Source organism: Paraburkholderia fungorum (assembly GCF_046026025.1).
In the GTDB taxonomy this organism is placed as follows: domain Bacteria; phylum Pseudomonadota; class Gammaproteobacteria; order Burkholderiales; family Burkholderiaceae; genus Paraburkholderia; species Paraburkholderia fungorum_E.
Genome location: NZ_JAQQFL010000042.1, coordinates 1 through 57,087, shown reverse-complemented (window position 1 = coordinate 57,087; position 57,087 = coordinate 1). Strand labels below are relative to the sequence as shown.

Genomic DNA, 57,087 nt, shown 5'->3' with positions numbered 1-57,087 from the left:
CCGAGCTGAAGCCCAGCTCGGCGGCGATCTCCGCCCGCGTGGGCGGAAAGCCGGTGCGTTCGATGGCCCGGCGGATCAGATCGAAAACCTGCTGCTGTCGTGCGGTGAGTTTGGTCATGGGGCCACTGTATGTATGAACAGGTGACTGTATTTTTATACAGTATTCCGCGCAATTCAAGCTTTACTTTAAGTTCGTGGCCTGGGGTGGCGTTCCAGCGCCGCAAACGGACGTCATAACACCTGTTTTCGTGCCGCAACGCCTTATCCGGCCGTCATTACCACTTTTGCGTATTAAAGAATGAAGAAACATTATTTTTAATGATGAAAGCTCTTCGATAGACTGCCCTTCGAGTTGGCGCTCATGTGCACGTGACCGCGACGCAGAACAACACCACACGCTGTTTCAGCGGACCACCACGCGGAGAAAGTTGGCATGAACCATCAGGGCACGGGGCTGGCAGGCAAGACCAGAAAACTCATCGTGGCGCTCGCATTCGGCGCAGTCGGCACGATTACGGCGGCCGGCGTCATGACGTCGGCGCATGCGGCCGACACGACGCTGCTGAACGTGTCGTACGACCCGACACGCGAGCTGTATCAGGACGTCAACCAGGCGTTCGGCAAGGAATGGAAGGCGAAAACGGGCGAGACGGTCACCTTCAAGCAGTCGCACGGCGGCTCGGGAGCGCAGGCGCGCTCAGTGCTGGACGGTTTGCAGGCGGACGTGGTGACGCTGGCGCTCGCCTACGACATCGACGCGCTGGCGAACAAGGGTCTGCTCGACAAAGGCTGGCAAAAGCGTTTGCCGGACAACGCCTCGCCGTACACCTCGACGATCGTGTTTCTGGTGCGCAAGGGCAATCCGAAGCACATCAAGGATTGGGACGATCTGACCAAGCCGGGCGTCTCGATCGTCACGCCGAATCCGAAGACCTCGGGCGGCGCGCGCTGGAACTATCTGGCCGCGTGGGCCTATGCCGAACATCAGCCGGGCGGCAACGATCAGAAGGCGAAGGAATTCGTCGGCAAGCTCTATAAGAATGCCGGCGTGCTGGATTCGGGCGCGCGCGGCGCGACCACCAGCTTCGTGCAGCGCGGCATCGGCGACGTGCTGATCGCATGGGAAAACGAAGCGTTCCTCTCGCTGAAGGAATTCGGTCCGGACAAGTTTGAAATCGTCGTGCCGTCGGTGAGCATTCTGGCCGAGCCGCCGGTCGCGGTGGTGGACAAGGTGGTCGACAAGCACGGCACGCGCAAGCTGGCCGAGGCCTATCTGAACTTCCTGTATAGCGAGCAAGGCCAGGAAATCGCGGCGAAGAACTTCTACCGTCCGCGTTCCAGCAAGGTGCCGGCCGAGCTGACCTCGAAGTTTCCGAAGTTGAAGCTGTACACGGTGGACGATTCGTTCGGCGGTTGGGCGAATGCACAGAAGACGCACTTTGCCGACGGCGGCGTGTTCGATTCGATTTACTCGCCGCAGTAATGGGCACCCGGCCGGACGATCTACGCGGTTAGAAGCCACAGTAGATGCCGCAAGTAGACGTTAGCAAGTAGACGTGAGTCACACCCCGCCAAAAAGCGCGCCCACCCGGCGCGCTTTTTGGCCAGCCAGACGGCCGGAAAAGAGTCGCCGGCTTCAACCCTGAAAGAGTACTGAGCATGACGACGTTGACCTTCCGAAAACCGAGCGCCTTGCCCGGTTTTGGCCTGACACTCGGCATCACGGTGGCTTATCTGAGCCTCGTGGTGCTGATTCCGCTTGCGGCGACCTTCCTCAAGACCGCGACGCTCGACTGGGCCCAGTTCGTGCGCGCCGTCACGTCGCCGCGCGTGCTCGCGTCGTATCGCCTGACGTTTTTCTCGGCCCTCGGCGGCGCGCTGATCAACGCGGTGTTCGGCTTTCTGGTCGCGTGGGTGCTGGTGCGCTATACGTTCCCGTTCAAACGCATCGTCGATGCGGTGGTCGATTTGCCGTTTGCGTTGCCGACCTCCGTGGCCGGCATTTCGCTCGCGGCGGTGTACGCGGGCAACGGCTGGATCGGACAATTTCTCGAACCGCTCGGCATCAAGATCGCCTTCACGCCGGCCGGCGTGCTGGTCGCACTGACCTTCATCGGTTTGCCCTTTGTCGTGCGGACCGTGCAGCCGGTGCTCGAAGAGTTCGAACGCGAGCAGGAAGAGGCGGCCGCCTGCCTCGGCGCCTCGCGCTGGCTGACGTTTCGCCGCGTGGTGCTGCCGGCCGTGTTCCCGGCCTTGCTGACCGGTTTCGCGCTGGCGTTCGCGCGGGCGCTCGGCGAATATGGGTCGGTGATTTTCATCGCCGGCAACGTGCCGATGAAATCGGAAATCACGTCGCTGCTGATCATTACCAAGCTCGAGCAATACGACTACGCCGGTGCGACCGCGCTGGCCGTGGTCATGCTGGTCGTCTCGTTCCTGATGCTGCTCTTCATCAACACCTTGCAGTGGTATCTGCAACGCCGCACGGGCCGGGGCGGCGCAGGCCCGGCGCCCGCTGTCGCGAGTGTGGCGGCGATCGGTGTCGGCGGAGGTGTGCAATGAGCCGCAACTCCCTGAATGGCGCGAATGCCGCGGCGGTTGCCGTGGCGCCGCGCGCGCCGCTCAATGTCGCGCGCCGGCCCGATCCGGTCACCGAGCCGCCCGTCGTGCGCTGGATTCTGATCGGCATCGCGCTGCTGTTTCTTGCGCTGTTTCTGGTCGTGCCGCTCGTTGCCGTGTTCTATCAGGCCTTGAACAAGGGCATTGGCTTCTATCTGGAATCGCTGGCCGATCCGGATGCGCTGTCGGCCATCAAGCTCACGGTGATTACGGCCGCGATCGCGGTGCCGCTGAATCTCGTGTTCGGTCTCGCGGCGTCCTGGTGTATCGCCAAGTTCGAGTTCCGCGGCAAGGCCTTGCTGACCACCTTGATCGATCTGCCGTTCTCGGTCTCGCCGGTGATTTCCGGTTTGATCTATGTGCTGATGTTCGGCGCGCAGGGCTGGTTCGGCCCGTGGCTGCAGGACCACAACGTGCAGATCATCTTCGCGGTGCCGGGGATCGTGCTGGCAACGATCTTCGTCACGTTCCCGTTCGTCGCGCGTGAACTGATTCCGCTGATGCAGGCGCAAGGCAACGACGAAGAGGAAGCCGCGCACGTGCTCGGCGCGTCGGGCTGGCAGATCTTTCGCCGTGTCACGCTGCCGAACGTCAAATGGGGTCTACTGTACGGCGTGATTCTGTGTAATGCGCGGGCGATGGGCGAGTTCGGCGCGGTGTCGGTGGTGTCCGGCCACATTCGCGGCCAGACGGACACGATGCCGCTGCACGTCGAAATTCTCTATAACGAATACAACTTCTCGGCGGCGTTCGCCGTGGCGTCGGTGCTGGCCCTGCTGGCGCTCGTGACGCTCGGTCTGAAGCTGCTGGCCGAGCGCCATATGTCGGCGGAACTGTCCGCTGCGCGCGACGTGCCGGCGTATGCAGGGCCAGTCGTGCCGACGTCCGCTTCATCGTTTGCTTCACAGTCCGCCAATCCGACGCACGTGTCGAAAAATGCAGTCCAGCACCCGCTCAAGCAAGGAGAGCTGTAATGGGTATCACCGTTCGTAACCTGCAAAAGCGCTTCGGCGATTTCGTCGCGCTCGATAACGTTTCGCTCGACTTTCCGCCGGGCGAACTGGTTGCGCTGCTCGGGCCGTCGGGTTGTGGCAAGACAACCTTGTTGCGTGTGATCGCCGGTCTCGAATACGCGGACGGCGGCCAGGTCGTGCTGCAAGGCCAGGACGTCGCGACGGTCGGTGCGCGTGAACGGGAAGTCGGTTTCGTGTTCCAGCATTACGCGCTGTTCCGTCATATGACGGTGTTCGAGAACGTCGCCTTCGGCTTGCGTGTGAAGCCGCGTCGCGAGCGGCCTTCTGAAGCGGTGATTCGCGAGAAAGTGCATGAACTGCTGAAGCTCGTGCAACTCGACTGGCTCGCGCAACGCTATCCGTCGGAGTTGTCGGGTGGCCAGCGCCAGCGGATTGCGTTGGCGCGCGCGCTGGCGGTCGAACCGAAGGTCCTGCTGCTCGACGAACCGTTCGGCGCGCTGGATGCGAAGGTGCGCAAGGAGTTGCGCAGCTGGTTGCGTCGTTTGCATGACGATCTGCATATCTCGACGATTTTCGTCACGCACGATCAGGAAGAAGCGCTCGAAGTGGCCGACCGGATCGTCGTGTTGAATCGCGGACACGTGGAGCAGGTGGGCAGTCCGCAGGACGTGTACGACCATCCGCAAACCTCGTTCGTCTACGAGTTTCTCGGCGCGGCGAACCGTCTGCATGGCAAGGTGGATGCGAGCGGCTTCGTGGTCGATGGCGCGGCGCTGCCGGTCGCGATCAAGGCCGATTTCAGCGGGCCGGCATTCGCGTATGTGCGGCCGCACGATCTGCAGTTGTATCCTCAAGCGTCCGGCCACCGCGAAGGTATTGTGGTCGACGTGCGGCGCGTGGTGACGCTCGGCGGCTCGGTGCGCGTGGAACTGGCGGGCCGTGAGGGTCATGTGCTCGAGGCGGAGCTCGACCGCGAATCGTGGCGCGATCTGCAGCTGGCGATCGGTGACGGCGTGACGGCCGTGCCGCGCGCGTTGCGCGTATTTCCGGCGCAATAGGTGGCATAAGCGGCACAGGCGGCACTGCAGGCAGCACAACAACACTCGGCGTTTCAATCGAACTCTAATAACTCAACTCTGGCTTAACCGGAGACATACAGATGAATTTTCAGCAATTGCGCTTTGTGCGCGAGGCCGTGCGTCAGAACATGAATCTGACCGAAGTGGCCAACGTGTTGTACACGTCGCAGTCGGGCGTATCGAAACAGATCAAGGATCTGGAAGACGAGCTCGGCGTGGATATTTTTATCCGGCGCGGCAAGCGTCTGACGGGCCTCACCGAGCCGGGCAAGGCGGTGCATCAACTGATTGAGCGGATGTTGCTCGACGCGGAAAATCTGCGTCGCGTAGCGCGTCAGTACGCCGATCAGGACAGCGGCCACCTCGTCGTGGCGACCACCCACACGCAGGCGCGTTACGCGCTGCCGAAGGTGATTCGTCAATTCACCGAGGTGTTCCCGAAAGTGCACCTGGCGTTGCGCCAGGGCAGCCCGCAACAGATCGCGCAGATGATCATCAACGGCGAAGCGGATATCGGCATTTCGACCGAGGCGCTCGACCGCTTTCCGGATATCGTCACGTTCCCGTGCTATTCGTGGCATCACATCGTGGTGGTGCCCAAGGGCCATCCGCTGGTGGGCCGCGAGAACCTGACACTCGATGAGATCGCCGAATTCCCGATTGTCACGTACGACCAGGACTTCACAGGCCGCTCGCACATCGACCAGGCGTTCGCGAAAGCAGGCGCGTTGCCCGACGTCGTGTTGACCGCAATCGATGCCGACGTGATCAAGACCTATGTCGAACTCGGCATGGGTATCGGGGTGGTCGCGGCCATGGCCTACGATCCGAAGCGCGACACGGAACTGGTCGCGCTGGATACACAGCACCTGTTCGAAGCCAGCACGACGCGGGTCGGCTTGCGCAAGGGCGCGTTCCTGCGCGCGTATGCGTACCGGCTGATCGAAATGTTCGCACCGCAGCTGAATGAAGCGGAAATCGCCGCGCAACTGCGCGAGGCGGTTTGAGGCGAGGACTGAACCCAAAACGAACGGGTAGCCGTTTTTTTGACGCATGGCGGCGCGCGGCACATCGCTTACAATCGCCGCCATGAATACTCTGACTTCTTCTTCCGCGACGCCTTCCAACGAAGGCGCAACGCCCCGGCTGCCGCGCATTGCCGTGCTGGCAACCGGCGGCACGATCGCCGGGGCGGCCGCGGACGCCACCAACACGTCCGGCTACCAGGCAGGTGTGGTCGGCGTCGGTCAATTGCTGGCCGTGGTGCCGGCTTTGTCCACGGTCGCGCAGATCGCGCCTGAGCAGATTGCCAGCGTCGACAGTAAAGACATGGAAATGTCGCTGTGGACCACGCTCGCGCAACGCATCAACACATTGCTCGACGGCGATGATATCGACGGCGTGGTAATCACGCATGGCACCGATACGCTCGAAGAGACTGCTTATCTGCTGCATCTCACCATCAAATCGGACAAGCCGGTCGTGCTTACCGCGGCCATGCGTCCGGCCTCGGCGCTGTCCGCCGACGGTCCGCTGAATCTGCTGAATGCGGTGACGGTTGCGGCGAACCCGGGTTCGCGCGGGCAGGGCGTGCTGGTGGCGTTCAACAACAAGATCCACAGCGCACGCGACGTGGTCAAGACGAGCACGTATGCGGTCGATGCCTTCCAGTCGCCGGAGATCGGCGCGCTTGGCTGGGTGCAGGACGGCCGGGTCGAATTTCAGCGCAGCGTAGTGCGTCCGCATACGCTTGCAACCGAATTCGTGATCGGCGCGAAGTGGCCGCACGTTGAGGTTGTCGCGAGCTATGCCGGTGTCTCGCGGATCACCGTGGATGCATTGGTGGCAGCCGGCGTGCGCGGCATCGTGGTGGCGGGCACGGGCAATGGCTCGATCCACGCTTCGATGCAACAGGCATTGGCCGATGCGGCCTCGCAGGGTGTGGCGGTGGTGCGCTCGTCGCGTGTGGGCTCAGGTCACGTCATGCGCAACGGCGCGGCTGCGGACGATGCGCTCGGCTTTGTTAGCGCGGGCTCGCTGAATCCGTACAAGGCGCGGGTCCTGCTGATGCTTGCACTGGCCGCGGGCGGCACGGGGCCGGTTGCGTTGCAGAAGACTTTCGATACGTACTGAATGATTCAGCGCGGGCGGCCCGGTTCAAAGTCAGAACCGTGTCCCGCACATGAAGCTTGAGTGACAACGCGGCGCCAGGTCATCGACCCGGGCGCCGCGTTGTCGTTTCAGCTTACGGTTTGTCACTGTCGGCGCAGCCAGACGGCGCCATCACATGGCGCCAACCCGCAGTCAGGACGCCAGATCCGGAGGCAACTTCCCGCCGTTCGCCGCCAGCGCTTGCATCACCTGTTTGTGCAGCCAGATGTTCATGCTTGCCGAATCGTTCGTGTCGCCGCTGTACTTCAGTTCCTGTGCGAGTTGCTTGCGATGGTCGAGGCTGCTGTCGACGCCGAGCGCTTTCAGCGTGTCGACAATCGACGTGCGCCAGTTCAACGTTTGTCCACTCTCGCTCACGAACTGATCCATGACGGCAGCGACGTCGACGTCGGCCAGCGGCGCGGGCGCCGGTGCGGCGTCAGGCGCAGCAGCTTGTGCCGCTGCCGGATCCGGTGTCGGCTCAACCGCAGGCGCAGGCTGGTCGGGCTTCGCTTTGCCGAAGAGCTTGTTTACGATGTCACCAAAGATACTCATTCTGAATCCTTTGCAGATGGGTTACCGGCGCAAGCACATTTCGCTCACGGGTTGAACGCTGGTTGGAATCGGGCGAATGAAACAGAGCACGAGCACATGCGCTGCGATGACCGGCAAGCCGCACGTGATCGCCGAGACGCCAGCAACCAGACTCAACGAGTGTAGGAGAAAAGCGCGGACCGATGTGTCAAAAAAGGTCGTGGCCTGGGCGTGGAGTTGCAAGCAAATGCAAGCGGACTTGCGAGCCCATGTGTGAGGAGACCTGCAAAGAGAGTTGCAGGCAGGCGGCATGCATGATGCAGCCGCTGCGAGAGAATGGCGGAAAACGCATAACTTTGAAATCCGACAGCCGGACACCCGACGACGACGTCTGACCGACCAAGGCTTCCCCGGCGCCGCCGGGTGCCGCTGCGGACCCCACTTGCCGCTCTCAGCCCAGAGCGGCACGATTTGCCCGTTCCGCCGCCGATACTGCACGACGGAGCGGGCGCCCCACCTGCGATTGCCGCGACGACCACGTTGAAATCGCGATCGTCACGGCAACCTTGTTGTTGCTTAAGCCGCCTTGGCTTCGTTGCCCGGCGCTTGCGCGACTTCGTAGTTCGCCATGATTTCCAGTGCGCGCACCATCGCCGAGTGATCCCATGCCTTGCCGCCGTTGGCTGCGCACACGCTGAACAGTTGTTGCGCGCTTGCCGTATGCGGCAGGGCGATGCCAAGCTTGCGTGCGCCGTCCAGTGCGAGGTTCAGATCCTTCTGATGCAGTTCGATACGGAAGCCCGGATCGAAGGTACGCTTGGTCATGCGCTCGCCATGTACTTCGAGGATGCGCGATGAGGCGAAGCCGCCCATCAGTGCCTTGCGCACACGTTCCGGATCGGCGCCCGAGCGTGAAGCGAACAGCAGCGCTTCAGCCACGGCTTCGATGTTCAGCGCGACGATGATCTGGTTCGCGACCTTGCAGGTTTGACCCGCGCCGTTGTCGCCGATCAGCGAGATGTTCTTGCCTATCAGGTCGAACAGCGGCTTGGCGAGAGCAAAAGCCTTTTCCGGACCACCCACCATGATCGTCAACGACGCTTCACGCGCGCCGACTTCGCCGCCGGACACCGGCGCATCGAGGTAGTCGGCGCCGAGCGCATTGATCTTCTTCGCGAAGGCTTGCGTGTCGAGCGGCGAGATCGAGCTCATGTCGATCACGAGCTTGCCTTGCGTGAGGCCGGCGGCGACGCCGTCGTCGGCGAACAGCACGTTGGCGACGTCAGGGGTGTCCGGCACCATGATGATGACGATGTCGGCGGCCTGTGCCACAGCGGTCGAATTGGTGACCACGCTCGCGCTCTTGCTCAGATCTTCCGGCACCGGGTACGCGCCATTCACGAACAGCGTGTGACCGCCCTTGATGAGGTTACGCGCCATGTGCGCGCCCATGATGCCGAGGCCGATGAAACCGATCTTTGCCATGTGTCTGAATCTCCAGTGTTGTTTGGGGTGGTGTGCCTGATGCGATCGATGGATCGATCAGACTGCGGCGTGGGCTGCGCCGCGGGTTTGCCCGGCCACGCTTTGCACCCAGCCGAGGCCGGCGGCGGTGGTCGTGCGCGGCTTGTACTCGCAACCGACGTAGCCTTCGTAGCCGAGTGAATCGAGCAGATCGAACAGGAACGGGTAGTTGATTTCGCCGGTGCCCGGTTCGTTGCGGCCGGGGTTGTCGGCGAGCTGGATGTGCGCGATCTGCGGCAGGTTCTTTTTGATCGTCGCCGCGAGTTCGCCTTCCATCCGTTGCATGTGATAGATGTCGTATTGCAGGAACAGATTGTCCGAGCCCACCGCGCGAATCACGTCGAGGCCTTCGCCCGAACGGTTCAGCGCGAAGCCGGGGATGTCGTACGAATTGCACGGCTCGACCAGCAGCTTGATGCCGGCTTTCTTCAGTTCGCCCGCGGCGAAGCGCAGGTTGTCGACGATCGTCGAACGGGCCTTGTCGGCGTCGACGCCCGCCGTCGGAATGCCGACGAGGCAATTCAGTTGCGGTACCTTCAAAGCGGTTGCGTATTCGATCGCGCGGCCGACGCCTTCCTGAAACTCGCTCACGCGATCCGGCAGGCATGCGATGCCACGTTCACCCGTTTCCCAGTTACCCGCGGGCAGGTTGTGCAGCACGAGTTTCAAACGGTTCTGCTGCAGACGTTCGTTCAATTCGGCGATCTGATACGGATACGGAAACAGGAATTCGACGGCGTTGAAGCCCGCGTCCGCTGCTGCCGCGAAGCGGTCGAGGAACGGGACTTCGTTGAACAGCATGGTGAGATTTGCTGCAAATTTCGGCATGGTGCTTGTGTCTCGCTGGTCGGTCAGTGAAATAACTTCATGAGGCGGCTCTGGAATGCCGGGCCGCGCTCATGGGGTGCTCATCAGGTCAGCACGCGAATCGACGCGCGCTTTAAAGCGTGCTTCAAAGCGTCAGGACGCTCAGTCGAGCATGCTGATTGCCGTCGGCGCGTCTTCGCGCTTCTCGGCCAGGTCTTCGAACTCGTTGATCGCGTCGATCTCGGTGCCCATCGAAATGTTGGTCACACGTTCGAGAATCACTTCGACGATCACCGGCACGTTGAACTCGGAGAGCATCGATTGCGCTTTCAGCAGGGCCGGCTTCAGTTCTTCCGGCTTGAACACGCGAATCGCCTTGCAACCCAGGCCTTCGGCAACCGCGACGTGGTCCACGCCGTAGCCGTTCATTTCCGGCGCGTTGATGTTCTCGAAGCCGAGTTGCACGCAGAAGTCCATATCGAACGCGCGCTGTGCCTGACGGATCAAGCCGAGGTACGAGTTGTTCACCACCACATGCACGTACGGCAGCTTGAATTGCGCGCCGGCCGCCAGTTCTTCGATCATGAACTGGAAGTCGTAGTCGCCCGAGAGCGCGACGATCTGGCGTTGCGGGTCTGCTGCACGCACACCGAGTGCTGCCGGAATCGTCCAGCCAAGCGGGCCTGCCTGGCCGCAGTTGATCCAGTTACGCGCCTTGTAGACGTGCAGGAATTGCGCGCCGGCGATCTGCGACAAACCGATCGTGCTCACGTAGCACGTATCGCGGCCGAACACCTGGTTCATCTCTTCGTACACGCGCTGCGGCTTCATCGGCACGTTGTCGAAGTGCGTCTTGCGCAGCATCGTCTGCTTGCGTTGCTGGCAATCGGCGACCCATGCGCTGCGGTCCTTCAGCTTGCCGGCGGCCTTCCATTCCTTCGCCACTTCGATGAACAGTTCGAGCGCGAACTTCGCGTCCGACACGATGCCCAGGTCCGGTCCGAACACGCGGCCGATCTGCGTCGGCTCGATGTCCACGTGCACAAACTTACGGCCCTTGGTGTAAACCTCGACGCTGCCCGTGTGACGGTTCGCCCAGCGATTGCCGATACCGAGCACGAAGTCGGAGGCGAGCATCGTCGCGTTGCCGTAGCGGTGCGAGGTTTGCAAGCCGACCATGCCAGCCATCAGCGGATGGTCGTCAGGGATCGCGCCCCACGACATCAGCGTCGGGATCACCGGCACGCCGACGGTCTCGGCGAATGCCACCAGGAGGTCTTCAGCGGCTGCGTTCAGCACGCCGCCACCCGAGACGATCAACGGCTTTTCAGCGTCATTCAAAAACTTCAACGCGGCTTCGATCTGTTTGCGGGTTGCTTTCGGCTTGTAGACCGGCAGCGGTTCGTACGTGTCGATGTCGAATTCGATTTCGGCGAGTTGCACGTCGATCGGCAGATCGACCAGCACCGGACCCGGACGGCCCGAGCGCATCAGATGGAAAGCCTGCTGGAACACGCGCGGCACCAGCGCCGGTTCGCGCACGGTGACGGCCCACTTGGTGACCGGCTTGGCGATCGATTCGATATCGACGGCCTGGAAGTCTTCCTTGTACAGACGCGCGCGTGGCGCCTGGCCCGTGATAGCCAGAATAGGAATCGAATCAGCCTGAGCGGAGTACAAACCGGTGATCATGTCGGTGCCGGCAGGGCCCGAAGTGCCGATACACACGCCGATGTTGCCCGGCTGGGCGCGCGTATAGCCTTCGGCCATGTGCGACGCGCCTTCGACGTGACGGGCCAGCACGTGGCTGATGCTGCCTGCCTTGCGCATGGCCGAGTAGAACGGGTTGATTGCTGCGCCCGGAACGCCGAATGCGGTGTTGATGCCTTCTTTTTCGAGCACCAGCACGGCTGCGTCGACGGCTCTCATCTTGGCCATGAATGTCTCCTGAATGTCTGAGGTGGGCGAATAAGCGGGGTAACGAATTCGCTGACGGATGTGCAAACCAAAGGTGTTGATCGAACTGTAGGCTTCACCTAAAGGTTTGATAAGATCAGTCCAGGTCGCTTATTTCGAAACAAAAAGTATGGAATGGCGCCTGGCTTGCCTGTCTGGATGGGCCGCCGCGATGCGTGGGACGCGAGTAGGTGCTTTGCATGGGACCGGAGTAAGCGCTAAAGCGCCAACTCCGGGCGACTGCTCTGCATGGGCCCGGAGTAAGCGCTAAAGCGCCAACTCCGGGCGACTGCTCTGCATGGGACCCGAGTAAGCGCTAAAGCGCTAACTCGGGGCGACACAGGAGACAAAAATGGATCGCTTCAAACAGATCGAAACTTTCGTGCGTGTCGCCGACGCGGGCAGTCTCGCCGCGGCCGCGCTGGAAGAGGGCGTGTCGCCGGTAATTCTCGGGCGCCGCATCGACGCGCTCGAAAAGCGCCTCGGCGTGAAATTGATGTACCGCTCGACGCGGCGCCTCGTGGTCAGCGAAGACGGCGCGGCATTTCTCGAGCGCTGCCGTGGCCTGCTCACCGAATGGGATCAGGCGGAAAACGAGCTGAGCGCCGGACGGCGTGCGGTGAACGGCCATCTGATCGTGTCCGCGCCGGCCGCATTCGGGCGCAAGCACGTCGCACCGCTGGCGCCGGCTTTTCTCGCCGACAAGCCGGAATTGCAGGTGTCGTTCAACCTGACCGACCGGGTCGTGGATCTGGTGCGTGAGGGCTATGACCTGTCGATCCGGATCGGCGGCGCGGTCGATCCGAATTTCGTTGCGGTGAAGCTGGCGTCGAACCGGCGCGTGGTGTGCGGCACGCCGGAATATTTTCGCCAATACGGTAAGCCGAAAACGCTCGAAGATCTGCCGCAGCACAACTGCCTGGCGTTCAACCTGCAAGGCGGCCAGAACCGCGGCTGGTACTTCCGCCGCAATGGCAAGCTGGCAACGGTGCGAGTGGGCGGCACGCTCGACTGCAACGACGGCGAATTGCTGCACCGCTGGGTGTCCGAGGGGCTCGGGCTCGGCTGGCGCTCCACATGGGAAATCCAGCAGCAACTGGCGCGCGGCGAACTGGAAACCGTACTGGATGAATTCGCGCTGCCCGACTACGACATTCTGGCGGTCTATCCGCAGCAGCGTTATGTGCCGGCCAAGGTGCGCTACTTCATCGATTATCTGAAAGAGGTGTACGCCAGCGAGGATTACTGGAATCGCCCGGCTTACTAGCGGGCTGGATAGCGACTTGGAACAGCAGCTCAAATAATCAGATTCAGGCTGAAGGCGGGAATAAACTCGGCGTGTGGCCGGTTATGCATGATGAGCGGGTGAAAACGAGTCACCGAGCCTAGCCGCAACGCCCTGGAGGGACCAGGTGGTCCAAACCGATTCAGACGCCGCCCGCGCGCACGTCGATACCGACGCCGATGCAGCAAGAAGCCGCCGTTTTCAGCAGCTGGCTTTGCCGCATCTCGACGCCGCGTACAACCTTGCGCGCTGGCTGTGCGGGAACGCCAACGACGCCGACGACGTCGTGCAGGAAGCGTTCATGCGCGCGTTCCGTTTCTTCGACACCTTCCGTGGCGACTCGGCGCGGCCGTGGCTGCTCGCGATCGTGCGCCGTACCTGGTACACGGAGTGGCGCCGGCGCGCGTCGTCGCACGAGATGGTCGAGTTCGACGACACCATGGACGACGCGGTCTTCGACGGCTGGAGCGCGGGCGGCGCGGATCCGCAGACGCTCCTGATCCGCAACGAGGATACGAAGCTCGTGCACGATGCCCTCGCGCAGTTGCCGGTCGAATACCGCGAGGTGTTGATCCTGCGGGAGCTCGAAGAAATGGGCTATCGCGAGATCGCGATGGTGGCCGATGTGCCGATCGGCACGGTGATGTCGCGGCTCGCGCGGGGCCGGCGCAAGCTGGCCGCGCTGCTGGGCGCGAAGCAGGAAGGGGGCGGTGCGCCGCGCGCCACGACGTCAGGCGCGTGCACGACGCCCACGGCATCGGTCACGCCACTGCGGGCGGCCTCCAACGGCCGTCCATCCAACAACCCCGGCGCAAGTGCCGCCGGCTTAGCTCAGGAGACGCCAGATGGACTGTAACGAAGCGCGGCCGCTCCTCGATGCGAACGCCGACCACGAATTGCCCGCGCCGGACGCTCAGCGTGTCCAGCAGCACATCGAGACTTGCGACGCTTGCCGGCGGGAAAGCGAAAACCTGCATGTGTTGAGCGAGTCTTTGCGCGCACAGCCTTACCACCGCGCGCCAGATGCTCTGCGCGCCCGGATTCTTGCGGCCCTCCCGGGGGGCGATATTGCTGCCCGTGAGCCGGTCGAAACCCCACCGGCCGCCACGCAGCCGAGGCCGAAGCGAAGCTGGCTGGGTCACTGGCTGAGGGGCTGGTGGCCTCCGCAAGGTGCGATGGGCCGGCCCGGCGGGGGCGCGGGCGCCGCGATCGGGCAGGGATGGCTCGTCGCACTGGTGGTCGCGCTCGGTGCGGTGGCGGTGGGTGTGACAATGAACGCGCATCGTCCCGTAGAAGCCGGTCCGTTTGCGGATGAACTGGTCGAAAGCCATGTGCGGGCGCAAATGTCCGGTCACGACATCGACGTCATTTCGACTGATCGGCACACGGTCAAGCCGTGGTTCAACGGCCGGATCGACTATTCGCCACCGGTCGAGGACCTCGCGGCAAACGGTTTTCCGCTTGAAGGCGGCCGCCTGGATTACATCGGGCATCAGCGGGTGGCGGTGTTGGTGTACCGCTATCAGAAGCACATCATCGACGTCTACGTGTTTCCGGAGGCGCGCTCCACTGACGCTGGACGAGAAGCGGCCACTGGGCCGTCGATGGCGCAGACCCGCGAGGGTTACTCACTGGCGCACTGGAACGCGCAGGGGATGACCTGGTGGGCTGTCACCGACGCCGCACCGGACGCGCTCAGCGGGCTTGAAACGGCGCTGAAAGCCCGTCTGGCGGGCGGCAGCGAGCAGACCGAGGGGGGGTAAAATGGCCGTCGCGTGCGCGATCCGGCGGGGATGCTGCCGGGCGCGCATGGAGGGCGGTCGCCTGGCCCGCTGCCTGGCCGTTTGTCCGCTTCGTCCTAAACCCTTGAAAACACACCCGATTCGGGCGTCGTTTTAACAGGATATCTTGCAACCCGGCCCTAATCGGGTTACACTCTTTGGCTTCTCACTTGCCACACCGGTTCCGACGCCCGGGTGGCTTTAATCCACAAGGAGTGAATATGCGTCATTACGAAATCGTATTTATCGTGCATCCGGATCAAAGCGAGCAAGTGCCCGCAATGATCGAGCGTTACAAGTCCACGATCACCTCGCACGGTGGCCAGATCCACCGTATCGAAGACTGGGGCCGTCGCCAACTGGCCTACATGATCGAGAAACTCGCTAAGGCTCACTACGTCTGCATGAACATCGAATGCGACCAAGCCACGCTCGACGAGCTGGAACACGCATTCAAGTTCAACGACGCTGTTCTGCGTCACCTGATCGTCAAGCTGAAGAAGGCCGAAACCGGCCCGTCGCCGATGATGAAGGAAGTGCAGCGCGAAGAAGCCAAGAAGTCGGCTGCTACGCAACCGTCCGAAGCGCAGGCTTAAGACACACTATTTAAGCTACCAGATCAAGCGTCGCTCTCGACCAGGGTTACATGAATCGGCTGCAACTCACGGCCAGCGTCGTTGAACGCGAACCGGTGCGGTATACCCCCGCCGGCGTTCCGATTGCAGGCTGCACGTTGCACCACCGCACGGAAGTCGTCGAAGCCGGTATTGCCCGGCAAGTCGAACTGACCATGCAGGCGGTAGCCGCAGGCGAGGCGAGCGGTAAGCTCGAAGGCTGTCAGATGGGCGTGGAAACGCTCTTCACAGGCTTTCTGGCAAAAAAGCACCGCAACGCAAGAACACTGGTATTTCACATCACAGAATTGCAGGACATTGGAAAGGACTGAACATGCCCCGCCCGACTGGTAAGAAATTCGACAAACGTCGTCAGCAACAAAATCCGCTCTTCAAGCGCAAGAAGTTCTGCCGTTTCACGGCCGCTAACGTCGATCACATCGACTACAAAGACCTCGAAACGCTGAAGGACTTCATCGGCGAAAACGGCAAGATCACGCCGGCGCGTCTCACGGGTACGAAGTCGCACTATCAACGCCAGCTGGATACGGCAATCAAGCGCGCACGTTTCCTCGCGCTGGTGCCGTACACCGACCAGCACAAGGCCTAACCCGACGACGCGATAAGGAGTATCCGAATGCAAATTATTCTTCTGGAAAAAGTCGTCAATCTGGGCAACCTGGGCGATATCGTGAAGGTCAAGGACGGTTACGCACGTAACTTCCTGATCCCGAACAAGCAAGCTCGTCGTGCAACGAAGGAAGCCCTGGCTGAATTCGAAGTTCGCCGCGCTGAACTCGAAAAGACCGCCGCTGAAAAGCTGGCTGCTGCTCAAGCTCAAGGCGAAAAGCTGGCCGGCTCGACGGTTCAGATCAATCAGAAGGCTGGTGTCGACGGCCGTCTGTTTGGTTCGGTGACGAACGCCGACATCGCTGACGCTTTGGTCAAGCTCGGCTTCGCAGTGGAAAAGGCGCAAGTGCGTCTGCCGGAAGGCCCGCTGAAGCTGGTTGGCGAACACGCTGTTCAGATCTCGCTGCACACCGACGTTCTCGTCGATGTGAACGTGGCTGTGATCGGCGAACACGTCTAAGCATCAGACTAGTATCTGCCAGGACGTTGCTGGCGAAAGGCAGGGGCCGGGTGACCGGCCCCTGCCTTTTTTATTGCCCGTTTTCGATGTATCGAAGTATCGGTTTTTGATTTCCCTCCGCGCGCATTTACCCGATAATTCCTCTCCATGAACGCACCGTCCAAAGATCCCCAAATCGAGTCGCTGAAGGTCCCGCCGCATTCGATCGAAGCCGAGCAGTCGGTGCTGGGCGGCCTGCTGCTCGACAACGCGGCATGGGACCGCATCGCCGACTTCCTGTCGCAGAGCGATTTTTACCGATACGACCACCGCATCATTTTTGAGCACATCGGCAAGCTGATCGCGGCAACGCGTCCGGCCGACGTGATTACCGTGTATGAGGCGCTCGGCACTTCAGGCAAGGCGGAAGAGGTCGGCGGTCTCGCGTACCTGAACGCGCTGGCGCAGAACACGCCGAGCGCGGCCAATATCCGCCGCTACGCGGAAATCGTGCGCGATCGTGCTGTATTGCGCCGCCTTGTCTCTGTCGCCGACGAAATTTCTGCCGACGCTTTCAATCCGCAGGGCAAGGAAGTCCGCCAGTTGCTGGACGAGGCGGAGTCGAAGGTGTTTTCGATCGCCGAAGACGGCGCGCGCGGTACGCAGGGTTTTCTGGAAATCGGCCCTTTGCTGACCCAGGTGGTCGAGCGGATCGACACGCTGTATCACACCGCCAATCCGAGCGACGTGACCGGCACGCCGACTGGCTTCGTCGATCTGGACCGCATGACGTCCGGTATGCACGGCGGCGAGCTGATCATTGTGGCGGGGCGCCCGTCGATGGGTAAAACGGCGTTTTCGATGAACGTCGGCGAATACGTGGCGGTGGAGTATGGCCTGCCGGTCGCGGTGTTCTCCATGGAAATGCCGGGCTCGCAACTCACCATGCGTATGCTGGGTTCGGTCGGCCGGCTCGACCAGCACCGCATGCGCACTGGCCGCCTGACTGACGAGGATTGGCCGAAGCTCACGCACGCGGTGCAGAAAATGAGCGAGGCGCAGATTTTCATCGACGAAACCGGCGGCTTGAACCCGATGGAATTGCGCTCCCGCGCGCGTCGTTTATCGCGCCAGTGCGGCAAGCTGGGCTTGATCATCATCGACTATTTGCAGTTGATGAGCGGGTCGTCGTCGGGCGAAAACCGGGCAACCGAAATCTCGGAAATCTCGCGCTCGCTCAAGAGTCTGGCCAAGGAACTCGACGTGCCGGTCATCGCGTTGTCGCAGCTTAACCGCGGTCTCGAACAGCGGCCGAACAAGCGGCCAATCATGTCCGACTTGCGCGAATCCGGCGCTATCGAACAGGATGCGGACGTGATTCTGTTCATCTATCGCGATGAGGTGTACAACCCGGACAGCCCGGACAAGGGCACGGCGGAGATCATCATCGGTAAGCAGCGGAATGGTCCGATCGGCCCTGTTCGGCTCACGTTCCATGGTCAATTCACGAAGTTCGATAATTTTGCCGGCGCGCAGAATTTCTACAGCGACTAAAGAAGTTGCTGCGGCGGTGACGGCGGAGATAACTGCCGGACCTGTTGTAACGACGCCTTCAAAAGTGCGGCATCGATCCCGGAACGGTACAATGTGGCGGTTTTATGTCAGCCATAATGTGACCAATTTTCGGGATCCCAATGTTCGGTCGATTCATGCCCACCGAGGGCAAGTTCTTTGAAATTTTCAATGCGCACGCAACGTGCATCGTCTCAGCAAGCCGTGAACTCGAGCTGCTGATCGACAACCTGCAGGACGCCGAGACCCACAAGCAAAACGTGCAGAAGGCCGAAAAGGCCGCTGACAAGCTCACGCACGAAGCCATCGACCTGCTGCACAAGACCTTCATCACGCCGCTCGACCGCGACGAGATCCACAAGCTGATCACCACAATGGACGACATCCTCGATCTGATGGAGGACGTCGCCACCGCTATCTCGCTGTACGACGTGCAGGCGGTGACCTCCGAAGCGAGCCAGTTGGCGCACATCTGCACGGCGACCTCCGAGCGCGTGCAGTACGCCGTCAGTCTGCTGTCGGACATGAAGCAGGCGAGCCAGATCCTGAAGGCATGCGAGGACATCGACCGTCTGGAGTCGGAAGCCGACCGCGTGCTGCGTTCGGCCATGTCGAAACTTTTCCGCGAAGAAGACAACGTCAAGACGCTGATCAAGCTGAAGGCGATCTACGAACTGCTCGAAACGATCACCGACAAGTGTGAAGACGTGGCGAACATCATCGAAGGCATCGTGCTGGAAAACGCATAATGCAATCGATACAACTCGCTATCTGGGTCGTCGCCGGCCTGGTCGCCGTCGCACTGATTTTCGACTTCATGAATGGCTTCCACGACGCAGCGAATTCGATCGCCACGGTCGTGTCGACCGGTGTACTGAAGCCGCAGCAGGCCGTGGCCTTCGCGGCGGCGTTCAACGTGATCGCGTATTTCGTGTTCCACCTGAAAGTGGCGCAGACGGTCGGCAAGGGCACGATCGATCCGGCTATCGTCGACCACTACGTCATTTTTGGCGCGCTGGTGGGGGCGATCGGCTGGAACATCATCACGTGGCATTACGGTATTCCGTCCAGCTCATCGCATGCGCTGATCGGTGGGCTGGTGGGCGCGGCGCTGGCCAAGTCAGGCTGGGGGTCGCTCAATATCGACGGATTGATGAAGACGGTTGCCTTCATTTTCATCTCCCCGCTGCTCGGTTTCGTCCTTGGCTCGTTCTTCATGCTGGCCGTATCGTGGATCTACTTCCGCACACCGCCGAGCAAGGTCGACCGGCGCTTCCGGCGTCTGCAACTGGTTTCCGCGGGCTTGTATAGCCTCGGCCACGGCGGTAACGACGCGCAGAAAACCATCGGCATCATCTGGATGCTGCTGATCGCGACCGGCTACGCCTCATCGATCGCCGACGCTCCGCCGCTGTGGGTGATCGGCGGCTGCTATCTGTCGATGGGTATCGGCACCTTGTTCGGTGGCTGGCGGATTGTGCGCACGATGGGCCAGAAGATCACCAAGCTGAAGCCCGTCGGTGGTTTTTGTGCCGAGACAGGTGGGGCGATTACGCTGTTCACCGCGTCCTGGCTTGGCATTCCGGTGTCCACCACGCATACGATTACCGGCGCGATCGTCGGTGTCGGCGCGACGCAGAAGTTGAGCGCGGTGCGTTGGGGCGTGGCCGGCAACATCGTCTGGGCGTGGATTCTGACGATCCCGGCCTCGGCAGCGCTCTCCGCGGCTGCCTGGTGGCTCGGCCACCGCTTCCTGTAAGCGCCAAGCGGAACAGCGCGGACGGCTTGCGGTCCGCGCTGATAAAGCTGTTGACAAAGCGCGTCGCTCAGATCAGCGGCGCGCTGCCTCCATCCATCGGGACGATTGCGCCCGTCACGTAGCTCGCGCGGCGACTCGCCAGAAACAGCGCGACGTCAGCGATTTCTTCCGGTTTTGCATAGCGTCCGAGCGGCACTTTAGCTTGCCCGCGCGCTAACGCGTCCGCGCTTTCGATGCCTTGCTGCGACGCTTCCAGTTTGACCGCTTCCTCGACGCGCTCGGTCAGCGTCGAACCTGGATTGATCGCGTTGATACGAATGCCGTAGCGCGCGTAGTAGTGAGCGAGGCCGACGGTGGCGAGCATCAGCGCGGCATTGGCGGCGCCACCGGCGATATGGATATCGCTCGCGATTTTGCCGCCCATGCCGATGATGTTGACGATCGTGCCGGGTGCGCCGCCGCCGGCTTTCACGCGCTCGGCCATGCGCTTCAGCACTTCCTGCTGCGGGTAAATGTAGGGGAAATACTTGGCTTCCATGGTCGCGCGGAACGCGTCGGCATCCAGCGTTTCCGGGTCGTAGCGGCGGGCTGCGCCAGCGCTGTTGATCAGTACGTCGATTGGGCCGACTGCGGTGGAGACTTCCTCGACGATATCCGCTGCGCTGTGCGGTTCGTGCAGGTCGGCGCGGGTCCGATGCACGTTCAGGCCTTCCTGCTTCAACTGTTCGTAAGCGCGCGCGAGATTGGCGGGGTCGCGCGAAACGATCGCCACCTTCGCCCCCTCGAGGGCGAACGCCCGGGCGCAGGCGAACCCGATCCCTTTGCTGCCGCCCGTGATCAACACCACCTTGTCTTTCAGCCCGAGATCCATCGTCATCACCTGCTGTCGGAAGAATATCGATGACGATAGCAGATCGGCAGCGCAGCGGGGATGGACGGGATCGAGGTGCGGAGTGTGGGCGCTGCGCTGAGCGATCTGGCTGCGGTGGTGCGGCTACGTGCCACCGCGCCACAAGCTACTGCTTGGGCCAAGAGCCACGACGGGCTTGAACGCAACCCTTAGAAATTGCCGTTGGCGAAACGCGCGATCGGGTCGTCGGAGGTTTGCGTGGGGGCAGGGATGCCGCGTGACGCGGTCGAGGCGCGCATGATCCGCACACCGGCTCTCCCGTCCGCTTGCTGAGCCTGGCGTGCGGCGACTGAAGCGGGTGGCGGCGGCTCGAATGCATCGGCGGCGGCGTCGATCGGATCCGGCGCGCGGGCGGCAGCCATTGGCGGTTCAGCGCGCGCGGTCGCCGTCTGCTGATTCGAGGTGCTCGCGGCCGCGTCGACCGTACTCGCTTGCACGGCTGGCTGGGGCGCCGCAGACACCGCGCCTGCCGCGCGCGCTTGCATCTGCGCGGCGCTCATGCCGGGCGGCGGCGGCTCGAACGGATCAGCTTGGGGCGTCGGCGCCAGCGCTGCGGCAGTGGCTACCGTAGGTTGGCCGTTCGCAGTCAGCGGGGCACGAATGGCCGCCGCGACACGAGCCGGTTGTTGCGGAGCCACCGCGTTCGCCGTATAGCCGGAAGCCTGTGATGCAACAGGCGTTGCCGCATAGCCCGAAGATTGCGCCGCCAGTGCGGTGCTCGCATAAGCCTGCGCGGGCCGAGTTTGGGCCGCCGGCGCGACACGTTCGGGTTGAGGCGCCGCTGCCTGATAGCTCGGTGTATCGAACGGCGCGGGTGTCGCAGCCGGCGCCGCCACGCGACGAATACCGTCGAAGCGCTTGGCCCAATACGGATTGGTCAGATAGTCGAGCCGCACGGTGCCGCCCGTCGACGGTGCGTTGACAAAGCGCAGCTTGCCCACATAAATGCCGACGTGCGAATGTGCGCGCCCGGTGGTGTTGAAGAAAATCAGATCGCCCGGCGCGATTTCATCCGGTTCGATCGATTCACCGCGGCCGCTCATGTCCGCCGTGGTGCGCGGCAGATTGACAGAGGCGGCGCGTGACACGACATAGCGAACCAATCCGCTGCAATCGAAGCCGCTATCGGGCGTATTGCCACCCCAGCGGTATGGAATACCGACCAGGCTCATCGCCTGGATGGAGATTTCCTCACGCCCGATGCTGTGATCGACAAAATTCGGGAAACCCGGCGGTGGCGCATGATAAGCGCCGTTCGTCACCACGACCGACGAACCCGGCCCGCGCGATGTCTTTTGCGGCGCGCCGGCGCAAGCGGCGAGCAGCAAAACGGTCAGCAGCGAGAAGGCGAGTCGGCGCATGAAGACGAAGAGAGCGGTAAACGCTCGTTTAATGGCGGACGATGTCGGGATGGTAGCCCGTCAAACCTAGCTCAGGCAAGAATTCTTGATAAATTACTTGAAGTTTGCGCGCTAAGTGTTGCCCGTCGTGAACGCGCGTGAAATAAAAAAGCCGTGTCCGGGCGAACCCGAACACGGCTTTTGGTTAAAGCTAACGCGTTGAAGCTTAAAGAATTTCCGACGCGTAATCCGCGAGGCGCGAACGTTCGCCGCGCGCCAGCGTCACGTGCCCGCTGTGCGCCCAACCCTTGAAGCGGTCGACCACGTACGTCAGACCCGAGCTGCCTTCCGTGAGGTAAGGCGTATCGATCTGCGCGATATTGCCGAGACAGATGATCTTCGTGCCCGGACCGGCGCGCGTGACCAGCGTCTTCATCTGCTTCGGCGTCAGGTTTTGCGCCTCGTCGATGATCAGATACTTGTCCACGAACGTGCGGCCGCGCATGAAGTTCATGCTCTTGACCTTCAGGCGCGAGCGGATCAGTTCCTGAGTCGCGGCGCGGCCCCATTCGCCGGCGGCGTCGTCGGTTTTCTGCAGGACTTCGAGGTTGTCGTCGAATGCACCCATCCACGGCTGCATTTTTTCCTCTTCCGTACCCGGCAGGAAGCCGATGTCTTCACCGACCGGCACCGTTGCACGCGTCACGATGATCTCGTTGTAGCGCTTGTCGTCGAGCACCTGCGCCAGGCCGGCCGCGAGCGCGACCAGCGTCTTGCCGGTGCCGGCCTGACCCAGCAGCGTGACGAAGTCGATCTCCGGATTCATCAACAGGTTCAGCGCGAAGTTCTGCTCGCGATTGCGCGCCGTGATGCCCCACACGTTGTTCTTGTGGTGGCCGTAGTCGCGCAAGGTTTGCAGCAGCGCCGTCTTGCCGTTGAGCTCGCGCACCAGCGCGTGAAACGCCGGCTCGCCGTTCTGCGGTTCCAGATAGACGAACTCGTTCACCAGCATCGAGGCGCACAGCGGACCCGTCACGCGGTAATACGTGGTGCCGGTTTTGGTGTCCTGCCAGCTCTCCATGCCCTTCGCGTGCTTGGTCCAGAAATCCTGCGGCAGCGCGCGGATACCCGAGTACAGCAAATCGCTGTCTTCGAGCACCTGGTCGTTGAAATAATCTTCCGCGGGCAGACCGAGCGCATGCGCCTTGATGCGCATGTTGATGTCTTTCGACACCAGCACGACCTGGCGATCCATCCGGTCGCGCTGCAGCGCGCGCACCACGCCGAGAATCTGGTTGTCGGCCTTGCCTTCCGGCAGACCTTCGACCGGCTCGATGGCGTTGAGCTTGGTCTGGAAGTACAGGCGCCCGGACGCCTCACGGCTGCCGAGACGCGCCAGCGAAATGCCGTCCGAGATATTGCCGGCGTTCGCCACCAACGCGTCCAGCGTGCGGCTCACCTGGCGAGCGTTACGCGCGACTTCGGACATGCCCTTCTTGTGGTTGTCCAGTTCTTCCAACGTCATCATCGGCAGATAGACGTCGTGTTCCTCGAAACGGAACAGGCAGCTTGGATCGTGCATCAGCACGTTCGTGTCGAGCACGAAAAGCTTCTGCATTTCGAGCGGGTCTGCGGCTGCGCCGCGCTTCTTGCTGGTGCCACGTGTGCTGGGTGCTACGGCTGCGGGCGTGCTGGCGGCCGGATCTTTCGCGCTTGGCGCGCGCGCGACGACCGGCTGCGATTTTGCAGCGGGCGCGGAAACAGCAACCGGCTCGGCTTGCGGACGGGCAGCGGGAACCGGTTGCAGCAAGGCGGCGGTCTGCTTCGATTTGCGTCCACGCGCCGGTGCAGCTTGCTCGGCGGATGCGGACGCAACAGGGGAGGCCGACGATGCCGGCACGGGCCGCAACGTGGTCGCGGCATTGGCGGCGTGCGCCATCGGTGTGGCAACGTTCGCGCGGCCGTAATCGGCCGACTCTGCTGATTCCCCTCCGACTGCCTGTTTCTTCGCGGCGGAGCGCGCCGGCGTGGCGGCTTTGGCCTTGTATTCGTCAGGCGGCAGGAGATTGCCGAGCTTGCTGGGGGGGGTAGGCAAAGGCATGGTTTCCCTCGAATTATTCGGGTCACATTTCGTGCGCCGCCTGTCGCATTCTGCCGGTGCCAGTGAGTGCGCACGCAGTTTGCGCCCGGAGGCGCGCATTCGGTCTAGAGATGCCGGTTCGCCTGGTCTTCGATCGGCTCCTTAACGGAAACGCGTAGCCGAGTGAACGATCGGCCGCGCGCAATTAAAAAAGCCGCCGCCCCGGCGTACGGGACAAGCGGCTCGCCTTCGGTTATCGCGTTGCCCCTCACGACTTCGACGGAACCGGAAAAACGGCCGTCAAGTCTGGCGCAGCGACGAAAAGTGTGGGGTGGACAGGCACTCATTGGAACCCAATATAACGCGCCTCAAAGCGCTTGTACAGCCTCCAGAATGTCATCGACATGCCCTGGCACTTTCACGCCGCGCCACTCCTGGCGCAGCACGCCTTCGGCGTCGATCAGGAACGTGGAGCGTTCGATCCCACGCACTTCTTTGCCATACATTTTCTTCAATTTCATGACGCCGAAGAGTGCACACAAAGTTTCCTCAGGGTCCGAGATCAACGGAAACGGTAGTTCGAGCTTTGCCTTGAAATTGTCATGGGAGCGCAGGCTGTCGCGTGACACGCCGAGAATTTCTGCGCCGGCTTTCTTGAACTTCGGATACAGATCGCGGAATTGCAGACCTTCGGTCGTGCAGCCCGGCGTATTGTCCTTCGGGTAGAAATACAGCACCACCTTCTTGCCCCGCAGCTTGGACAGCGTGATCTCGCCACCGGTAGCGGGGGCGGTGAAGTCGGGGATGGGTTGGTCGACTGCGATGGGCACGAGGTTCTCCGGTTGTTATGGCCGACGCCGCAGCACTTGCACTTGCAACTGCTGCGGCGCCGGCCTGGCATCGAGGCTTTCGGGGAGGGCGACTGGCGCGTGTGGTGGTCGCTCGCGCGGCGGCCGGGTCGTCAGTGCGGGCTATGGATTGACCAGTCAGGGCTGGACAATCAACTCGCCGGAGCGGCCTGGAATTTCGCCCCATGTAACAGGGTACGATGGCAGCGTGCTGCGGTCCAGCGTGGCGTAGTAATCGCCCATGGTCGCGAAGGTGTGGCCTTGCGCGCGCCAGCCTTCCAGCAGCTGTTCGAAAATCGGCGCGAGCTTTTGTCCTTCGAGTTCCGCGTGCAGCGTGAACACCTGATCGTGCGGATTGTTTTCGGTGTGCTTCAGCATCCATGCGGCGACGTTGTGCTCGTCGACCCCATCCACGCCGAGTACTTCGTCGAGCGTGGGCAGCGTGGTGGGCATTTGCACATGCGACAGTTGCCTGCCGTTGAGCACCGGCAGATACGGCGAGTGGCCACGGCCGTCGGACGCGTAATGCATGCCCCACGCGTCGATCTGCTCGAACGCATGACCGTTCATCTGCCAGCCCGCCGCGCCGTGCGTGGCGGGCGGCGCGCCGAAGATCGCAATGAAGCGGTTGAAGCTCTTCTGCATCTGCTTCTCGGTCCACTCGCGGTCTTGCGAGCGCACATTGTCCTGCCAGTAAACGTGGTCCCACGTGTGGATGCCACATTCGAAACCGGCTTCATGAATCGCGCGCATTTCCGCGGCGGTCTTCACGCCAATGTCGGGTCCAGGCAGCAGCACGCCGTACATCAATTGCCTGATGCCGTAATGTTCGACCACCGACGTGCGCGACACCTTCTTCAGAAAGCCCGGGCGCAACACGCGGCGCATTGCCCAACCGGTGTGGTCGGGCCCGAGGCTGAAGAGGAAAGTGGCGCGCGCCTTGAAGCGGTCGAAGATACGGGCGAGATTCGGCACGCCTTCGCGGGTGCCGCGCAGCGTGTCGACGTCGATCTTCAGGACGATGCGAGCCAAGGATCAGGCCTTATTGTTGTTCGACGAGGGCACGCGCTTCGGCGACATGGCCGCGGTACGCTTCGAAAATCTTGCGCAGCGCTTCGTCGAAGGTCGACTTCGGCGCCCAGCCGAGTTCCTGCATCGTGTTGTCGATCTTCGGCACACGGTTCTGCACGTCCTGATAGCCCGCACCGTAGTACGCGCCCGAGGACGTTTCGACCAGTTGCACCTGCTTGGCGAGGTCGGCGTATTCCGGGAATTCGGCGGCCAGCGTCAACATCTTGTGCGCGAGCTCACGCACCGAGAAGTTGTTGGTCGGGTTGCCGATGTTGTAGATCTTGCCCGTGGCGACACCGTCCTTGTTTTCGATGATCTTCATCAGCGCGCCGATGCCGTCGTCGATATCCGTGAACGCGCGCTTTTGTGCGCCGCCGTCCACCAGACTGATGTTCTCGCCGCGCACGATATGGCCGAGGAACTGCGTGACCACGCGCGAACTGCCTTCCTTCGGCGTGTAGATCGAATCGAGGCCCGGGCCGATCCAGTTGAACGGACGGAACAGCGTGAAGTTCAGGCCTTCCATGCCATAACCCCAGATCACGCGGTCCATCAACTGCTTGGAGCATGCGTAGATCCAGCGCGGCTTGTTGATCGGGCCATACGACAGTTGCGACTCTTCCGGGTCGAACTGCTCGTCCGTGCACATGCCGTAGACCTCGGAGGTCGACGGGAACACGAGGTGCTTACCGTACTTGACGGCCGAACGCACGATCGGCAGGTTCGCTTCGAAGTCGAGTTCGAACACGCGCAGCGGCTGTTTCACGTACGTGGCGGGTGTGGCGATCGCAACCAGCGGCAGGATCACATCGCACTTCTTGATGTGATACTCGACCCACTCCTTGTTGATCGTGATGTCACCTTCGAAAAAGTGCATCCGCTCATGATTGATCAGGTCACCCAGACGTTCGGTCTGCATGTCCATCCCGAAGACTTCCCAATCGGTCGTTTCGAGAATGCGTTTGGACAGGTGATGGCCGATGAAGCCGTTCACACCCAGAATCAGGACTTTTTTCATGAGTAACGGGGAGTTTGGAGGGGAATTTGGATGAGCTGGGCGAATTCGGCCGGCGCGACAACGGTTTCGTTGCCGTCATGCCGGTGCCGCAATTCGTGGATGGCGATCGAGCGGCCGTCGCCGCATATCGCGAAAACGGCATTATCGCTTACGTGCAGGCCCGGCGGCAAATCTGAGCGAAGCGCGCCAGGCGTGGCCAGACGCGCACGGGCGACGATGAAGCGATGGCCCGCGATATCGGTAAACGCGCCGGGATAGGGCGGCGCGACCGCGCGGATCAGGTTGTAGACCTGCTGCGCGGGTTGCGTCCAGTCGATCCGGCCGTCTTCCGGCTTGCGGCCGCCGTAATAGCTGCCATGCGACAGATCGTTCGGCAGATGCGGCGCTTCGCCCGCAAGCAGAGCCGGGAGCACGCGCCATAGGGTCTGTTCGGCGGCTACGGTGACCTTGTCGAACACTTGCGCGGCGGTATCGTCGGGCAGAATCGGCACCGGTGTTTGCGCGATGATCGCGCCCGCGTCGGGCTTGGCGGCCATTTCGTGGAGCGTCGCGCCGGTTTCGGTTTCGCCGTGGATCACCGCCCAGTTGGTCGGCACGCGGCCGCGGTATTTCGGCAGGAGCGAGCCGTGCATGTTGTAAGCGCCCCGTGCGGCGAGCGCCAGCAGGTCGACCGGCAACATGTGGCGGTAATAGAACGAGAAGATGAAGTCCGGCCGTGCGGCGCTGAGCGCGGCGCGCAGTTCCGGGCTTTTCGGATCGGCCGGCGTGACGACGGCAATCCCGTGCTCGGCCGCCACCGAGGCGACGCTGCCGAACCAGATGTTTTCGCTCGGGTTGTCTTCGTGCGTGACGACCAGCGCCACGTCGACGCCGCGCGCGAGCAGCACCTGCAGGCAGCGCACGCCGACGTTGTGATACGCGAATACGACAGCGCGCGGCTTCATGGGTTCGGGCCCTGATCGATCAGCGGCGCGGCTTGCACGGCCTGCACCACCGTCTGGCGCGGCGCTTCGGTCACGGTGGTGCCGTCGCGCTGTTCGAGAATCGTTTGCACCAGATAACGCGGACGCGCGCGCACCTGCTGGTAGATCCGGCCGATGTATTCACCGAGCAGGCCCAACGCGAAAATGATCACGCCAAGCAGGAAGAACATGACGGCGAACAGGGTGAACACACCTTGCACTTCCGCACCGATGATGAAGCGGCGAATCAGCAGCAGCACGAACAGCGCCGCGGAGCCGAGCGACAGAATCACGCCGATGAACGACAGCCACTGCAGCGGGACCACCGAAAAGCCGGTGACCAGGTCGAAATTCAAACGGATCAGGCTGTAAAGCGAGTACTTCGATTCGCCGGCAAATCGTTCTTCGTGCGCGACTTCGATCTCGACCGGATTCTGCGCGAAGGTGTAGGCAAGCGCCGGAATGAACGTGTTGATCTCGCCGCAACGGTTGATCGTGTCGATGATGTGCCGGCTGTAGGCGCGCAGCATGCAGCCCTGGTCGGTCATCTTGATGCGTGTGATGCGTTCGCGCAGGCGGTTCATCGCGCGCGAGGCCTTGCGGCGCCACAGGCTGTCCTGGCGTTGCAGACGGATCGTGCCGACATAGTCGTAGCCTTCACGCATCTTGTTGACCAGCTTGCCGATTTCTTCCGGCGGATTCTGCAGATCGGCGTCGAGCGTAATGACGATCTCGCCGCGCGATTGCTCGAAGCCCGCCAGAATCGCCATGTGCTGGCCGTAGTTGCCGTTCAGCAGGATCACGCGGGTCGTGTCGGGCCGCGCGCGGAACTGCTCGGCGAGCAGGGCGGCGGATTTGTCGCGGCTGCCGTCGTTGATGAAGATCACTTCATAGCCGGTGCCGAGCGCGTCGAGCGCCGGGTAGAGGCGCGCGAACAGCGCGGCCAGCCCGGCTTCCTCGTTGTACACCGGGATGATGATCGACACTTCCGGTGCGACGGCGCGATGTTCCGAATAAATCATTTCCGCTTATTTTCCGTATTGTTCGCAAATTTCATTGACCGCGCGGCAGACGCGCTCCACATCGCCTTCGTTCATCAGCGTGAACAGCGGCAGCGTGACCGTGGTGGCGCCGAAGCGCTCCGCGTGCGGGAACATCCCTTCCTTGAAGCCGCGCGCACGGTACAGCGAGAACAGGTGAATCGCCGGATAGTGCACGCCTGAACCAATGCCGCGCTCTTTCAGTTCACCCATGAACCCGGCGCGGTCGATCGACAGTTTTTCGAGCGGCAGCGTGATCTGGAACATGTGCCAGTTGCTGTTTTCGAAGTCGGCAAACGGCAGGCCGATGCCCAGCTTGACCGCCGCGCCGCCTTCGAGCCCGGCGAAATAGGCGCGCACGAGTTTTTTGCGTTGCGAGAGGAACCGCGCCAGATGCGGCAACTGACCGAGGCCGACGCGCGCGGCGACATCCGTCAGGTTGTACTTGCCGCCCAGCACGTCGCAGTCCATGCCGTCGAAGCCGGTACGGGTGATGCCTTGCAGGCGGTATTTCTGGGCGAGGATCGCTTCTTCCTCGTTGTTCAGCACCAGTGCGCCGCCTTCGATCGAGGTCAGATTCTTGTTCGCGTGGAAGCTGAACGAGACCATATCGCCGAGTTTGCCGATGCGCTCGCCGTTCCACGTCGAGCCGAATGCCTGTGCGGCGTCTTCGATCACGCGCAGCTTGTGGGCGCGGGCAATTGCGTACAAGCGGTCCATGTCGACCGGCAGGCCCGACAGGTAAACCGGAATGATCGCCTTGGTGCGCGGCGTGATGGCCTTTTCCAGCAGATCCAGGTCGATGTTGCGGGTTACCGGATCGATGTCGGCGAACACCGGCGTCGCGCCGGTCTCATAGACCACATTACTGGTCGCGACCCACGAGGCGGGGCTGGTGATGACCTCGTCGCCTTCGCCCACGCCGGCGATACGCAGCCCGATTTCGAGCGTCGCCGTGCCGGAATTGAACGTGCGCACGGGGCGGCCGCCGCAGAATTCGGACAACGCCGCTTCGAATTTCTGGTTCTGCGGGCCGGTCGTGATCCAACCGGAGCGGAGCACGTCGGCGACGCCCTGAATCGTTTCTTCATCGATCTCAGGTTTGACAAACGGCAAAAACGGGACTGTTGACTGGCTCATGAATGCTTCGCTCGATTGAAAGGGACGCAGCCCGAAGGGCGCGAAGTAGATCACAAACTACCCGCAAACCCAAGGCCACAACTAAAAAAAGGGCGCAGCCGCCAAGCTTACCGCGGCCAGACTTAAGTGTTACTGAGCCGGCGGCGGTGCCCGGCTTACTGCATCTTTGCAGCCGGCATTCTCGCAGAGCCCGCACCGGCGCCCGCAACAAACGGTAATAAATCATGCCCGGCACAGCGCGGCCGGGGACGTGGCAGCCTAGCTGCGCGCCAGCACGACGACGCCGATCAGGATGACGCCGATCCCCACCAGCTTCTGCACGGACATCATTTCGCCGAATAAATACCACGCCGCGAACGCGTTGACGACGTATCCGAGTGACAACATCGGATAGGCAATCGATACGTCCACCCGCGAGAGTCCGACCACCCACACGGCCACGCTGATCACGTAGCAGGCGAGTCCGCCAATGATCGGCGGCTGCGTCGCGAGCCGGAAGGCGATGGGCAGGATGTTCGCACGGGTGAATTCGAAGTGTCCAACGGCATTCGTTCCAGCTTTGAGCAGCAACTGCGCGCCGGCGTTCAACGTGACGCCGGCGAGGATGCAAAAGAGCGAAATCGGGTTCATCGAACGGTCAGTTCCTGAGATGGGGTCATTGTTGTGGTTTTTCTACTGGCGCGGCTGCATCCTGCGCCGGTGCGCCTGGTGCTGCCGCGTCGGAGGCGGCAGCGGGCGCCGCCACGGGCTTGGCCACCACCACCCGGCGCGAGTCGCGCGCGATCACCTGCATCGGCAGCCCCTCTTTGAGCAACCGGTCGTAAGTCGACGGCGGGATCAGCGCGAGCGCATAGCGCTCGGCCTTCCAGCGCTCGATCCATGCGTCGACCGTCGGCACCCATTTCTGCGGTTCGACGGAGATGCCGAATGCCAGTTCGTCAGGATGTTCGACCATGATCATCGTATGGTCGACGTAGAACGGCAGCGTGTGGTCGAGCACGCCGACCGAGTAGAACGGCGTGTCGGCCGGCAGCTTTGCGATTTCGGCCTTGATCGCGGGCGCGAGCGGCGCGCCGGAACTCAGGCGGCCGAACACTTCGTGACCCGTGCCGGCGATCGTGCCGAGCAGCAGCCACGCCGCGCCGAAGCTCGCGACGGCGCCGAGCGTGCCGGCGCGGCTGCGGCGGTTCAGCCACAGCGCAAACAACGTGAACACGAAGGCGACACCGAGCGCCGCCAGTACCCAGACGCGGTATTCGACGTACAGCTCCGTGGGGTTGCGCGCGTTGCCGAAGCGCGACATGAACAGCGCGGCAAATGCGGCGACCACGAGAAATAGCGCGTAGCCAGCCAGATGGCGGCGCAACTGGTCACGTGTGACGAGCGGCAGGTACATGCCGATGACAAGCGCGATCGGCGGGGCGATCGGCAGCGTGTAGGAGAGCAGCTTGGAGTGGGACGCGCTGAAGAACAGGAAGATGAACGCGGTCCACACCAGCATCAGCGTGACCGGCGCGAAGCCGTTCGGCTGGCGCGGCAGACGCCATGCATGGCGAAAACTTTGCAGCGTGACCGACAACCACGGCAGGAAACCGACCAGCAGCACCGGCACGAAGTAATAGAGCGGGCCCGGGCGGTTCTGCTCAGGCGTCAGATAGCGCTTGAACTGCTGAACGATGAAGAAGAAGTTCAGGAATTCCGGGTTGCGCTGCTGGACCAGCACGAACCATGGCGTGACGATCGCGAAGAACACGATCAGGCCGCCGATCAGATGCAGGCGCTTCCACACGGCCCAGTCGCGCGCGGCAAGGGTGTACAGAACGAGCACGGCACCGGGCAGGATCACGCCGACAAGCCCCTTGGACAGCACCGCGAGCGCCATCGACCCCCAGCACACCCACATCCATGCCCGTACGTTGGCGCGAGGCAGGTTGGGGCGCTGCGCCAGCAGCAGCGCGCAGAGCGTCAGCTCCATCCAGAACGACAGGCCCATGTCGAGCGTGTTGAAGTGGCCCATCAGGTTCCAGTAGGGCGACGTGGCCAGCACGATCGCCGCGAACACGCCGGTCGCCGTATTGAATACGCGCGCTCCGGTGAAGCCGATCAACAGCACGCCGGCAAAGCCCGTCAGCGCGGTGTAAAGCCGCGCCTGCCATTCGCCGATGCCGAACCACGCGAACGTGAGCGCGTTCGCCCAGGTTTGTAGCGGTGGTTTCTCGAAATACTTGTAGCCGTTATAGCGCGGTGTGACCCAGTCGCCGGTGACGAACATTTCGCGCGCCATTTCGGCGTAGCGGCCTTCGTCGCTCGGCAGCAGGTGGCGCCAGCCGAGCGGCACGAACCAGATCACGGCGAGGGCCAGCACGAGCAGCAGGATCGTGGTGCGATTGAGCGGTAGCCTTGTCGGCGTATCGTTCATGGATTTCAACCTTTTTGGCGACGCCGCGTGAGCGGCGAGGCGCTGTTATTTGGGAAGGGCGAGTGCCGGCGTGGCGCCAATGGCGCGCAGTGTACGTTATCGGCCGGGATGCGGCGAGCGGTGGCGCCGCTCCGGCGGCTGCGCGCGCTGCGGGTACCCCGCATGGCGGGCGTGCCTGCACGGCAACTCAATGCCACCTCGGCGCCAACTTCGCCGCGCGCGCGGCGCCGCTACGCTTCGATCAGCAACGCGGCCGCGACCTTGCGGCCCTCGGCCATCAGAATGTTGTAGGTACGGCAGGCGGCCTTGAAGTCCATTGTTTCGACGCCGATGCGTTTGGCGGTGAGCGCCGCGGTCAGGCGCGGATGCGGGAAGCGCAGCCGCTCGCCGCTGCCGAATATGACCACTTCGGGCGCGGCGTCCACCAGCATGGCGAAGTGTTCGGCGCTCAGGTCCTCGAAAGAGGCGACGGGCCAAGGAATCACTGGCGCTTCCGGCAGCACGAGAATGCTGCCGGAATGGCGCACCAGATTGATTTCGACATAGTCGGCGCCGTAGCCGGTGACGGTGTTGAGGGCGCCGCTGGGATCCTGATGTAATTTCAAATTCGTTTTCCGAAGTCGTCGCGAGCCATCATGCGTGTTGGCGGCCTGGCCGGGCAGAGCGCAAGCAAGGCGGTTTGACGCGAGTGCGACACGCGAATGGCACAGAAGGGGCCGAAAAGGCTTGCCGTTGCGGTTGGTGCATTGCGGAAGTCGGCCAAAATCCGCTAAATTATAACTTTTTAGCCGCTTGGCGGAGCCCCTCGGTCAATGGTTACCCTAGGGTCACCCCGGCGGCCACGCTGGGTGCTGCCTCATGTGCCGTCATAAGCCGCGCTGAGGGCACGGGTGCGGCCCACCGGCTACCGGCCGGGTTTTGCCTGGTTCTGCCCGCTTTTGTCGGTTTTTCGACTGTTTTTGCCTGCTTTGGGTCTGTTTGGCTGCAGCACCGGCGCAATCCGCCGGACGCGCGCCTGAGCAGTCCGGTAAGCCGGCCCAATCCGCGTCTGGCGGTCCGATCCGTGTCTGGCGGGCGTGCCCCGTCATAATTTCCCGTGTCGGCGGATTTGCCTGGGTTCCGTTTTTTTGCCCCTGCTTTTTCGCCCAAGCTCATCAACAGGATGAAGTGCCCGCCGTGAAACCGATTCTCAAATCCAACAAGTTGTTGAATGTCTGCTACGACATTCGCGGGCCCGTCCTTGAACATGCAAAGCGGCTCGAAGAAGAGGGTCACCGCATCATCAAGCTGAACATCGGCAATCTCGCGCCGTTCGGCTTCGAGGCTCCGGATGAAATCATCCAGGACATGATCCTGAATCTGCCGGGCTCGTCGGGCTACTCGGATTCCAAGGGGGTGTTCGCCGCGCGCAAGGCGATCATGCATTACACCCAGCAAAAGGGCGTGCACGGCGTCGAACTGGACGACATCTACATCGGCAATGGCGCCTCCGAACTGATTGTGATGGCGCTGCAAGGCCTTCTGAACGACGGCGACGAAGTATTGCTACCCGCGCCGGACTACCCGCTGTGGACCGCGGGCGTCAGCCTGTCGGGCGGTACGCCGGTGCATTACATCTGCGACGAATCGAACCGCTGGATGCCCGATCTGGATGACATCCGCGCGAAAATCACGCCGAATACGCGCGCGCTCGTCGTCATCAATCCGAACAACCCTACCGGCGCGTTGTACTCGGACGAACTGCTGCTCGGCCTGATCGAGATTGCCCGCCAGCACGGCCTCGTGATTTTCGCCGACGAGGTCTACGACAAGATCGTCTACGACGGCAAGAAGCACACGTCGATGGCCGCGCTCTCCGAAGATGTGCTCACTGTCACATTCAATAGCCTCTCGAAGAGTTACCGTTCGTGCGGCTACCGCGCCGGCTGGATGTTCATTTCGGGCCTGACCGGCGAGAACCGCCGCAATGGCAAAGACTACTTCGAAGGGCTCGGCATTCTGGCCTCGATGCGCCTGTGCCCGAACGTGCCCGGCCAGTACGCGATCCAGACCGCGCTCGGCGGCTATCAGAGCATCAACGACCTGATCGTGCCGAGCGGGCGCCTGTACAAACAGCGCGAACTCGCGTATGACATGTTGACGGCCATCCCCGGCGTGAGTTGCGTGAAGCCCGAGGCGGCGCTGTACATGTTCCCACGCCTCGATCCGAAGATTTATCCGATCCAGGACGATCAGCAGTTCATTCTCGACCTTCTGCTGGAAGAGCGCGTGCTGCTGGTTCAAGGCACCGGTTTCAACTGGAAGACGCCGGATCACTTCCGCGTCGTGTTCCTGCCGAACGTGGACGACCTCGCGGATTCGATCAACCGGATCGCGCGCTTTCTCGACGGCTACCGCAAACGCCACACAGCTTGAGATGGACGGCGCGCGAGGCGCGCGCCGCTACCAGCCCCAGTTGCCTTAGTTTCCTTTTAATCACTTACTCGAAAACACACGCTGCATGGAACCGATCAAAGTTGGACTGCTGGGCTTCGGCACGGTAGGCAGCGGCACCTTCACGGTACTGCGCCGCAATCAGGAAGAAATCAAACGCCGCGCGGGTCGTGGCATTGAGATTACGCGCATTGCCGTGCGCAATCCCGCCAAGGCGACAGCGGCGCTCGGCAGTGAGGCCGGCACCGTGGCGCTGACCGACGACTTCAACGCGGTGGTCGACGATCCGTCGATCGATATCGTGGCGGAAATGATCGGCGGCACGGGCGTGGCACGCGATCTCGTCCTGCGCGCGATCAAAAACCGCAAGCATGTGGTTACGGCCAACAAGGCGCTGCTCGCGGTGCATGGCACGGAGATTTTCGAGGCGGCGCGCGCCAATGGCGTGATGGTGTCGTTCGAGGCGGCGGTGGCGGGCGGCATTCCGATCATCAAGGCGCTGCGCGAGGGGCTCACGGCCAATCGCATCCAGTACATTGCCGGCATCATCAACGGTACGACGAACTACATCCTTTCGGAGATGCGCGACCGTGGGCTCGACTTCGCGACCGCCCTGAAAGCCGCGCAGGAACTGGGTTACGCCGAAGCCGATCCGACTTTCGACATCGAAGGCGTGGACGCTGCCCACAAGGCGACGATCATGAGCGCGATCGCGTTCGGCGTGCCGGTGCAATTCGACAAGGCGTACGTCGAAGGCATCAGCAAGCTGGCGGCAATCGACATCAAATACGCCGAGGAACTTGGCTACCGCATCAAGTTGCTCGGCATCTCGCGCCGCACGGACAAGGGCATCGAATTGCGCGTGCATCCCACGCTGATTCCGGAGAAGCGTCTGCTCGCGAACGTGGAAGGCGCGATGAACGCGGTTGTCGTGCACGGCGACGCGGTTGGCTCCACGCTTTACTACGGCAAGGGCGCGGGCGCGGAGCCGACGGCATCCGCCGTGGTGGCGGATCTGGTCGACGTGACGCGTTTGCATACTGCGGATCCGGAGCATCGCGTGCCGCATCTGGCGTTCCAGCCGGACAGCCTGTCGAGTACGCCGATCCTGCCGATCGACGAGGTAACGAGCGGCTACTACCTGCGTCTGCGCGTGGCGGACGTGACCGGCGTGCTGGCCGACATCACGCGCATTCTGGCGGATACGGGCATCTCGATCGACGCGCTGCTGCAGAAGGAATCGGAGCAGGTCGACGCCAACGGCAAGGGCGAAACCGACATCATCCTGATTACGCACGAAACGGTTGAAAAGCACGTCAACGCCGCGATCAAAACGATCGAAGCGTTGAAGACCGTTGTCTCGCAAGTCACGAAGCTGCGCATGGAAGCGCTGAACTAGGCCGAATATGAACTACCTCTCTACGCGCGGCGCCGGAGCCGGCGAGCACCATACGTTTTCCGATATTCTGCTGGGCGGTCTCGCGAAAGATGGCGGCCTGTACCTGCCGGCGGAATATCCGCGCGTCACCGCTGACGAACTGGCGCGCTGGCGCACGCTGCCGTACGCGGATCTCGCCTTCGAGATCCTGTCGAAGTTCAGCGACGACATTCCCGCCGAAGACCTGCGCGCGCTGACGCGCAAGACGTACACGGCCGAAACGTATTGCCATGTGCGCGACGACGAAAGCGCCGCGCAGATCACGCCGTTGAAGACGTTAGGTGTCGAGAACGGCGCGCCGCTGTCGCTGCTGGAACTGTCGAACGGTCCGACGCTCGCGTTCAAGGACATGGCGATGCAGTTGATCGGCAACCTGTTCGAGTACGCACTGGCCAGACACGGCGAGACGCTGAACATTCTCGGCGCGACTTCGGGCGACACCGGCAGCGCGGCGGAATATGCGATGCGTGGCAAAAAGGGCATTAGCGTGTTCATGCTCTCGCCGCACAAGAAGATGAGTGCGTTCCAGACCGCGCAGATGTACAGCCTGCAGGACCCGAACATTTTCAACATCGCGGTGGAGGGTGTGTTCGACGACGCCCAGGACATCGTGAAGGCGGTCTCGAACGACCACGCGTTCAAGGCGAAGTACAAGATCGGCACGGTCAACTCGATCAACTGGGCGCGCGTCGTGGCGCAGGTCGTGTATTACTTCAAGGGCTACTTTGCCGCGACGAAGTCGAACGACGAGCGTGTCTCGTTCACGGTGCCGTCGGGCAATTTCGGCAACGTGTGCGCGGGCCACATCGCGCGCATGATGGGTTTGCCGATCGAGAAGCTGGTGGTCGCCACGAACGAAAACGACGTGCTGGACGAGTTCTTCCGCACGGGTATTTACCGTGTGCGCAAGGCGGCTGAGACGTACCACACGAGCAGCCCGAGCATGGACATTTCGAAGGCATCGAACTTCGAGCGTTTCGTGTTCGACCTGCTGGGCCGCGACCCGGCACGCGTGCTGCAACTGTTCCGGGATGTCGAAGAGAAGGGTGGTTTCGACCTTGCGGCGAGCGGCGATTTTGCGCGCGTGCAGGAATTCGGTTTCGTGTCGGGCCGCAGCAGTCACGAGGACCGAGTGGACGCGATCCGCGACGTTTTCGAGCGCTACGACACGATGATCGACACGCACACGGCAGACGGCCTGAAGGTGGCACGCGAGCATTTGCAGGCGGGCATCCCGATGATCGTGCTGGAAACGGCGCAACCGATCAAGTTTGGCGAAACGATCCGCGAAGCACTGCTGCGCGAACCGGAGCGCCCCGCCGCGTTTTCGGGACTGGAATCGCTACCGCAGCGATTCGAGGTGTTGCCGGCGGACGTCCAGCGCGTAAAGGACTTCATCGTCGCAAACACGGGCAAGTAACACCGTGAGCCTCGAACGCGACGGGGTCGCGTTCGAGGCTCCGCAAAGCGAAACCGTGTTTCCGGAACCACCGCCACGGCGCGCGCAGCGCCGCCGGAAGCATGACTGCTGTGCCACAGACGCGGAGTGTGCGAGAGCACGGATTCCAGATGCACCACTACCGTGACTGTGCGGGGGACCCGCTTATAAGCTGGCGGTGTGAAGCCGCTTTCTTTGCTTATCTTTCTTTGCGGCGGCAAAGAAAGTAAGTGCCGCCCCGCACAGGGGCGACGCTAATAGACCACAAACAAAGCAAGGAAAGGCCAACGCCCAACGCCCAAGGCATACACCCCCAAACCGCCAAAGGCAAAAAACCCCACCATAACCCCAGCCCCCCCACCGACCATCGCGATCGACCGCTACAATATTCCTTTAACCCCGCGGCTTCGAGACCAGAAAGATGTCCACTCCAACGCCCCGCGCTCCGATGCTCTCCACTGCCGAAGCGTTGGCGACCCTGCTCAGCGCAGCGAGCCCAATCACCGGCACTGAATCGATCCCCACGCTGGAAGCACTCAACCGCGTGCTATCGGCGGACGTCATTTCGCCGCTCGACGTTCCCCCAATGAACACCAGTTCAATGGACGGCTACGCGATCCGCACCGACGATCTGACAACATCGGACGGCAACCGCCGCTTGCCGATCTCGCAGCGCATTCCAGCCGGCCACGCGCCCGAGGCATTAAAGCCAGGCACAGCAGCCCGCATCTTCACAGGCGCCACGGTGCCGCCGGGCGCCGACGCCATTGTGATGCAGGAACAAACCGAGGCCACCGGCAACGAAGTCACCATTCTCCATAGCCCGGCACCGGGCGAATGGATCACAGCCCAAGGCGCCGACATCCGCAGCGGCTCGATCATCCTGCCGGCGGGCACACGCCTGACGCCGCAAGCCTTAGGGCTCGCCGCCTCCGTCGGCTGCGCCGAACTCCAGGTGCGCCGCCGCGTAAAAGTCGCCGTGTTTTTCACCGGGGACGAACTGACCATGCCTGGCGAGCCGCTGAAACCCGGTGCGATCTACAACTCGAACCGTTTCACGCTGCGCGGGCTGCTGGAAAACCTGGGTTGTGACGTCACCGACTACGGCATCGTCCCCGATAAGCTCGACGCGACTCGCGCCACGTTGCGCGAAGCAGCGCTTGCGCACGATCTGATCCTCACCTGCGGCGGCGTGTCAGTCGGCGAGGAAGATCACGTCAAGCCGGCAGTCGAGGCGGAAGGGCGTCTGTCGATGTGGCAGATCGCAATGAAACCGGGCAAGCCGCTCGCGTTCGGGGCCGTGCGCCGGGCCGCGCAGCAGGCAGAGACAGATGATGCGGCGGCATCGGCCGAAACGTTCTTCATCGGCCTGCCGGGCAATCCGGTCTCCAGCTTCGCGACCTTCTTGCTATTCGTTCGCCCGTTCGTCCTGCTTCTGGCCGGTATGCGGACGGTGGCGCCGCGCGCGCTGTCGCTTCGCGCCGATTTCACGCAGAAAAAGGCTGACCGTCGCAACGAATTCCTGCGCGCGCGTATCAACGCGGCCGGCGGCCTCGATCTGTTTCCGAATCAGAGTTCAGCGGTACTGACATCGACCGTATGGGGCGACGGCCTGATCGACAATCCGCCGAACCACGCAATCAGCATCGGCGAGACCGTGCGTTTCATTCCCTTTTCTGAATTGCTGAACTGAGGCCGGCAACCGCCGGTGGTTTCCCGATGAAGATTCAACTCCGATATTTTGCAAGTGTGCGCGAAGCGCTCGAAACCGCCGACGAATCAGTGGACGTGCCCGATGGCATCGCGACCGTCGGCGACGTGCGCGGCTGGTTGCGCGCCCGCGGCGGCATCTGGGCCGACACCCTCGCCGAGGGGCGCGCGCTGCGCATGGCCTGCAATCACGTCATGACCGATGCCGGCACGCGCATCACCGAAAATTGCGAAGTCGCGTTCTTCCCGCCCGTCACCGGCGGGTGAATCGCCCGGATAGCCGCCAGGAACCGCGCTTGGTATAAGCAACCCTCGCCAAACCGCACAGGAGCCAGAGATGCCCGTTCGCGTCCAGACGGAAGACTTCGACCTCACCGCCGAGGTCGCCGCGTTACGTGCGCGCAATCCGAAGATCGGCGCGGTGGCCTGTTTTGTCGGCACTGTGCGCGATCTGAACGACGGCAGCGCGGTCGAAACCATGGAGCTCGAACACTATCCGGGCATGACGGAGAAGTCGCTGGAAGCGATCGTCGTGAGCGCGCGCGAGCGTTGGCCGGGGATCGAGGTGCTGATCGTGCATCGGGTCGGCAAGCTTTACCCGCTTGACCAGATTGTGCTGGTGGCGACCACCGCTGCCCATCGGGGCGACGCCTTTGCGTCGTGCGAGTTCGTAATGGATTACCTGAAGACCCAGGCGCCGTTCTGGAAGAAAGAGAAGACAGAAGAAGGCGAGCGCTGGGTCGACGCCCGCGTTGCCGATGACGCGGCGCTGGCCAGATGGGGCATCGAAACGGGTAGCCAGGCGGAGGATTAGGGCGCGTGCCTGTCAAACGCCCGTATCAATCGTCTTTGACTGTCCCAATGATTCGCGCCGGAAACGGTTCGCCAGGTGGCCGCGTGGCAACGCCTGCGGCATGTTCGTCGTCAGACGGACGTCGCTTTGGCGCGACGCGTTCCAGCAACGCCTGTTGCTCCTCCGGAATCTTGTAATCCCAGCCGAAGCGGCTCAACTGCAAACTCTGCGCGATCCGCAGCGCCGGTTCCATGAAGCGAACCGCCGCAGCCGGCTGATAGCGCGACTCCACCGTATCCAGAAACAGATACAGCCAGCGGCTGAAATGCTGCGGCTCGATGCCTTCGAGCGGTTGGTGCGCCTGCTGCACGTTGCCGCGGTATTGCTTTGCGCCCAGCACGAGACTGCCCCAGAAGGTGCACATTTTGGGCAAGTGATCGTCCCAACGGCCCGCAAGCGTTGCGTCGAACACCGGGCCAAGCAGCGGGTCGGCGCGCACGCGGTCGTAAAAGCCGTAGACGAGCTCGCGAACATTCGCCTCGGTAGGTTCGGCGGCGCGTTCGACAACCGGTGCAGCGGGAAAAGACGGATTCATGCTAATTCCAGATAATGCGGTTATTCATTCTGAATCGCCACGCGACGCCACAGACTGTCAGAAATGGCCTCAAGCCCCATCCAAACAGGCGAAAGTAGGCCACGAATAACCCGCTTTTCGCATAAATGGCCTATGCAGGAAGCGCTACCATTACTGCCGAAAGACAAACACCGGCTGTCAGCGCAAAATAATAAAATATGCGTAGCGCCTGCATCTTAAGGCGCAGCGGCGGCCCCGGCAACCCTCGCATCAACGCGGTCATCCGAGGATCGCGGCTTGCGCTCATCGTGGCACCTGCACTTATGAGACTGACCGACTATACGGATTACTCAGTGCGCGTCCTGTTGTACCTTGCTGTTCGCGGCGATGGCTTATCGACCATCCAGGACATCTCGGACGCGTACGGGATTTCCAAAAACCATCTGATGAAGGTGGTCCAGCAACTCGGCGAACTCGGCTGGGTCGAGACCGTGCGTGGGCGTAACGGCGGACTGCGTCTGGCCGAACGAACCAGTACTTTGACCGTGGGGGAGATTGTGCGGGCCACGGAAAGCGACTTTGCGCTGGTCAACTGTTTTCCGGATCAGCATGGTGAGCAGCGCGGCTGTGTCATTACATCGCATTGCCGTCTGCGCAGCGCGTTTGAGGCGGCACGCAATGCATTCCTCGCAGAACTCGACCGCCATACCATTGGCGATGTTGCGCAACCGCATGCTCCGCTGGCTGCGCTGCTTGGTTTAAGCACCGTCATCCCGATCGTGCCGGTCGCGTCTGTCGGCGATGCAGCGCCGCTCAGTTGAAACCGGGCGGCAAGTTCTCTCGCGTGAAATGTTAAATAGTTGCTCCCGGTTGCAAAAAAGCGCTTGAAACCTGCGTAAAACGCCTCAATTTGGTGGTAATCGAAATTGGAGGTCTCTTGATGAGAATCGACAAACTTACCACTAAATTCCAGGAAGCATTGGCCGACGCGCAGAGTCTCGCGGTCGGTCGCGACAATCAATACATCGAACCGGTTCATGTCCTCTCGGCGCTCGTCGCCCAGCAGGACGGTTCGGCGCGTTCGCTGCTCTCGCGGGCGGGCGTGCACGTCCAGGCGCTGCAAACCGCGCTGAACGATGCCATCACGCGCCTGCCGCAAGTGCAGGGCACCGACGGCAACGTGCAGATCGGCCGCGAGCTGACCGGCTTGTTGAACCAGGCGGACAAGGAAGCGCAAAAACTCGACGACACGTTCATCGCGAGCGAGATGTTCCTGCTAGCGGTCGCCGACGATAAAGGCGAGGCCGGCCGCCTGGCGCGCCAGCACGGTCTGTCGCGCAAGTCGCTGGAAAGCGCAATCGCGGCGGTGCGTGGCGGTTCGCAGGTGCATAGCCAGGACGCCGAAAGCCAGCGTGAAGCGCTGAAAAAGTACACCGTCGATCTGACCGAGCGGGCGCGGGCGGGCAAGCTCGACCCCGTGATCGGCCGGGACGACGAAATCCGCCGTTCAATCCAGATCCTGCAGCGCCGCACCAAGAACAACCCGGTGCTGATCGGCGAGCCGGGCGTGGGCAAGACCGCGATTGTCGAAGGTCTCGCGCAGCGTATCGTCAACGGCGAAGTGCCGGAAACGCTGAAAGGCAAGCGTGTGCTGTCGTTGGACATGGCGGCGTTGCTGGCCGGCGCGAAATACCGCGGCGAGTTCGAAGAACGCCTGAAGGCCGTGCTGCACGACATCGCGAAGGACGAAGGCCAGACCATCGTCTTCATCGACGAAATTCATACGATGGTCGGCGCAGGCAAGGCCGAAGGCGCGATGGACGCGGGCAATATGCTCAAGCCGGCGCTTTCGCGCGGCGAACTGCATTGCGTCGGCGCCACCACGCTCGACGAATACCGCAAGTACATCGAAAAGGACGCCGCGCTCGAACGCCGCTTCCAGAAGGTGCTGGTCGACGAACCGTCGGTCGAGGCAACCATTGCGATCCTGCGCGGCTTGCAGGAGAAGTACGAGCTGCATCACGGCGTCGATATCACCGACCCCGCGATCGTCGCCGCGGCCGAATTGTCGCATCGGTATATCACCGATCGTTTTTTGCCGGACAAGGCCATCGATCTGATCGACGAAGCCGCTTCGAAGATCAAGATGGAAATCGATTCGAAGCCGGAAGAGATGGACCGGCTCGACCGTCGTTTGATCCAGTTGAAGATCGAGCGCGAAGCCGTCAAGAAGGAAAAAGACGAAGCGTCGCAGAAGCGTTTGCAACTGATCGAAGAAGAAATCGAGCGGCTGGATCGCGAATATTCGGACCTCGAAGAAATCTGGACCGCGGAAAAAGCGGCGGTGCAGGGCAGCGCGCAACTGAAGGAAGACATCGAAAAAACGCGTGCGGAAATCACGCGCTTGCAGCGTGAAGGCAAGCTCGAGAAGGTCGCCGAGTTGCAGTACGGCAAGCTGCCGGGTCTCGAAGCGCAGTTGAAGGAAGTGACCAAGGCCGAAGCGCAGGAGCAGAACAACCCGACCCGGCCGCGTCTGTTGCGCACCCAGGTGGGCGCAGAGGAAATCGCGGAAGTCGTCTCGCGCTCAACGGGCATCCCCGTGTCGCGCATGATGCAAGGTGAGCGCGAGAAGCTGCTGCAGATCGAAGAGAAGCTGCACGACCGTGTGGTCGGTCAGGACGAAGCGATCACTGCGGTGGCCGATGCGATTCGCCGTTCGCGTGCGGGCCTGTCCGATCCGAACCGGCCGTATGGCTCGTTCCTGTTCCTCGGGCCGACCGGTGTGGGTAAGACCGAGTTGTGCAAGGCGCTGGCGTCGTTCCTGTTCGATTCGGAAGATCATCTGATCCGTATCGACATGAGTGAATTCATGGAGAAGCACAGTGTCGCGCGGTTGATCGGCGCGCCACCGGGCTACGTCGGCTACGAAGAAGGCGGTTACCTGACCGAAGCCGTGCGCCGCAAGCCCTACAGCGTGATCCTGCTCGACGAAATCGAGAAGGCGCACCCGGACGTGTTCAACGTCCTGCTGCAGGTGCTCGATGACGGCCGGATGACCGATGGACAGGGTCGTACGGTGGACTTCAAGAACACGGTGATCGTGATGACGTCGAACCTAGGTTCGCAGGTGATTCAGGCCATGGTCGGCGAGCCGCAGGAAGCGGTGAAGGACGCAGTCTGGGAAGAAGTGAAGCTGCACTTCCGGCCCGAATTCCTGAACCGGATCGACGACGTTGTGGTGTTCCATGCGCTTGACCGCTCGAACATCCAGTCGATCGCGCGGATTCAGTTGCAGCGTCTGCACGAACGGCTCGCCAAACTCGACATGCAACTGGTGGTGTCGGACGCGGCGCTCGAGCACATCGGCAAGGTCGGCTACGATCCGCTGTTCGGGGCACGGCCGTTGAAGCGCGCGATCCAGCAGGAGATCGAGAACCCGGTCGCCAAGCTGATTCTGGCCGGCAAGTTCGGTCCGAAGGACGTGATTCCGGTCGAAGTGGAAGGCGGTCAACTGGTATTCGACCGCGTCGTGCACTAAGCCGTGAGCTAAGCGAGACGCGTTGGGCTAGCTACGGAACGGCAGCGATTGGGCCGTTCCGGCCAATGTTAAAAAGCGGTAACGAAGGTGACTTCGTTGCCGCTTTTTTTGTCTGCTTTCAGGCAGTAACGCAGGCAGTAACGCGGGCGACGCAGCTTACGCGTTGCCCTTACCGAACAACGCCGACAGGCCGCCGAGCGCGCCCAGCACGGTCGTCGAATTCAGCTTGCCTTCAGCAGGGACTTCGCCGTCTGGCGTTGCCGCGTTGACGACGTGCGGCAGGATCTGCGACAGCAGGCCGGTGACCTGGTCCGGCTGCACGCCGGCCTTCGCCGCGAGGTTGGTGACAACGTCCGACCCAAGCACGCTGTGCAGGGCGTCGGGCGAGATCGCCTGGTTCTCGCCGTTGCTGACCCACGACGACACGACGTCGCCGAGGCCCTTTTCCTTGAAGCTGCTAATCAGGCCGTTCAGGCCGCCCGGCTGGTTATTGACGAATTCCAGCGCGGCTGAAACGAGGGCTTGCTGGCCGCCGCCTTCAGGCGATTTGCCAACCAGGGAACCGATAGTGTCGAGTAGGCTCATGACGGTCTCTCTTGAATGCCAACCCGTGTTCGACGAGTCAGCGGGTGAAAACGCCGCGCGGTCGCGCGGCGCCAGTGGAAGGCGGGCGGATGGGAGCGGAGCGGCGCCTGGGCTTTCATCATGCGTGTAGCGTATGTGATCCACTCAGCCGCCGTGCTACCGTCGCTCTACCTTGGCGCTTGACCTGCTTTAAGCGCCGCCAGAGGCTGCCGCAGCCGATGCAGCCTTGCTCTTCTTGGCCTTTTTCTTCGAGGCCTTGGTGCCGGACGCGTCGGCAGGCGCGCTGGCAGCGGCCGTCGTGGCCGGCGCGGAAGCTGCCGCCGCATCAGCCGCCTTGCTCTTTTTCTTCGACTTCGAAGCCTTGGTGCCCGATGCCTCGGCAGGCGCCGCCGGTGCCATGGTTGTGGCTGCGGTGGTGGCCGCGGGTGCGGCTGCCGGGGCTGCCTTGGTCGTAGCGGTACTGGTGGACTTCGCGGCAGCCTTGGCGCCCGTAGGCGGCGTGGACGAGCCGTTGACGGTCAAGCCTGCAGTCTCGAGATTGCTCACCGATTTGGTGCCGAGGCCCTTGACGCGGGTTGCGAGATCATCGGCATCCTTGAAGGGGCCGTTCTTGGTACGTTCGTCGATGATTGCTTTCGCGTGCACCGGGCCGATACCCTTGACCGATTCGAGCGCCGCCTGATCGGCGGAATTCACTTCGACGGCCGCCGCAAATCCGGCCGACAGCGACAAAGCCAAGGCAACGCAAAGCATCAAAAGCTTCTTCAGCATGGCAAGCACTCCATTGAGGGCAAAAAAAGTTAGCCGCAAAGGGAAAATCCGGGGCGACGCAGCCTGTCAGCAGACACTGCGCTTAAGCATAGAACAAATTGCGCGCCCTTATTTGCAAACGCCGACGATTTATACCGATCGATTCGTGACAAGTAAATCAGGCTGGACAATATTTGAAGATTTTGCCTGGCGATTGAGCCGTTATGAGTTTATCGATCAATGCGGTTCACCGTAAATAATGACGGCGCGAACAAATCGCGGACAAATGACAGCGTCTTCCACTTGACTTGGAGTGCACTCGAAGTCCTAACCTGAGTTCCACCATGTCGAAAATGTCAAAAGCACTCACCATCGGCGATTGAATCCAGCAGATCGGTCGAGCGCGAGCCACCCCGTCAAGTCGCCGAATCCACCCTGACCACTGCCTCGGCGCGTAGATACCGCTTGCTCACGCCACGCCAGTACAACAGCAAACCGATGCCGGCAATCGCGAGACTGAGCGTATTGGCAACCCAGAAACCGCGCGCGCCGGTCAGCCATTGCGGCGTGGTGCCGGAGACATTGAAGCCGAGCAGATATCCGCCGCCGAGCCCCACGCCCCATAGCGCAACCGCGTAGATAACGGTCGGCACGACGGCCACCTTGTACGCGCGCAGCACGAACGCGGTGGTGATCTGCAACGCATCGAACAGGTGGTAGCACACGACGATCAACACCAGCGGCATGGCCGCCGCCGCGACCTGCGCATTCGGCGTATAGCCTTCGATCACGTACGGCCGCAACACCAGCACGATCGCGCCATAGCAGCAGGCGATCGCCACGGCCATCATGATGCCGTGCCGCGACAGCGTGCGCGCCGCTTCCGGGCGATGCGCGCCGAGCGCCTGGGCGACCAGCGTCGACGAGGCGATGCCGATCGACAGCGGTGTCATATAGAGCACCGCGCCGATGTTGCCGGCGATCTGGTGTCCGGCGAGCGTGGTCGTGCCGAAGCGCGCAATGAAGAGCGCCATGAACGTGTACGAGGTGACTTCGATCAGGTACGACAGACCCATCGGAATGCCCAGACGCAGCTGCGCCGCCTGGCGGCGCCAGACCGGCCAGCAGAAGTGCGCGAAGATCCCAAATGGCTTGAAGACGTGGACACGCGTCAACAGCAGCATCCCAACCACAGCCAGCCCCCAGTTGATCGCGGTGCTGGCGAGTGCGCAACCGGGTCCGCCGAGCGCCGGCACGCCGAGTCCGCCAAAGATGAACCACGTGTTGAGCGGAAATTTGAGCAGCAGCGCGCCGATCTGCAGGATCATCACGAGCCGCGGTTTGCCCACCGCATTGGTGATCGAACTGTAGACGCGAAAGGCGAGGCCGGCCGGCAAGCCGAACGCCAGAATCTGCAGATAGGCGACCGTACGCTCATGCAGCGCTTCGGGCACGCGCGCGACCTGCAGAACCGGCCCCGGAAAGTAGAGAATCAGAAAGCCAATCACGGTCAATGCGAGCGCGAGCCACAAGGACTGGCGCACTTCTTCGCCGATCTCGAGGTACCGGCGCGCGCCATAGAGCTGTGCGGTGATCGGTTGCAGCGCGGTCAGGATGCCGGTCAGACCGATGTAGACGGAAATATAGATCGACGAGCCGAGGCCGAGCGCGGCAAGATCGACGGCCGAATAGCGGCCGACCATCGCCGTGTCGATCACGCCGAACGCGATGATCGCCAACTGGCCGATCAGCACGGGCCATGCGAGCCCGGCGATTTTCCGTACGTCGGCGAACATGCTCAGTCCTGCTTCTTATGCCAGTTGCGGCGCTTGATAGCCGGCGGCTTCGGACGGTCGATCCGCACATACAGGCGGAAGCGTTCGTCGCGATCGGCCACGCGGCGGCCTTCCCACACCAGCTTCCAGATGAAGTCCGACATCGCGCTCGGGTCGCCGAAATCCTGGGTGTCCTGACGCAGGATCACGTCGCAATCCTGGTTGAAGGAGAAATGCATGTCGCCGAAATAGGCGAAAGTCGCGATTTGCGCGTTGCCGAGGCGTACCGGCGAGATGCAGGTGTAGTCGTCCGGCAGATGACTTGCGATCTGTTCGGCGACGTCCTTATAGGTTCGGCTGTAGTTGACGACCGGTAGCCACAGCGTCATCAGGAGCACCCACATCAGCGTCGTGCCGGCGCTCGAGAGCACCACGCTGCGCCACAGGACTTTAGGATGACGGGCCAGACGCCATTGCACCAGAACGAACCAGCAGATCGTCACGGCCACCGCGCACACGAACGACAGGATCTTGAACTGCGGGGCAAAACCCGGCGCGAGACGCGCGAGGTTGCGCGCGAGCGGATACGGGAAGCCGGTCAGCCCGGCAATGTACACCAGCCAGACGAAGCTGCCGAGGATCGTGAAGCTCAACAGCGCGAACCAGTCGATCGCGTTGATCGCGCCGCGTTTGAGCGTGGGCAGCGCGAAGGTGGCGAGTACCGTGAGCGGCGGCAGCAACAGCATGTAAAGCCGGTTCGACTGATGACTCTGCAACACGACCAGAACGAGTAACGGCCCGATCACCGACAGCGGAATCGCGACGTGCGGTGCGCGCCGCAGGCCTGACCAGCTGAACCATGCCCAGAGCGCCAGCGGCCAGGCCGGCCAGGTGAAGAGCGGCAGATTCTTGAGCGCGTAGGCGGCCACCGAGCCGGGCGGCCCGGCGAACGACGACAGGCTGACGTGCACCCACTGATTCAGGTACCAGACAGCGTCGTCGGGAAAGGCGGCGAGCGCGGCGATCGGCCACGCGACCGAGAGCACGAGCGCTACCGGCAAACCGGCCAGCAGCAGCCAGCGCGAACGCGCCTCGCGCACGATCAGCGCCATCGCCAGGGTGCCGAGCAACAGCGCGCCGACCAGCACCGGACTGCTGGAGAGCGCCACGAGGCCGAGCGCCAGCCCCCAGATCAGCGCGCCCTGGATCGGCTTGTCGATCATCCGCACGAGCCCATAAACGAGCATGGCGATGCCGAAGAACTGCGCTAGCTGAGGCGTGGTTTCGTGGCCGCGTTCGGCAAGGCCGAAGCAGGCGAGCAGGATCAGCAGTGCGCCGTCGGCGAGGGTGCGGCCGTAGTCGCGCGGCTCCGGTTCGCCGCCGAATGCGTATTTGAACGGCTGCACTTCGGCGCGCCGGCCGAGCAGGTAGGCGGCATACCAGACAAACGCGCAGGCCGCGCAAAACAGCAGGCCGGTAAACACGCGTGACGCGTTGCTCGCGTCGACCCAGGGCGCGAGCGCGCGAATCGCGCCGGCGCCGAGCCAGTAACCGAGGGGACCGTCTTCCGTCATGTACTTGCCGACCAGATTCGGCAGCAGCCAGTCGTGCGCGGTGCCGTTGGCCATCGTCCACATGACGCCGAAGCCGGCTGCATCCTCGTTCTTCCACGGATCCCGGCCGAACAGGCCAAAAAATGCGTAGACGATACAGATGGTCAGCAGCAGCCAGCGCGGCAATGCACTGGTCGCAGAGGCAGTGAGGCGAACGACAGGTCTCATGCGGTGTGTGGATATCGGATAAGCGGTGCAGCCGGGACCGGATGGAATGTCCGGCGGGAATGGCCAGTTTGGAGCATCCGGCATTGTAGTCGTGCCGTGCGATGCGCGTCACGACCAGTAACGGCTCGCAACGTGGATGGGATGCCTGTAACACGGCGTCGCAACGGGCGACGCTTCGCATCCGGGTGTCCGGAATAGGGCGACAAAAAAGGGCAGCTTGCGCTGCCCTTTTTTGCTGCTGTATCGTTGCAGGCCAAGGCCGGCGACGATACGCGTATTACTTCGCTGCTGCCTTGCCGGTAGCGCGCGAGCCGAACTTCTTGTTGAACTTCTCGACGCGGCCTGCCGTGTCCATGATCTTTTGTTGGCCGGTGTAGAACGGATGCGATTCCGACGACACTTCGATCTTGGCGAGCGGGTAGGTCTTGCCGTTGAATTCGCCGGTTTCACGCGTCAGGATGGTCGAGCGCGTCACAAACTTGAAGTCGATCGACATGTCGATGAACAGGACTTCGCGGTAATCCGGGTGAATGCCTTCTTTCATGGTCTTTCCTTTAATCTGGCGGTAGCCAACCCGCGTGCAGCCGCTATAAATGCGGACAGCATCTAGGCGCGAGCCACTTGCCTATGGTCGAAAAACGGCGATTATGCCAGAAAATCAGTCGCTTGACGACCTTTCTAGACCCTTTTTCGCGGTGTTGGGCATGGCTTTCTCCGTCGCTTCGCCCGTTCATTGTCCGTGCCGCGTGTCACGTGGTTGCCCTTGTGCGGCGGGCCTCAGGCCGGAGCGAACACCAATCCGACCCGCGCAGGATCCTGGCGGTAATACCTCGCCAGCAAACGATACAGCTCGGGATACTCGGCCTCGAAGGCCTGCGGCTGGACGAATAAGGCTTCACTGCAAACGGCAAAAAATTCCGATGGGTGGTCCGCTGCGTACGGATCGATCAACGAATCACGCTCGAAACGGGCCCAGCGCCTATCCGGCACCGCGTCTACCCTGGCGCAGAAGTGGTCGTAGGCCTGGTCGAAAATGTCGGCCCATGCCTGTGAATCGAGCGGTGCATGCCAGCGGCGCATGAGCGGCGGATGGCCGTCCGCCTCGCCGTTCAGCATGTCGATCTTGTGCGCGAATTCGTGAATCACGACGTTATAGGCGTCCGTGCCGCCGGTCATCTGCGCGTCTTCCCACGACAACACCACCGGGCCGCCTTCCCATGCTTCGCCGCTCGCGTCCTGCTCGACCTCGTGCACCACGCCGTCTTCGTCCTCGACTGTCTTGCGGATCACGAACTCGCCTGGATAGACGATCACGCCGACCCAGCCGCGATACAGATCGAGGCTCAGGTTCAACACCGGCAAACATGCCTGCGCGGCGATCGCCACGGTCATGGCGTCGGTCAGCTCGAGTTCGTGCGCGGTTGAAAATTCCTTCTGCGCAATGAAAAGACTGGTCAGCTCGCGCAGACGTACGCGATCCGGCGCCTCGAGGTGGGCGAGGAACGGCAGGCCGTCGAGCGTGGCCTGCCAGAGGGTGTCCTCGATCGCATAGTCGCGCAACGCGCGGTCGCGGCGGCGCGTGCCGAGCCATTGGGTGAGTTTCGAGAGCATGGCCTGATGAAACCCTTAGTCGATCTGTTTTTGCCACGCGGCGAAAATGCCGCCGCATATCGCAATGCCAATCAGAAAGTAGAAGCCGTCCAGCGAGCTCAGGAAACTGGCTTGCTGCGTGACCGTCCGGCTGATTTCCACGATCGCAAGCGAATGCGCCTCCGATGGCGAGCGGCCGGCTGCGCTGAAACCGCGCGTGAGTGCCGCGAGCGAATTCTGGAACACTGGATTGTACGGATTCACGAACTCCGCGAGGCGCGCCTGATGCAGCGCCTGCCGATGCTGCTCGACGATGATCACCGAGGCCGTCGCGAACGAGATCGTCAGTTGCCGCACGATGTTTTTCAGCCGGTAGCCGTGCGTGAATTCTTCGATAGCGAAGATTCTAAATGTCAGATTGGCGACCGGCAGCACGATGAACAACAGTAGCAGCCCGCGCAGCAGCATGGGCACGATCAGCGCGGCCTGGCCCACGTCCGGCGACATGCGCGTCATCCATGCCGCGGCGAATGCGGCCACCGCGAAACCCGGCACGATGATCCACTTCTTGCGCGGCAGGAGCTTCGCGTAACGCAGGTAGACGAACAGCGCGCTGGCCGAAATCAACGACGTCACGCCGACCAGCCGCCCGGTATTCTCGACCGGATAGCCGAGGCCGCTCTCGAGAAAGCGCGACGTCAGATAGCTGAATACGGTCGAGATGTAGTAGTAGAACATGTACAGCACGATCCCGACCTGAAACACTTTTTCGCGCAAGGCGTGCAGGCGCACCAGCGGCGCCGGATGGTGCCATTGCTGGTACGCGAACCAGCCGAGCGCGGCGATGCCGGCGACCGTCAGCAGAATCAGCCCCGGCGAGGCGCTGAACAGCTGGAACCGCACTTGTTGCATGACGATTTGCAGCGCGCCTTGCGCGAACGCGAAGATCAGATAAGGCCAGAAGTGCGCCACCCCGCGCTCCTCCGGCAAGCGGTTGCCGGTGTCGGGCAGCGCGAGCAGGGCGAGGATGGCAAACAGCACGCCGGCCGGCGCGGTGCAGGCGAACAGCGCACGCCAGTCGAAATGCGCGACCAGAAGGCCGCCGATCAGCGGCGCAAGCGCGCTGCTCAACACGATCAGCACCAGAAAGGCACGGGTTGCCGACGGGCGCTGCTGTGGCGTAAAGCTCATCTGGATCAGGATGCGGCAGGTGCCCATCATCGGGCCGATGAAGTAGCCCTGAAAGCCGCGTGCGAACGCGAGTTCGATTGACGATTCGCACAATGTGGCGGCGATCGCGCCAACTGCGTAGAGCAGCATGCAGCCGGCCACGTAACGCCGGTAACCGAAGCGTTCGACCCACCATTGCTGTTGCAGGATGCCGAGTACCGCCGCCACCGCATAGGCGCTCGACGCCCACACCAGTTCATCCGGCGACGCGTTGATGCCGCCCGCGATATAGCTGGTGAAAAACGAAAAGATCGCGTTGTCGAAGTAGTCGAGACCGGTGACGACAGCCAGTACCCATGGGAAAAAGTCGCCGCGCAGTTTTGCGGCGCTAAACAGCGGTACGCGGGGCGAAGTCGAGCTCATGTGGGTGCGCGCGGCTTTTTGGGGCGCTTCTCGAGCGGTGCGGTCCCTGCCTGGGTGCGCGCGTTTCGGCGCTGCTCGAGCAGTGCGTCCGCATTCTCGCCGGCGAGCCGCCGTTCGAGATAGTCGAGGTCGGGACTCAGTTCGGCGCGCAGTTTCTGCGCTTCCTTGAGTTCGCGGCGCATTGTTTCGATGCGGGCATCGAGCGCCTGTACCTGGTCTGAGATGGCGTCGCGAATCTGCTGCAGCGATTCGGTGGAATAGCGATGACCGCCCTCGACCGGTTCGAGCGGGCGCTTGAGCATTTCGGTGATGCTGTGCAGCGAAAAACCGAGCGAACGCAAGCGCAGTATGCGGCCGAAGCGTTTCAGGTCTTCCTCGTCATAAAGGCGATAGCGGCCTTCGCTGCGGGTAGGCGCGACGAGGCCGCGTTCCTCGTAGTACTTGAGCGTGCGTGGTGTGACGCCCAGGCGTTCGGCGGCGTCGCGTACGGTGAGCGGGGCGGGCGTGTCCTTCGACATAAGGCAGGGCGAACATGGCGGATGGAAGGCATTGTACTGTAACGTGTACGTTCACGTATAGGTTGCCACGCCAGCGCGGACTTTTACGGATGAAACCTTACGGACGAAAAAAAGCCGCTCGTTTCTGGCGAGCGGCTTTCCTATCCGGTGCAGCGGGTGCAACTGTTGCGGCGTAAGGCTTTAGCTGCCGCCGCCACGACGCATCATGTCGAAGAACTCGGAGTTGCTCTTCGTCTGGCGAATCTTGTCGAGCAGGAATTCCATCGACTCGACTTCGTCCATGTCGTGAATGAACTTGCGCAGCACCCAGATCTTTTGCAGCACTTCGGGCTTGATCAGCAATTCTTCACGGCGCGTGCCGGACTTGTTCAGGTTGATCGACGGGTAGACGCGCTTTTCAGCGAGGCGACGCTCCAGGTGCACTTCCATGTTGCCGGTGCCCTTGAATTCTTCGTAGATCACGTCGTCCATGCGGCTGCCGGTTTCGATCAGCGCCGTGCCGATGATGGTGAGCGAACCGCCTTCCTCGATATTGCGCGCCGCGCCGAAGAAGCGCTTCGGGCGTTGCAGCGCGTTCGCGTCGACACCACCCGTCAGCACCTTGCCCGAGGCCGGCACGACGGTGTTGTACGCGCGCGCGAGACGCGTGATCGAGTCGAGCAGAATCACCACGTCGTTCTTCATTTCGACGAGGCGCTTGGCTTTTTCGATCACCATTTCGGCGACTTGCACGTGACGCGCAGCCGGTTCGTCGAACGTGGAGGCGATCACTTCGCCAGCCACCGAGCGCTGCATTTCGGTCACTTCTTCCGGGCGTTCGTCGATCAGCAGCACGAACAGCACGACATCGGGGTGATTCTGTTTGATCGCGTGCGCGATGTGCTGCAGCATCACGGTCTTACCGGACTTCGGCGACGCCACCAGCAGGCCGCGCTGACCCTTACCGATCGGCGCGATCATGTCGATGATGCGGCCCGTGACATTTTCCTCGCCACGCATTTCACGTTCGAGCAGCAGCACCTTGTTCGGGTGCAGCGGCGTCAGGTTTTCGAACATGATCTTGTGCTTCGAGGCTTCCGGCGGCTGGCCGTTGACCTTGTCCACCTTGACCAGCGCGAAATAGCGTTCGCCGTCTTTGGGCGTACGCACTTCGCCTTCGATCGTGTCGCCCGTGTGCAGGTTGAAGCGGCGGATTTGCGACGGGCTGATGTAAATATCATCCGTGCTGGCGAGATACGAGGTTTCCGGCGAACGCAGGAAGCCGAAGCCGTCCGGCAGCACTTCGAGCGTGCCGTCGCCGAAGATCGTGTCGCCCGTTTTGGCGCGTTTTTTTAGAATCGCAAACATCAATTCCTGCTTGCGCAGGCGGTTTGCACTTTCGATCTCGAGGCCATTGGCCATCTCGATCAATTCGGACACGTGCAGAGTCTTAAGCTCGGATAAATGCATACGGAGAACCCGCAGGAGAAGGTGCGACGAAATGAAATCTGGGAGGAGAGTGAGCGGAACCGCTCAAGGACTTACACGTCTTTTCGACGTTTTGCGGATTCTAGCATAGCACACGCCAATTTCCGCCAGTGCGACGGCATGGCATCTTTCTTATCAGGCGTGTTGTCGCTGGACAACACGCCTAAGACTGCGCGCCTGAAGGTCTCAAGGGACCCGGGGCGCGCCGACGTGCCGGGCGTTGATGCGCCGTTTACAGGTTGCCGTCGAGGAACGCGGTGAGTTGCGACTTCGACAATGCGCCGACCTTCTGCGCGGCGACAGCACCGTTCTTGAAGAGCAGCAGCGTGGGGATGCCGCGCACGCCGAACTTGGCCGGCGTCGATTGATGTTCGTCGACGTTGATCTTGGCGATTTGCAGGCGATCGGCGTAATCCTTGGCGACTTCGTCGAGGATCGGCGCGATCATCTTGCACGGACCGCACCATTCAGCCCAGAAATCGAGCAGCACGGGTTTGTCGGATTTCACGACGTCCTGTTCGAACGATGCGTCGCTAATATGCTTGATTGATTCGCTCATTGTATGAATACCTCTATCGGTTCGAGGCCCGCCTGAATTGCTCGCCACGATACGTCAAAATCTAGGGAAACTTCCGTTCGCTTTGCCGCAATCGGAGCCTTGCCAACCCATGCCTGAAAAAGTCGAAAGACCATTCCCGAAATGTGTGAAAAGCTCGCGTTTGCGGGTCATCCGTACGGCAGTTTAGCTTAATTCGCTATGCGTTGCCGGTGGTGATAGTACTCATCAAGGGTAGCGGGGCCGATGGCTGCCGGTGATGTGCCACTTCGTTTTAACAACCGCGACGCAGCTTATCTGGTGGTTGACAGCGCAAACTCAAGTAGGTCGAACGCGTATCGCCGGGGTACTGCACTATATGAAGCGAAGCGCCTGATTCGGCGCGTCGATGTCGGTTTGTTCGTATTTACAGTCGCGCGACGAGCCGAGCGATGATAGAATGTTTCGTGACGGGCCTCCTCGCATGGAGGGATGGTCAACCTGGTCAGGTCGGGAACGAAGCAGCCACAGCCGTTTTCCACCAGTGCCGAGGGTCAGGCTCGTCACCTTCCTCTTTTCTGTTTTTCATCCGCGTTGTTTTCATCCGCGTTTTGTCAAGCGCAGCTTCCATTCCCTGTTTCGCCTCCGGCGTTGTCACGCAGACGCTGCATTGGCCGTTGCATTGGCATTTCTCGCGCACGTCATCTATTTTTTTCTATCGGTTCGTTAGCCTGTTTCAATGAAGCGGCAACACGCGTTTGCGCGCCGTCTCGATTCGGTTTTGCGCGGCATCGTTACTGATACAATTTCCGGATGACCTATCAAGTTCTCGCACGCAAATGGCGACCGAAGGATTTCGCTTCGCTCGTCGGACAGGAGCACGTGGTGCGCGCGCTCACGCACGCGCTCGACGGTGGCCGTCTGCACCACGCCTATCTGTTTACCGGCACCCGCGGCGTCGGTAAAACCACGCTGTCGCGCATCTTTGCCAAGGCGCTGAACTGCGAAACCGGCGTGACCTCCACGCCGTGCGGCGTGTGCCGTGCGTGCCGGGAGATCGACGAAGGCCGTTTTGTCGATTATGTCGAGATGGACGCGGCGAGTAACCGCGGTGTCGACGAAATGGCGGCGCTGCTGGAGCGCGCGGTTTACGCGCCGGTCGATGCACGCTTCAAGGTCTACATGATCGACGAAGTGCACATGCTGACCAACCACGCGTTCAACGCGATGTTGAAGACGCTGGAGGAACCGCCCTCGCACGTCAAATTCATTCTTGCCACTACCGATCCGCAGAAGATTCCGGTCACGGTGCTATCGCGCTGTCTGCAGTTCAATTTGAAGCAGATGCCGGCTGGACATATCGTGTCGCATCTCGAGCACATTCTCGGCGAAGAGAAGGTGCCCTACGAAGCCCAGGCGCTACGCCTGCTCGCGCGCTCGGCCGACGGCTCGATGCGCGATGCGCTCTCGCTAACCGACCAGGCCATCGCCTATTCGGCCAATCAGGTGACTGAAGAAGCGGTGCGCGGCATGCTCGGCGCGCTCGACCAAAGCTATCTGATTCGCCTGCTCGACGCGCTTGCCGATGGCGACGGCGCCGCCGTGCTGTCGGTCGCGGACGAGATGGCGTTGCGCAGCCTGTCGTTTTCCACGGCGTTGCAGGATCTGGCGAGCTTGTTGCACCGAGTCGCATGGGCGCAGTTCGCGCCGTCGTCGGTGCTGGACGAATGGCCGGAAGCGGGCGATCTGCGCCGTTTTGCCGAGGCATTGAGCGCCGAGCAGGTGCAACTGTTCTATCAGATTGCGACGATCGGCCGAAGTGAACTGGGTCTCGCACCCGACGAATACGCCGGTTTTACGATGACGCTGTTGCGCATGCTGGCGTTCGAACCGGCACCTACCGGCGGCGGTGGCGGTGCGGCTTCCGCGCGTGCGGCGGGGCCGGCGGGGGCGGGTGGCGCGAGGCGCGCCGGCGCGCCGGCGGTCGCCGCGCAACCAGTCTCTTATAAAAAAAAAA

The 57,087-nt window shown here is 62.1% G+C and carries 54 protein-coding genes and 1 other RNA gene (1 of these 55 only partly in view); 27 read left to right on the top strand and 28 right to left on the bottom strand.

All coding sequences use genetic code 11. The features are described 5' to 3' along the window. Positions 1-118, bottom strand: partial view of a transcriptional repressor LexA gene (gene lexA, locus PQR67_RS33255; protein WP_120348284.1) — the start only. Its footprint begins 533 nt before the window's first position; only the first 118 of its 651 coding nucleotides appear in the window; it begins with the start codon at positions 116-118; its stop codon lies beyond the left edge, outside the window. A 315-nt stretch (positions 119-433) separates the two neighbouring features. On the opposite strand from lexA, the gene PQR67_RS33250 reads away from it, so the two are divergent. The 6 genes from PQR67_RS33250 (at position 434) to PQR67_RS33225 (ending at position 6,805) form a co-directional block, all read left to right on the top strand. Then, positions 434-1,483: a sulfate ABC transporter substrate-binding protein gene (locus PQR67_RS33250; RefSeq protein WP_408467037.1), complete on the top strand. Its 1,050-nt coding sequence runs from the start codon at positions 434-436 to the stop codon at positions 1,481-1,483. A gap of 176 nt (positions 1,484-1,659) precedes the next feature. Next, positions 1,660-2,562 (top strand): sulfate ABC transporter permease subunit CysT, encoded by a 903-nt coding sequence (cysT, locus tag PQR67_RS33245; protein WP_408467036.1) that lies wholly within the window; start codon positions 1,660-1,662, stop codon positions 2,560-2,562. Then, the gene (cysW, locus tag PQR67_RS33240; protein WP_408467035.1) at positions 2,559-3,593 is read left to right on the top strand and encodes a sulfate ABC transporter permease subunit CysW; all 1,035 of its coding nucleotides are present in this window, start codon (positions 2,559-2,561) and stop codon (positions 3,591-3,593) included. Before cysT ends, cysW begins: the two co-directional genes overlap by 4 nt. Next, positions 3,593-4,651 carry a sulfate/molybdate ABC transporter ATP-binding protein gene (locus PQR67_RS33235; protein ID WP_120348281.1) on the top strand — a complete coding sequence of 353 codons (1,059 nt, stop codon included), beginning with the start codon at positions 3,593-3,595 and terminating at the stop codon, positions 4,649-4,651. Before cysW ends, PQR67_RS33235 begins: the two co-directional genes overlap by 1 nt. A 101-nt stretch (positions 4,652-4,752) precedes the next feature. Then, positions 4,753-5,679 (top strand): CysB family HTH-type transcriptional regulator, encoded by a 927-nt coding sequence (locus PQR67_RS33230; RefSeq protein ID WP_074284329.1) that lies wholly within the window; start codon positions 4,753-4,755, stop codon positions 5,677-5,679. Positions 5,680-5,761: 82 nt separating this feature from the next. After that, entirely contained in the window at positions 5,762-6,805 is a 1,044-nt protein-coding gene (locus PQR67_RS33225) for an asparaginase (protein ID WP_408467034.1), read from the top strand. A 171-nt stretch (positions 6,806-6,976) separates the two neighbouring features. Here PQR67_RS33225 and PQR67_RS33220 read toward each other — a convergent pair whose 3' ends face one another. The 4 genes from PQR67_RS33220 to gcl all read right to left on the bottom strand — a co-directional run bounded on the left by PQR67_RS33220 (position 6,977) and on the right by gcl (position 11,626). Beyond that, positions 6,977-7,378, bottom strand: coding sequence for a DUF3597 domain-containing protein (locus tag PQR67_RS33220; RefSeq protein WP_408467033.1), 402 nt, complete (start codon positions 7,376-7,378; stop codon positions 6,977-6,979). Positions 7,379-7,933: 555 nt separating this feature from the next. Continuing rightward, a complete protein-coding gene (locus PQR67_RS33215; protein WP_408467032.1) occupies positions 7,934-8,842 on the bottom strand; it encodes a 2-hydroxy-3-oxopropionate reductase in 909 nt (302 codons plus the stop codon). Between the two features lie 57 nt (positions 8,843-8,899). Beyond that, complete coding sequence (gene hyi, locus PQR67_RS33210; RefSeq protein WP_408467031.1) at positions 8,900-9,709, bottom strand: hydroxypyruvate isomerase; 810 nt, start codon at positions 9,707-9,709, stop codon at positions 8,900-8,902. Positions 9,710-9,850: 141 nt separating this feature from the next. Then, the gene (gene gcl, locus PQR67_RS33205; protein ID WP_408467030.1) at positions 9,851-11,626 is read right to left on the bottom strand and encodes a glyoxylate carboligase; all 1,776 of its coding nucleotides are present in this window, start codon (positions 11,624-11,626) and stop codon (positions 9,851-9,853) included. Positions 11,627-11,996: 370 nt separating this feature from the next. Between gcl and PQR67_RS33200 the strand changes: the two genes are divergently transcribed. From PQR67_RS33200 to PQR67_RS33155, 10 genes are all read left to right on the top strand, one after another. Then, positions 11,997-12,911, top strand: coding sequence for a LysR family transcriptional regulator (locus PQR67_RS33200; protein ID WP_408467029.1), 915 nt, complete (start codon positions 11,997-11,999; stop codon positions 12,909-12,911). A gap of 145 nt (positions 12,912-13,056) precedes the next feature. Then, positions 13,057-13,785 (top strand): RNA polymerase sigma factor, encoded by a 729-nt coding sequence (locus PQR67_RS33195; protein ID WP_408467028.1) that lies wholly within the window; start codon positions 13,057-13,059, stop codon positions 13,783-13,785. Beyond that, positions 13,775-14,692 (top strand): anti-sigma factor family protein, encoded by a 918-nt coding sequence (locus PQR67_RS33190; RefSeq protein ID WP_408467027.1) that lies wholly within the window; start codon positions 13,775-13,777, stop codon positions 14,690-14,692. The genes PQR67_RS33195 and PQR67_RS33190 overlap by 11 nt, the downstream gene beginning before the upstream one ends. A gap of 239 nt (positions 14,693-14,931) precedes the next feature. After that, entirely contained in the window at positions 14,932-15,306 is a 375-nt protein-coding gene (rpsF, locus tag PQR67_RS33185) for a 30S ribosomal protein S6 (RefSeq protein ID WP_144143310.1), read from the top strand. Between the two features lie 50 nt (positions 15,307-15,356). Then, positions 15,357-15,656 (top strand): primosomal replication protein N, encoded by a 300-nt coding sequence (priB, locus tag PQR67_RS33180; RefSeq protein WP_028196682.1) that lies wholly within the window; start codon positions 15,357-15,359, stop codon positions 15,654-15,656. 2 nt (positions 15,657-15,658) lie between these two features. Then, the gene (gene rpsR, locus PQR67_RS33175) at positions 15,659-15,934 is read left to right on the top strand and encodes a 30S ribosomal protein S18 (protein WP_012432802.1); all 276 of its coding nucleotides are present in this window, start codon (positions 15,659-15,661) and stop codon (positions 15,932-15,934) included. Positions 15,935-15,961: 27 nt separating this feature from the next. Then, positions 15,962-16,414, top strand: a complete 453-nt coding sequence (gene rplI, locus PQR67_RS33170) for a 50S ribosomal protein L9 (RefSeq protein ID WP_408467026.1) — start codon at positions 15,962-15,964, stop codon at positions 16,412-16,414. 147 nt (positions 16,415-16,561) lie between these two features. Further along, positions 16,562-17,947: a replicative DNA helicase gene (locus tag PQR67_RS33165; protein WP_408467025.1), complete on the top strand. Its 1,386-nt coding sequence runs from the start codon at positions 16,562-16,564 to the stop codon at positions 17,945-17,947. 140 nt (positions 17,948-18,087) lie between these two features. Continuing rightward, positions 18,088-18,714: a DUF47 domain-containing protein gene (locus PQR67_RS33160; protein ID WP_408467024.1), complete on the top strand. Its 627-nt coding sequence runs from the start codon at positions 18,088-18,090 to the stop codon at positions 18,712-18,714. Continuing rightward, entirely contained in the window at positions 18,714-19,724 is a 1,011-nt protein-coding gene (locus PQR67_RS33155; RefSeq protein WP_408467023.1) for an inorganic phosphate transporter, read from the top strand. Before PQR67_RS33160 ends, PQR67_RS33155 begins: the two co-directional genes overlap by 1 nt. A gap of 67 nt (positions 19,725-19,791) precedes the next feature. Here PQR67_RS33155 and PQR67_RS33150 read toward each other — a convergent pair whose 3' ends face one another. The 12 genes from PQR67_RS33150 to PQR67_RS33095 form a co-directional block, all read right to left on the bottom strand. Then, entirely contained in the window at positions 19,792-20,595 is an 804-nt protein-coding gene (locus PQR67_RS33150) for an SDR family oxidoreductase (RefSeq protein WP_120348271.1), read from the bottom strand. A 188-nt stretch (positions 20,596-20,783) separates the two neighbouring features. Continuing rightward, complete coding sequence (locus tag PQR67_RS33145; RefSeq protein WP_408467022.1) at positions 20,784-21,995, bottom strand: NlpC/P60 family protein; 1,212 nt, start codon at positions 21,993-21,995, stop codon at positions 20,784-20,786. Positions 21,996-22,200: 205 nt separating this feature from the next. Then, a complete protein-coding gene (locus PQR67_RS33140) occupies positions 22,201-24,075 on the bottom strand; it encodes a PhoH family protein (RefSeq protein ID WP_408467021.1) in 1,875 nt (624 codons plus the stop codon). 347 nt (positions 24,076-24,422) lie between these two features. Beyond that, positions 24,423-24,884, bottom strand: coding sequence for a peroxiredoxin (locus tag PQR67_RS33135; protein WP_054034536.1), 462 nt, complete (start codon positions 24,882-24,884; stop codon positions 24,423-24,425). Between the two features lie 156 nt (positions 24,885-25,040). After that, positions 25,041-25,934, bottom strand: a complete 894-nt coding sequence (locus PQR67_RS33130) for a polysaccharide deacetylase family protein (protein ID WP_408467020.1) — start codon at positions 25,932-25,934, stop codon at positions 25,041-25,043. Positions 25,935-25,944: 10 nt separating this feature from the next. After that, entirely contained in the window at positions 25,945-26,991 is a 1,047-nt protein-coding gene (locus tag PQR67_RS33125; RefSeq protein ID WP_211617080.1) for a bifunctional UDP-4-keto-pentose/UDP-xylose synthase, read from the bottom strand. After that, positions 26,988-27,935, bottom strand: a complete 948-nt coding sequence (locus tag PQR67_RS33120) for a formyltransferase (RefSeq protein ID WP_408467019.1) — start codon at positions 27,933-27,935, stop codon at positions 26,988-26,990. Before PQR67_RS33120 ends, PQR67_RS33125 begins: the two co-directional genes overlap by 4 nt. Next, positions 27,932-28,975, bottom strand: a complete 1,044-nt coding sequence (locus PQR67_RS33115) for a glycosyltransferase (RefSeq protein WP_408467018.1) — start codon at positions 28,973-28,975, stop codon at positions 27,932-27,934. The genes PQR67_RS33120 and PQR67_RS33115 overlap by 4 nt, the downstream gene beginning before the upstream one ends. A 6-nt stretch (positions 28,976-28,981) precedes the next feature. Then, the gene (locus tag PQR67_RS33110) at positions 28,982-30,133 is read right to left on the bottom strand and encodes a DegT/DnrJ/EryC1/StrS family aminotransferase (protein WP_408467017.1); all 1,152 of its coding nucleotides are present in this window, start codon (positions 30,131-30,133) and stop codon (positions 28,982-28,984) included. Positions 30,134-30,391: 258 nt separating this feature from the next. Beyond that, a complete protein-coding gene (locus PQR67_RS33105; protein WP_408467016.1) occupies positions 30,392-30,763 on the bottom strand; it encodes a DMT family transporter in 372 nt (123 codons plus the stop codon). A 25-nt stretch (positions 30,764-30,788) separates the two neighbouring features. Further along, entirely contained in the window at positions 30,789-32,552 is a 1,764-nt protein-coding gene (locus PQR67_RS33100; protein WP_408467015.1) for a glycosyltransferase family 39 protein, read from the bottom strand. Between the two features lie 230 nt (positions 32,553-32,782). Continuing rightward, positions 32,783-33,157 carry an Mth938-like domain-containing protein gene (locus PQR67_RS33095; RefSeq protein ID WP_408467014.1) on the bottom strand — a complete coding sequence of 125 codons (375 nt, stop codon included), beginning with the start codon at positions 33,155-33,157 and terminating at the stop codon, positions 32,783-32,785. Between the two features lie 562 nt (positions 33,158-33,719). Between PQR67_RS33095 and PQR67_RS33090 the strand changes: the two genes are divergently transcribed. From PQR67_RS33090 to moaE, 6 genes are all read left to right on the top strand, one after another. After that, entirely contained in the window at positions 33,720-34,967 is a 1,248-nt protein-coding gene (locus PQR67_RS33090) for a pyridoxal phosphate-dependent aminotransferase (protein WP_408467013.1), read from the top strand. 85 nt (positions 34,968-35,052) lie between these two features. Next, complete coding sequence (locus tag PQR67_RS33085) at positions 35,053-36,384, top strand: homoserine dehydrogenase (protein ID WP_408467012.1); 1,332 nt, start codon at positions 35,053-35,055, stop codon at positions 36,382-36,384. 7 nt (positions 36,385-36,391) lie between these two features. Beyond that, on the top strand, positions 36,392-37,843 hold the full coding sequence (thrC, locus tag PQR67_RS33080) for a threonine synthase (protein WP_408467011.1): 1,452 nt from the start codon (positions 36,392-36,394) through the stop codon (positions 37,841-37,843). Between the two features lie 466 nt (positions 37,844-38,309). Continuing rightward, complete coding sequence (locus tag PQR67_RS33075; RefSeq protein WP_408467064.1) at positions 38,310-39,554, top strand: molybdopterin molybdotransferase MoeA; 1,245 nt, start codon at positions 38,310-38,312, stop codon at positions 39,552-39,554. A gap of 26 nt (positions 39,555-39,580) precedes the next feature. Further along, complete coding sequence (moaD, locus tag PQR67_RS33070; RefSeq protein WP_408467010.1) at positions 39,581-39,838, top strand: molybdopterin converting factor subunit 1; 258 nt, start codon at positions 39,581-39,583, stop codon at positions 39,836-39,838. 70 nt (positions 39,839-39,908) lie between these two features. Further along, positions 39,909-40,385 (top strand): molybdopterin synthase catalytic subunit MoaE, encoded by a 477-nt coding sequence (moaE, locus tag PQR67_RS33065; protein WP_408467009.1) that lies wholly within the window; start codon positions 39,909-39,911, stop codon positions 40,383-40,385. A gap of 25 nt (positions 40,386-40,410) precedes the next feature. Here the strand turns inward: moaE and PQR67_RS33060 are convergent, their stop codons facing one another. Continuing rightward, a complete protein-coding gene (locus PQR67_RS33060; protein WP_408467008.1) occupies positions 40,411-40,959 on the bottom strand; it encodes a group III truncated hemoglobin in 549 nt (182 codons plus the stop codon). 302 nt (positions 40,960-41,261) lie between these two features. Here PQR67_RS33060 and PQR67_RS33055 point away from each other — a divergent pair, with 302 nt between their 5' ends. Further along, entirely contained in the window at positions 41,262-41,759 is a 498-nt protein-coding gene (locus PQR67_RS33055) for an Rrf2 family transcriptional regulator (RefSeq protein ID WP_408467007.1), read from the top strand. A 119-nt stretch (positions 41,760-41,878) separates the two neighbouring features. Beyond that, positions 41,879-44,476, top strand: coding sequence for an ATP-dependent chaperone ClpB (clpB, locus tag PQR67_RS33050; protein WP_408467006.1), 2,598 nt, complete (start codon positions 41,879-41,881; stop codon positions 44,474-44,476). 156 nt (positions 44,477-44,632) lie between these two features. Here the strand turns inward: clpB and PQR67_RS33045 are convergent, their stop codons facing one another. After that, the gene (locus PQR67_RS33045) at positions 44,633-45,061 is read right to left on the bottom strand and encodes a YidB family protein (protein WP_175052233.1); all 429 of its coding nucleotides are present in this window, start codon (positions 45,059-45,061) and stop codon (positions 44,633-44,635) included. Between the two features lie 189 nt (positions 45,062-45,250). Then, on the bottom strand, positions 45,251-45,832 hold the full coding sequence (locus PQR67_RS33040; RefSeq protein WP_408467005.1) for a ComEA family DNA-binding protein: 582 nt from the start codon (positions 45,830-45,832) through the stop codon (positions 45,251-45,253). Between PQR67_RS33040 and PQR67_RS33035 the strand changes: the two genes are divergently transcribed. Beyond that, entirely contained in the window at positions 45,831-46,067 is a 237-nt protein-coding gene (locus tag PQR67_RS33035; RefSeq protein WP_408467004.1) for a hypothetical protein, read from the top strand. The two genes, PQR67_RS33040 and PQR67_RS33035, sit on opposite strands and share 2 nt — an antisense overlap. A 160-nt stretch (positions 46,068-46,227) precedes the next feature. Here PQR67_RS33035 and PQR67_RS33030 read toward each other — a convergent pair whose 3' ends face one another. The 8 genes from PQR67_RS33030 to trxA all read right to left on the bottom strand — a co-directional run bounded on the left by PQR67_RS33030 (position 46,228) and on the right by trxA (position 55,094). Beyond that, the gene (locus PQR67_RS33030) at positions 46,228-47,607 is read right to left on the bottom strand and encodes an MATE family efflux transporter (RefSeq protein ID WP_408467003.1); all 1,380 of its coding nucleotides are present in this window, start codon (positions 47,605-47,607) and stop codon (positions 46,228-46,230) included. 2 nt (positions 47,608-47,609) lie between these two features. After that, positions 47,610-49,367, bottom strand: coding sequence for an ArnT family glycosyltransferase (locus PQR67_RS33025; RefSeq protein ID WP_408467002.1), 1,758 nt, complete (start codon positions 49,365-49,367; stop codon positions 47,610-47,612). Positions 49,368-49,644: 277 nt separating this feature from the next. Then, entirely contained in the window at positions 49,645-49,911 is a 267-nt protein-coding gene (locus PQR67_RS33020; RefSeq protein WP_175052239.1) for a type B 50S ribosomal protein L31, read from the bottom strand. Positions 49,912-50,144: 233 nt separating this feature from the next. Beyond that, positions 50,145-50,978 (bottom strand): M90 family metallopeptidase, encoded by an 834-nt coding sequence (locus PQR67_RS33015; protein ID WP_408467001.1) that lies wholly within the window; start codon positions 50,976-50,978, stop codon positions 50,145-50,147. A 15-nt stretch (positions 50,979-50,993) separates the two neighbouring features. After that, a complete protein-coding gene (locus PQR67_RS33010) occupies positions 50,994-52,550 on the bottom strand; it encodes an MFS transporter (protein ID WP_408467000.1) in 1,557 nt (518 codons plus the stop codon). Continuing rightward, on the bottom strand, positions 52,547-53,068 hold the full coding sequence (locus PQR67_RS33005; RefSeq protein WP_408466999.1) for a MerR family transcriptional regulator: 522 nt from the start codon (positions 53,066-53,068) through the stop codon (positions 52,547-52,549). The genes PQR67_RS33010 and PQR67_RS33005 overlap by 4 nt, the downstream gene beginning before the upstream one ends. A gap of 180 nt (positions 53,069-53,248) precedes the next feature. Then, on the bottom strand, positions 53,249-54,517 hold the full coding sequence (gene rho / locus PQR67_RS33000; RefSeq protein WP_006048863.1) for a transcription termination factor Rho: 1,269 nt from the start codon (positions 54,515-54,517) through the stop codon (positions 53,249-53,251). 250 nt (positions 54,518-54,767) lie between these two features. Next, positions 54,768-55,094 (bottom strand): thioredoxin TrxA, encoded by a 327-nt coding sequence (gene trxA, locus PQR67_RS32995; RefSeq protein ID WP_028196646.1) that lies wholly within the window; start codon positions 55,092-55,094, stop codon positions 54,768-54,770. A gap of 445 nt (positions 55,095-55,539) precedes the next feature. On the opposite strand from trxA, the gene ffs reads away from it, so the two are divergent. Then, positions 55,540-55,638: signal recognition particle sRNA small type (ffs, locus tag PQR67_RS32990), an RNA gene on the top strand. A 245-nt stretch (positions 55,639-55,883) separates the two neighbouring features. Further along, on the top strand, positions 55,884-57,087 hold a 1,204-nt coding region (dnaX, locus tag PQR67_RS32985), incomplete at its 3' end, for a DNA polymerase III subunit gamma/tau (RefSeq protein ID WP_408466998.1).

Bases quoted from the DNA above. Each gene is read 5' to 3' on its own strand.
- PQR67_RS33250 (WP_408467037.1), top strand. From the start codon at position 434: ATGAACCATCAGGGCACGGGGCTGGCAGGCAAGACCAGAAAACTCATC.
- cysT (WP_408467036.1), top strand. From the start codon at position 1,660: ATGACGACGTTGACCTTCCGAAAACCGAGCGCCTTGCCCGGTTTTGGC.
- cysW (WP_408467035.1), top strand. From the start codon at position 2,559: ATGAGCCGCAACTCCCTGAATGGCGCGAATGCCGCGGCGGTTGCCGTG.
- PQR67_RS33235 (WP_120348281.1), top strand. From the start codon at position 3,593: ATGGGTATCACCGTTCGTAACCTGCAAAAGCGCTTCGGCGATTTCGTC.
- PQR67_RS33230 (WP_074284329.1), top strand. From the start codon at position 4,753: ATGAATTTTCAGCAATTGCGCTTTGTGCGCGAGGCCGTGCGTCAGAAC.
- PQR67_RS33225 (WP_408467034.1), top strand. From the start codon at position 5,762: ATGAATACTCTGACTTCTTCTTCCGCGACGCCTTCCAACGAAGGCGCA.
- PQR67_RS33220 (WP_408467033.1), bottom strand. From the start codon at position 7,378: ATGAGTATCTTTGGTGACATCGTAAACAAGCTCTTCGGCAAAGCGAAG.
- PQR67_RS33215 (WP_408467032.1), bottom strand. From the start codon at position 8,842: ATGGCAAAGATCGGTTTCATCGGCCTCGGCATCATGGGCGCGCACATG.
- hyi (WP_408467031.1), bottom strand. From the start codon at position 9,709: ATGCCGAAATTTGCAGCAAATCTCACCATGCTGTTCAACGAAGTCCCG.
- gcl (WP_408467030.1), bottom strand. From the start codon at position 11,626: ATGGCCAAGATGAGAGCCGTCGACGCAGCCGTGCTGGTGCTCGAAAAA.
- PQR67_RS33200 (WP_408467029.1), top strand. From the start codon at position 11,997: ATGGATCGCTTCAAACAGATCGAAACTTTCGTGCGTGTCGCCGACGCG.
- PQR67_RS33190 (WP_408467027.1), top strand. From the start codon at position 13,775: ATGGACTGTAACGAAGCGCGGCCGCTCCTCGATGCGAACGCCGACCAC.
- rpsF (WP_144143310.1), top strand. From the start codon at position 14,932: ATGCGTCATTACGAAATCGTATTTATCGTGCATCCGGATCAAAGCGAG.
- priB (WP_028196682.1), top strand. From the start codon at position 15,357: ATGAATCGGCTGCAACTCACGGCCAGCGTCGTTGAACGCGAACCGGTG.
- rpsR (WP_012432802.1), top strand. From the start codon at position 15,659: ATGCCCCGCCCGACTGGTAAGAAATTCGACAAACGTCGTCAGCAACAA.
- rplI (WP_408467026.1), top strand. From the start codon at position 15,962: ATGCAAATTATTCTTCTGGAAAAAGTCGTCAATCTGGGCAACCTGGGC.
- PQR67_RS33165 (WP_408467025.1), top strand. From the start codon at position 16,562: ATGAACGCACCGTCCAAAGATCCCCAAATCGAGTCGCTGAAGGTCCCG.
- PQR67_RS33160 (WP_408467024.1), top strand. From the start codon at position 18,088: ATGTTCGGTCGATTCATGCCCACCGAGGGCAAGTTCTTTGAAATTTTC.
- PQR67_RS33155 (WP_408467023.1), top strand. From the start codon at position 18,714: ATGCAATCGATACAACTCGCTATCTGGGTCGTCGCCGGCCTGGTCGCC.
- PQR67_RS33150 (WP_120348271.1), bottom strand. From the start codon at position 20,595: ATGGATCTCGGGCTGAAAGACAAGGTGGTGTTGATCACGGGCGGCAGC.
- PQR67_RS33145 (WP_408467022.1), bottom strand. From the start codon at position 21,995: ATGCGCCGACTCGCCTTCTCGCTGCTGACCGTTTTGCTGCTCGCCGCT.
- PQR67_RS33140 (WP_408467021.1), bottom strand. From the start codon at position 24,075: ATGCCTTTGCCTACCCCCCCCAGCAAGCTCGGCAATCTCCTGCCGCCT.
- PQR67_RS33125 (WP_211617080.1), bottom strand. From the start codon at position 26,991: ATGAAAAAAGTCCTGATTCTGGGTGTGAACGGCTTCATCGGCCATCAC.
- PQR67_RS33120 (WP_408467019.1), bottom strand. From the start codon at position 27,935: ATGAAGCCGCGCGCTGTCGTATTCGCGTATCACAACGTCGGCGTGCGC.
- PQR67_RS33115 (WP_408467018.1), bottom strand. From the start codon at position 28,975: ATGATTTATTCGGAACATCGCGCCGTCGCACCGGAAGTGTCGATCATC.
- PQR67_RS33110 (WP_408467017.1), bottom strand. From the start codon at position 30,133: ATGAGCCAGTCAACAGTCCCGTTTTTGCCGTTTGTCAAACCTGAGATC.
- PQR67_RS33105 (WP_408467016.1), bottom strand. From the start codon at position 30,763: ATGAACCCGATTTCGCTCTTTTGCATCCTCGCCGGCGTCACGTTGAAC.
- PQR67_RS33100 (WP_408467015.1), bottom strand. From the start codon at position 32,552: ATGAACGATACGCCGACAAGGCTACCGCTCAATCGCACCACGATCCTG.
- PQR67_RS33085 (WP_408467012.1), top strand. From the start codon at position 35,053: ATGGAACCGATCAAAGTTGGACTGCTGGGCTTCGGCACGGTAGGCAGC.
- thrC (WP_408467011.1), top strand. From the start codon at position 36,392: ATGAACTACCTCTCTACGCGCGGCGCCGGAGCCGGCGAGCACCATACG.
- PQR67_RS33075 (WP_408467064.1), top strand. From the start codon at position 38,310: ATGCTCTCCACTGCCGAAGCGTTGGCGACCCTGCTCAGCGCAGCGAGC.
- moaD (WP_408467010.1), top strand. From the start codon at position 39,581: ATGAAGATTCAACTCCGATATTTTGCAAGTGTGCGCGAAGCGCTCGAA.
- moaE (WP_408467009.1), top strand. From the start codon at position 39,909: ATGCCCGTTCGCGTCCAGACGGAAGACTTCGACCTCACCGCCGAGGTC.
- PQR67_RS33060 (WP_408467008.1), bottom strand. From the start codon at position 40,959: ATGAATCCGTCTTTTCCCGCTGCACCGGTTGTCGAACGCGCCGCCGAA.
- PQR67_RS33055 (WP_408467007.1), top strand. From the start codon at position 41,262: ATGAGACTGACCGACTATACGGATTACTCAGTGCGCGTCCTGTTGTAC.
- clpB (WP_408467006.1), top strand. From the start codon at position 41,879: ATGAGAATCGACAAACTTACCACTAAATTCCAGGAAGCATTGGCCGAC.
- PQR67_RS33045 (WP_175052233.1), bottom strand. From the start codon at position 45,061: ATGAGCCTACTCGACACTATCGGTTCCCTGGTTGGCAAATCGCCTGAA.
- PQR67_RS33035 (WP_408467004.1), top strand. From the start codon at position 45,831: ATGGCAAGCACTCCATTGAGGGCAAAAAAAGTTAGCCGCAAAGGGAAA.
- PQR67_RS33040 (WP_408467005.1), bottom strand. From the start codon at position 45,832: ATGCTGAAGAAGCTTTTGATGCTTTGCGTTGCCTTGGCTTTGTCGCTG.
- PQR67_RS33030 (WP_408467003.1), bottom strand. From the start codon at position 47,607: ATGTTCGCCGACGTACGGAAAATCGCCGGGCTCGCATGGCCCGTGCTG.
- PQR67_RS33025 (WP_408467002.1), bottom strand. From the start codon at position 49,367: ATGAGACCTGTCGTTCGCCTCACTGCCTCTGCGACCAGTGCATTGCCG.
- PQR67_RS33020 (WP_175052239.1), bottom strand. From the start codon at position 49,911: ATGAAAGAAGGCATTCACCCGGATTACCGCGAAGTCCTGTTCATCGAC.
- PQR67_RS33015 (WP_408467001.1), bottom strand. From the start codon at position 50,978: ATGCTCTCGAAACTCACCCAATGGCTCGGCACGCGCCGCCGCGACCGC.
- PQR67_RS33010 (WP_408467000.1), bottom strand. From the start codon at position 52,550: ATGAGCTCGACTTCGCCCCGCGTACCGCTGTTTAGCGCCGCAAAACTG.
- PQR67_RS33005 (WP_408466999.1), bottom strand. From the start codon at position 53,068: ATGTCGAAGGACACGCCCGCCCCGCTCACCGTACGCGACGCCGCCGAA.
- rho (WP_006048863.1), bottom strand. From the start codon at position 54,517: ATGCATTTATCCGAGCTTAAGACTCTGCACGTGTCCGAATTGATCGAG.
- trxA (WP_028196646.1), bottom strand. From the start codon at position 55,094: ATGAGCGAATCAATCAAGCATATTAGCGACGCATCGTTCGAACAGGAC.